Raw genomic sequence first — 49922 nt, 5'->3', positions numbered from 1 at the left:
GCCTCGCGATCTTCCAGCTCTTCGACCAGCAGGCCAACGTGCCCGTCGGCATCACGCCCCTGCTCATGCTCGACATGTGGGAGCACGCCTTCTACCTCGACTACCTCAACGTCAAGGCCGACTACGTCAAGGCGTTCTGGAACATCGCCAACTGGCAGGACGTCGCCGCCCGCCTCGAGCGCGCCCGCACCCAGACCGCCGGACTCATCATCCCCGCCTGACCCGATCCGGGCCCGTCGGTCGAGCCTGTCGAGACCACGATCGTGGTTTCGACAGGCTCAACCAGCGAGGTTTCGACAGGCTCAACCAGCGAGCTGCGTCTGCTGGTAGAGCGCCAGGCGCGGCTCGCCGTCGACGACGACGTAGCTGCTCGCCATGAGCGCGACGAACGGCGCGTCGTCCCCCCGCACCGCTCGGGCGCGGTAGACGAGCGCCGCCGCGCCGGCACCGAGGCCGACGCGGCGCGGGTCGGCCAGGTCGTAGGAGTCCCACGGCGGGGCATCGTCCAGCGAGGCCGCGATGGCGCCGCGGTCCAGCACCGATCCGTCGACGAGGACCATGACTGCGTCCGCCGTCATCAGGGGACCGTAGAACGTGCCACCGCGACCTTCGCAGAGCGACGTCCACCCCTCGTGCTCCACGGACAGCAGACGGTCGAGCGTGACCTCATGCATCGCCCCAGGCTAGGGACCTCCCCGGCGGTCGCGCACCCGCGGATTCATCAGAGGAATCGGTGCGCCGCGCCCGGAACTGGGCCATACTCACGGCATGTCCCGCACGGAAGAGGTCGTCGACGGCGTCCGCCGCATGATCGTGGACGGGGAGCTCGGACCGGGCGACCGGCTGCCCGTGGAGAAGGACCTGGCCGAGCGGCTCGGCGTCTCGCGAGGCTCGCTCCGCGAGGGCGTGCGCGCGCTGACGGTGCTGGGCGTCATCGACACCCGCCAGGGCGACGGCACCTACGTGACCAGCCTCGACCCGGCGCGGCTGATGTCGTCGCTGCAGTTCGTCGTGGACCTGCAGGGAGACACGAGCGCCCGGCCGTTCCACGCCGTCCGGCGCGTGCTGGAGGTCGAGGCGGCGGGGCTCGCCGCGCACCGCATCAGCCCCGAGGCCGTCGCCGAGCTGCGCGCCGTGCTGGATCGCGTGACCGCCGTCGTCGCCGACGAGCCGGTGGACCACGAGGCCTTCATGGCCGCCGACGTCGCGTTCCACCGTCTCATCGCCGCGCAGGCCGGCAACCCCGTGCTCGAGGCGCTCGTCGAGGCGCTCGGGGGACGCACCGTGCGCGAGCGATGCTGGCGCAGCCGCCACGAGGCGGGCGTCGAGGCCCGCACCCTGCGCGACCACGAGGCCGTCTGGCGCGCCCTCGCCGCCGGCGACGCCGAGGCCGCGCGCGTGCGCATGGCCGCGCACCTGCTCGACGTCGAGGAGTCCCTCCCCGGCCCGGACGTCGAGCCCTGACCGCCGACCCCCGGACGGCACGCCACGTCGCTGGTTGAGCTTGTCGAAGGTCCCCGGGCTTCGACGAGCTCAACCAGCGGGGCTGGACCTGACGCCCGGGGTGAGCAGCAGGTTCGCGTACACCCGCTCGTCGCCGGTGGCGACGGGGACGGCGTCGAGCAGCACCTCGAGCACCTGGTCCACGCTCAGCAGGCCCGGGCGCAGGTTGAGGTGCACGCGCTCGGCGCCCGGACGGGCGCCCGTGGAGTGCGGGTAGTTCGCGTCCGCGAGGAGCACGCGCGAACCGTGACCGGCCCCCGCGAGCGCCCCGATGAGGCCGGGGTGCAGCAGCTCCTAACGCAGCACGGTCAGCTCGCCACGGCCGCGGGCACGGCGGCGAAGGCGTGCCGCTGGCGTCCCAGGCCCTCGATCTCCAGCTCCACGACGTCGCCGTCGGCCAGGTACGGGAACCGCCCGGACAGCGCGACGCCCTCGGGGGTGCCGGTGCAGATCAGGTCGCCCGGCTCGAGCGCCATGTACTGCGACAGGTGGTGGACGATCGCTGCGACGTCGAAGATCATGTCCGCCGTGGACGAGTCCTGGCGGGGCTCGCCGTTGACGAACGACCGCAGCCGCAGGCCGCCCGGGTCGACCTCCTCGGCGGGCACGAGCGCCGGACCGGTGGGCAGGAAGCCCGGGCCGCACTTGCCCTTGGACCACTGCCCGAGGGAGTCGTCGAGCTGCCAGGTGCGCTCGCTCACGTCGTCCACCACGGTGTACCCGGCGACGTGCTCGCGGGCCGCCTCGACCGACGGCAGGTAGCTGGCGCGCCTCCCGACGACGATCGCGAGCTCGACCTCCCAGTCGACCTTCTCCGCGCCGGGCGGCAGTGGCACAGTGTCGTCCGGCCCGACGACGGTGTTGGGGTGCTTGAAGAAGATGATCGGCAGGTGCGGCGGCTCGGCGCCGGACTCGCGCGCGTGCGCGGCGTAGTTCTGGCCCACGCATACGACGGCGGTGGGCCGCGCGATGGCGGCCCCGCGGCGCAGCGCGTCGGCGCCGTCGAGCACGGGCAGCTCGCCCGCGGCCAGCGCGGCCCGGGCGCGCGCCACGCCGTCGGCAGCGAGGAACCCGCCGTCCACGTCGGCGGTGAGGGTGCGTAGGTCGTAGGTGACGCCGTCAGTCGTGACGGCGGGGATCTCCTGGCCCACGGGGCCCAGGCGGTGCAGCTGCATCGGTGTCCTCGTTCTCTCGGGTGGCAGGTGAGGCGAAGGCGTCGGGGTGGGCGTCCGGGGCGAGCAGGCCGGCCTCGACGAGGGCGGTCCACAGGTCGGGCGGCACGACGGTGTTGTGCCGGGCAGCGGCCTGCCGCACCTGGTCGGCGGTGCGCAGCCCCACCACGCTGCTCGCCACCGCGGGGTGCGTCCGCACGTAAGCGAGCGCCGCCTCGGGCAGCGTGACGCCGCGCGCGGCGCACACCTCGGCGACGCGGCGGGTGCGCGCCAGCAGCGTGGCGGGCGCGGGCGCGTAGTCGTAGGTGGCGTCGTCGGGCACGACGTCGTGGGCCAGCAACCCCGAGTTGTACACCCCGGCCACGACGACGGCGACGCCGCGCTCGGCCGCCAGCGGCAGGAGGTCCGCGAGCGCCGGCTGCTCCAGGAGGGTGAACCGCCCGGCGCACATGACGACGTCGACGTCGCCGTCGCGCACGAACCGCGTCAGCATCGCCGACTGGTTCATGCCCGCGCCGATCGCGCCGACCACGCCCTGCTCGCGCAGCTCCACGAGAGCCGGGAGCGCCTCGGCGAACGCCTGCTCCTCGTGCTCGTCCGGGTCGTGCAGGTAGACCACGTCGAACCGGTCCAGCCCGGTGCGCTCCAGGCTCGACTCGAGAGACCGCAGGATCCCGTCGCGGGAGAAGTCCCACACCCTGCGCACGTCCGCGGGCACGTCGAACATGTCGGGATCCTTCTCGCCCGCCGTCTCCGGCGACGGCACCAGCAGGCGGCCCGCCTTCGTCGACATGACGTACTCCTCGCGCGGGCGAGAACCGAGGCACGCCCCGAGCCGACGCTCCGAGAGCCCGAGGCCGTAGTGCGGCGCGGTGTCGAAGTACCGGATCCCGGCCGCCCACGCGGTGTCGAACGCCTCGGCCGTCTCCGCGTCGGTCGTCGCGCGGTACAGGTTGCCCGCCTGCGCCGCCCCGTACCCCAGGCTCGTCAGGTGCACCCCGGTCGACCGCACCTCCCGCGAGGTCAGACCCCGCACGCCGTCCGGCACCGTCATGTCCGGCGTCGTCACGGCTGCTCGGGCGCGCGCACCCGCAGCTCGTGCATGCCGCCGTCGACGGCGAGCGCCGTGCCCGTGGTCGCCGTCGCGAGCGGGCTCGCGAGGTAGCAGACGGCGTGCGCCACGGCCTCCGGGCTGACCAGCCTGCCGGTGGGCTGGCGTGCCTCGAGCGCGGCGCGCTCCGCCGCCGGGTCGTCCGCGGCATCCAGCAGCCGACCCACCCACGGCGTGTCCACCGTGCCCGGGTTCACGCACGTCACCCGGATCCCCTCGCGCACGTGGTCGGCCGCCATCGCCAGGGTGAGTGCCTGCACCGCGCCCTTGCTCGCGGAGTACAACGCCCGCTGCGGCAGCCCCGACCACGACGCGATCGACGCCGTGTTCACCACCGCGCCATGCTCCGACGCCCGCAGGTGCGGCAACGCAGCCCGCGTCACCCGCACGATGCCCAGCACGTTCACGTCCAGCACCCGCAGCCACTCCGCGTCGTCGTTGTCCGCGACCGTGCCCTGCGCGCCGATCCCGGCGTTGTTGACCACGACGTCGATCCCGCCCATCGCGGCAGCGGCCCCCTCGACCGCCGCGCGCACCGCCGCATCGTCCGTGACGTCGGCGACCTGGGCGCCCGCGCCCTCTGGCACGCCCTCACGCGACCGGTCGATCGCCACGACATGCGCACCGCGCGCCAGCAGCGCCGTCACGACAGCAGCGCCGATACCCGACGCTCCCCCCGTCACGACCGCGCGGATGCCGGCGAACTCCGGCAGAGACTCGGTGGGGCTGCTCACGGGTGCTCCTTCTGGCTGGGGACGAGGTAGGGCCCGGGCGCCGCGCCGACGTCGAGCCCGTAGGTGGTCACGGCGGTGCGCCCGCGCACGGCGGCCCGCTCGGTGGCGGTGAGCGGCGCGAGGAGCTGGTCGACGGCGTCGAGCCAGCGGCCGTAGTCGGAGGCGAGCAGGCAGACGGGCCAGTCGCTGCCGAGCAGGAGGCGGTCGGGGCCGAGGACGTCGAGCGCGTGGTCGACGACGGGGCTCAGGTCGGCGACGGTCCACGCGTCCCACCGCGCCTCCGTGACCAGGCCGGACAGCTTGGCGACGACGTGGGGGCGGGCTGCGAGCGCGGCCAGGTCGCGGCGCCAGGCGTCGAGGGCGGCGGGGTCGCCGGCGCGCCCGTCGTGCGGCATGGTCGCCGCGATCGGCGGCTTGCCGAGGTGGTCGAGTACCAAATGCACGTCGGGCAGGGTCGCGGCGAGGCGGGCGCAGGCGGCGAGCTGGTCGTGCCGGACGACGAGGTCGAACGGGAGTCCCGCGGCGCCGACGGCGGCGATGCCCGCCCGCACGTCGGGCCGGTCGAGGTAGCCGGGGTCGGTCTCGGACTGGACCATCGTGCGGATCCCGACGAGGCGGTCGCCGCCCGTCCCGGCGCGCAGCTCCTCGAGCCGCCGTGCGAGGTCGGGGTCCAGGAGGTCCGCCCATCCGACGACGCCCGCGAGGCCGGCGGCGCGTCCCTCGGGCGACGCGGCGGTGGCGAGCAGGTCGGCGGTCTCGTCCCAGCGGCTCGCGGTCTGCACGACGACGGTCGCGTCCACGCCGTGCGCGCGGGCGGGCAGGTCGCGGGGGGCGAAGTCGGCGTCGATGGCCGCCATGGTCACGGGGTCGACCCAGTCCTGCGGCGTCCGCGCACGGACCCACAGGTGGTGGTGCGCGTCGACGACGACCGGCATGTGTGTGCTCCCTTGCGCAATTCATCCAATCTATAGCAGCATCGGTGCCGCTCGGTCCAGACTCAAGGGGATGATTTCCTCGATACATCGGACCTTAGCGCTGGTTCCTGCCCGCTCGACGAGGAGTGATCCGCCCATGACTACCGCCCCGCAGCTCCGCCCGGAGCAGGCCTGGTTCACCGAGGCCAGGTTCGGCCTGTTCGTGCACTTCGGCCTCTACTCCGCCGCCGCCCGGCACGAGTGGGTGATGAGCACCGAGCGCCTGACCGCCGAGCACTACGCACGCTACGCCGAGGTGTTCGACCCGGATCTGTTCGACGCGCGCGCGATCGCCCGGGCGGCCAAGGACGCCGGGATGAAGTACGTGGTGCTGACCACCAAGCACCACGACGGCTTCGCTCTGTGGGACTCCGCCGTCAGCGACTACAGCATCGCCCGCACGCGCGGGCGCGACCTCGTGGCGGAGCTCGCCGAGGCGGTCCACGCCGAGGGCCTGCACCTCGGGCTGTACCACTCGCTCATCGACTGGCACCACCCCGACTTCACCGTGGACCACGTGCACCCGCGTCGCGACGACCCGGACGCCCACGCGCTCAACGAGGGCCGCGACATGACCCGGTACCGCGAGTACCTGCACGCCCAGGTGCGGGAGCTGCTCACCGGATACGGGCCGGTGGACTACGTCTTCTTCGACTTCACGTTCGCCGAGGACAAGGACGGCTGGCGCGGCAAGTACCCCGAGGACTGGGAGGCCGAGACACTGCTCGCCCTGGTCCGCGAGCTGCAGCCGCAGGCCGTGGTCAACGACCGCCTCGGCATCCCCGGCGACCTCGTGACGCCCGAGCAGTACCAGCCGGACGAGCCGATGCGCGACAGCTCCGGCGCCCTGGTGCCGTGGGAGGCCTGCCAGACCCTCAACGGGAGCTGGGGTTACGACCGCGACAACACGAGCTTCAAGGACCCCGACCTGCTGGTGCGCATGCTTGTGGACACCGTGTCCAAGGGCGGCAACCTGCTGCTCAACATCGGCCCCGACGGCCGGGGCGCGATCCCCGCCCGCGACGCCGGCACGCTCGCCGCGCTCGGGGCGTGGACGCGCCTGCACGGCCGGTCGATCGTCGGCGCCGGGCCCGCCGACCCCGACCTCGCCGCCGCCGTCGCGCCGGGCCTGCCGCCCGGCGTCGTCCTCACGCAGCGCGACGACCGGCTGTACCTGCACCTGTTCGCCTGGCCCTTCGGGCACGTGCACCTGCGCGGGCTCGCCGACCGCGTCCGGTACGTGCAGCTGCTGCACGACGGCTCCGAGCTGCGCTCCACCCGCAGCGAACCCGACCAGAAGGCGTGGAACACCAACCCGGGGGGCCAGCCGCCCGGCACGCTCACGCTGCACCTGCCCACGGCGCGGCCCGACGTCGCGGTGCCGGTGATCGAGCTGTTCCTCGACTCCGCGAGGTAGTTCCACATCCCGCGAGGCAGTTCCACATCCCGCGAGGTAGTTCCACGAGCGTGCAACCACCTCGCGGTGCGGCGGGCGCCGTCGGTCAGGGGCGGGACACGGGCTCCACGCCCGGCGCGAGCAGGTGGGGCCCGAGCTCGGCGACCGAGCCGGCGCCCAGCAGCTGCATCGTGGTGCGCACCTCCTGGGCCAGGATCTCCAGCGCGCGGTCGACGCCCCGCCGCCCGCCCGCCATGAGGCCGTAGAGGTAGGCCCGGCCGACGAGCGTGAAGTCGGCGCCCGCACAGAGGGCGACCACGACGTCGGCGCCGGACAGGATGCCCGAGTCCAGCACCAGCTCGACGTCCGGCCCGACGGCGGCACGCACGGCCGGCAGCACCCGCAGGGGCGCCGGCGTGCGGTCGAGCTGGCGCCCGCCGTGGCTCGACACCACGATCCCGTCCGCCCCGAGGTCCACGGCCCGCACGGCGTCGGCGGGGGCGAGCACCCCCTTGACGAGGAGCCGCCCGGACCACACGGTGCGGATCCACGCGAGGTCCTCCCAGTCGAGGGTCGGGTCGAACATCCCGTTGATGAGCGTGGGTAGGTCGGTCGCCGAGCCCGAGAGTGACGCGAAGGCGAGGGTCTCGGTGGTGAGGAAGTTGAACCACCACGCCGGGCGGTAGGACGCATCGAGAACGGTGCGAACGGTGAGCCGCGGCGGGATCGTCATGCCGTTGCGCACATCGCGCAGCCGCTGGCCGGCCACCGGGGTGTCCACCGTGACGAGGAGCGTGTCGTACCCGGCGGCCGCGGCCCGGTCGACGAGCCGCCGGGAGGCCTCGCGGTCCTTCCACAGGTAGAGCTGGAACCAGCGCCGGCCGTCCGGCGCCGCCTCCGCGACCTCCTCCACCGAGCGGGTGCCCATCGTGGAGAGCGTGAACGGGACGCCCGCGGCCCGTGCCGCCGTCACCCCCGCGATCTCACCCTCGGCCTGCATGAACCGGGTGAACCCCGTCGGCGCGATGCCGAGCGGCAGGGCGGAGCGCCGCCCCGTCACGGTCACCGACGTATCGACCGCCGCCCGGCCGCTCAGCACGCGCGGGACCAGCTCCGCGCCCTGGAACGCCGCCCGCGCACGCCGGTAACCGATCTCGTCGAGCGCCGCGCCGTCGACGTAGTCGAAAGCCGCACGGGGGGTCCGACGCCGGGCGATCGTCCGCAGGTCGGAGATGGCGGCGGCGCGGGCGAGCCGGGTGCCCGTGCGGTCGAGGCTCGGGGCCTCGACCCGCAGCAGGCCGGCGAGCTCACGGAGGTCCGGGAGCTGTCGTCTCATGGGTCTCCTCGGATTCGGTAGGGCGGCCGGTCAGGCAGCGGCGGCAGCAGGGCCGCGTCGCGGGGCGCCGAGCACGGCCACCAGCGCGATCCCGCAGCACACGACGAGGTACAGCGACACGTACAGAGTCCCGCCGTCGGCGGCCTGGATCAGCGCGACAGCGACGAGCGGGGTGAAGCCCGCGACGACGGCGCCGTTCAGCTCACGGGTCAAAGCGACCCCGCTGTAGCGTCTCTCGGCCGGGAAGAGTCCCGTGAGGAACGCGCCCTGGGCGCCGGAGGTCGCCGACATCACGAGGCCGAACCCGCACAGCAGCGCTGTGGTGGTCGGCCAGAAGCTGCCGCTGGACAGCGCCTGGAACAAGGGGAACGCCAGCAAGGCCCCCAGCACGCTTCCCCAGACCATCAGGACGCGCGCCCCGACGCGATCGGCCACGACCCCCGCCACGGGGGTGAGGGCGACGGCCGAGAGGGAGGAGACCGTCACGGCGAGGAGCGCCTGCGTGGGGCTGAGTCCGACGGCGTCGGACGAGAGGTACCCGACGGCGAACACCGCCATGACGTAGTTCAGCGCGTTGTGCCCGGTGATGGACAGGAATCCCGTGACGAGCGCACGCCTGTCGTGCCGGAAGAGCTCGGCCAGCGGCACCTTGCGCCGCCGCGGGTCGTGCTCGGCGCGGGCCAGCGCCTGCCGGTACTCGGGCGTCTCCTCGAGGTGTTTGCGGATGTAGAGCGCGACGACGAAGAGGACGGCCGAGGCCAGGAACGGGATGCGCCACGCCCAGCCGAGCAGCGCCTGCTCGCCGAGCGACGCCACACCCAGGAACGCGAAGGTGGCGAGGGCGATGCCCGCGGGCGGGCAGGCCAGCGGCAGCGAGGTGAGCAGGCCGCGGCGCCCGGGCGGGGCGTACTCGGCCACCAGCGTCATCGCGCCGGCCAGCTCCGCCCCCGCCCCGAAGCCTTGCACCAGGCGGAACAGGACGAGCAGCACCGGCGCCAGGAGCCCGACGGACCCGTAGGTGGGCAGCAGGCCGACGGCGACGGTTGCCGCGCCCATGAGCAGCACGGTGAACAGCAGCGCCGGTCGCCGGCCGAGCCGGTCGCCCACGTGGCCGATGATCACGCCGCCGACCGGACGGGCGACGAAGCCCACCGCGAAGGTCGCGAAGGCCGCGACGGACGTCGCGGAGGCGTCGCCGACGAAGAACAGCGGACCGATGACCAGTCCCGCGGCGGCGCCGTACAGCGCGTAGTCGTACCACTCGATGACCGTGCCGGTGATGGCCGCGACCACCGCCTTGCGCGCGCCCGGGGGCCAACCTGTGCCGGTACGCACCGCACGGGCGGCGTTGCCCGTGTCCACTCCTGTCATGGGTGCTCCTCCTTGAACACTCTGATCCAGCACTGAAATCTGTGAAATATATCTCTAGTGCATCTATCGTCTGTCTGGCAAGGGTCGGCTGCACCCGACCCTGAGCGCCCGTCCATCCCAGGAGGCCACGAATGCGACGGTCGATGACCGACCGGATCCTCGAACGCCTGCGCGAGCAGATCCTCGAGGGCGGGTTCGCGCCCGGCCAGGTCGTCATCGAGGGTTCGCTGGCGCAGGACTTCGAGGTCTCCAAGACACCGGTGCGCGAGGCCCTGCGCCAGCTCACCAGCGAAGGCCTGCTCACGGTGCTGCCACAGAAGGGCTATCTGGTGCGCGGCCTGGGCCTCAACGACCTGCGCGAGGTGCTGGATCTGCGGATGCTCCTCGAACCGCACGCCGCCGGCGCCTCGGCACAGCTCGTCGACGACCCGCTTCTGGGCGACATGCGCGCGGCCATCGAGCACCAGTCGTCGGCCGGGGCCGAGGGGATCGAGGCGATGCGCGCAGCGCGCCAGTTCCACCGCGCCGTGGCGCGCGGTGCCCGCAACGGCCGGCTCGCCGAGGCGCTCGACCGCTGCTTCGTCGACATGTCACGGGCACACCACCTGCACGTGGGCCTGCAGTCGTCCCTCGCCTCGTCCGACGACGTCACCGAGCACGAGGCCATCTTCACCGCGGTGGCGGCGGGCGACCCGGAGGCGGCCGAGCAGTCGATGCGGGCCCATCTGAGATCCGTCCGGCGCACCACGATGGAGCAGCTCCAGGAGGCCGGCCGACTCTGGTCGGAGTGAGGCCCGGCGCGTGGGCTATGCTCCCCGGGTCGAGGCGGACACGCGCCGCCTGCGCTCGAAAAAGGGGCGCGCGGCGGGCTCCCGGATGCCGACCAGCCACCGGGCCCGCAAGGGACACATACGGACCGCACCACTCATCCGTCACTGTTCCCTGGAGTCCCCGTGCCCACCGTCTCCGCTCATGTCGCCCGCACCCTCGCCCAGCACGTCGACCACGTCTTCGGCGTCATGGGCAACGGCAACGCCTGGTTCCTCGACGCCGTCGAGCGCACCACGACCGCCCGGTTCACCGCCGTCCGGCACGAGGCCGGCGGGGTGGTCGCCGCCGACGCCTACTTCCGCGCGTCGGGCCGGATCGCCGCCGCGACCGTCACCTACGGCGCGGGCTTCACCAACACGCTCACCGCGCTCGCCGAGGCCGCGCAGGCGCGCGTGCCGCTGGTGCTGCTCGCGGGCGACGAGCCGACGTCCGGCCCCCGCCCGTGGGACGTGGACCAGATCGCCCTCGCGGCCGCCGTCGGCGCCCGCACCTACACCGTGGGCCGCGCGGACGCCGCCGCGACCACCGTCATCGCGATCGAGCACTCCCTCACCTATCGCGTGCCCGTGGTGCTGGCCATCCCCTACGACGTCGCGGCGCTCGAGGCCGGGCCCGTCCCCGAGGCGCCGGAGCCCGCGCTGCCCGGGCCGCTGGCCCCCGCGGGCCCGTTCGACGCGGCCGCCATCGCGGACCTCGCGCGCGCCCTCGCCGGCGCCGAGCGGCCGGTGCTGCTCGCGGGCCGCGGCGCCTGGCTCGCCGGTGCGGGCCCCGCGCTCGGCGAGCTCGCCGACGCGACCGGCGCCCTGACCGCCACGACCGCGCTGGGCCGCGGGGTCTTCCCCGACGGCCGGTACGACCTCGGCGTCGCGGGCGGCTTCGGGGCCGAGGGCGCGATGGCGCTGGTGCGGGAGGCGGACGTCGCCGTCGTGCTGGGCGCGTCGCTCAACCAGTTCACGATGCGCTTCGGCGAGCTGTTCGCGCCGGGCACGCGCGTGGTCCAGGTGGACATCGCGCCGGCCGCGACGCACCGGCACGTGGGCGGATTCGTGCGCGGCGACGCCGCGCTGGTGGCCCGCGCCCTCGTGGACGAGCTCCGCGACCTGGGCGCGGAGCCGTCCGGGTGGCGCGAGTCGGTGGACGTCGCCGCGGCCCGCGCGTACGAGACGGGGCCCGAGGACGGCCTCGCGCCCGACGGCCGGCTCGACCCGCGCACCGTGGCCCACCGGCTGGGCGGGGCGCTGCCCGCCGACCGGGTGGTCGTCTCCGACGGCGGGCACTTCATCGGCTGGGCCAACATGTACTGGCCCGTCGCCTCGCCCGACCGGATGATGATGGTCGGCACGGCCTTCCAGTCCATCGGGCTCGGCTTCCCCAGCGTCGCGGGGGCCGCCGCCGCCCGCGCGGGCTCCGCCGTCGTGCTCACCACCGGCGACGGCGGCGGCCTCATGGCGCTCGCCGACCTCGAGACCGCCGTGCGCACCGCCGGCGGGCGCGGCATCGCCGTCGTGTGGAACGACGCCGCCTACGGCGCCGAGGTGCACGTGTACGGACGGCAGGGCATCACCGAGGAGCCGATGCGCATCCCCGAGACGAACTTCGCCGCCCTCGCCGCCGCCGTCGGCGCGGAGGGTGTGGTCGTGCGCAACCTCGCCGACCTCGACCGTGTCGCGTCGTGGGCCGCCGAGCCGGTCGCCGATCGGCGCTTCCTCGTGCTCGACTGCCGCGTCTCGCCCACCGTCGTCGCGCCCTACCAGGAGGAGATCCTGCGGGCGAACCGCTCGAGGTAGCGGGGCGTCAGAGCCGCTTGCTCATCTTGATCGCCGTCGTCTCGAAGCCCAGCGACTCGTACAGGCCGCGCGCGACGGCGTTGAAGCCGAAGACGTTGAGCCCCAGCGTGTGCGCCCCCTGCCCCCGCGCGTACTCCTCGCCGAGGAGCATGGCCGTCCGCCCCAGGCCGCGGCCCCGCTCGTCCGCGTCGATCTCGATGTCCCAGACCCACCAGGCGCCCGCGTCGTCGCTCGTGTGCGGCCCGATCCAGAGGTTGCCGACGGCGTGCCCGGCGTCGTCGACCACGTCGAAGACCGCGTGGCCCGGGGTCGGGACCCCTCCGGGGAAGGCCCGCGCCATGCTGGCCTCCGCCTGCCGGGCGGCGTCCTCGGGGGTCTGCCCCATCGCGACGAGGTCGTCCGCGTACGCGGCGCGGCTGCGCTCGAGGTAGGCCGGGAGGTTCTGGGCGTCCACGGGGCGCAGGGTGACGGGCACCGGGGCAGCCTCCCACATCGCCGCCCCCCGGGTGCTCAGGCGGTAGACCCCGTACCCGGCGGCCCGTCGAGCACCGTCGGCGCGTATTCGAGCAGGGTCAGCCGGCCGTCGAGGGTCCGGCTCTCGAGGAGCTCCAGCCGGACGTCGGGCCAGCCGTCGTAGAGGCGGTCACCGCCGGTCGCGCCGTTGACCACCGGGAACACCACGACGCGCACGCGGTCCACGAGGCCCGCGACGAGCAGGGAGCGGGCGAGGCTGGGGCTGCCGATCGTCCGGAGCGGGACGTCGCCCTGCTTCATCGCGCGTACGGCCTCGACGGCGTCGCCCGCGACCAGCGTCGTGTTCGCCCACTCCAGCGGCTCGGTCAAGGTGCGGGAGAACACGGCCTTCGGCCGGGCCGTGACCTCGGCCATCTCTTCCTCGCCGGACTCGGCGAACCCCGCGAAGAGGCGGTAGGTCGTGGCGCCCAGGAGGGTCGTGTACTCCTCCTTGCCGTCCTCCTCGAGGAACGCGAAGTACTCCGGGCCGCCCATGCCCCACAGGCCGGGCCACCCCTCGGCGGAGCCGAAGCCGTCGAGCGAGGTGATGTAGTCGATCATCAGGTCAGCCATCGCGGATCCTCCCAGGCGGGCGCCCGCGGCGCCGCCTCAGATCCAGTATCCGCAGAGGTCGGGGACGCGCAAGACGGCGGCGAGGGTGCAGACACCCGATTCACACACGGTGCGGCAGTTTCGGTTCGGTGCGGCAGTTCTAACTGCCGCACCGAACCGAACCTGCCGCACCGTCGCCGTTCAGCGGCCGAGCGCCCCGGCGAAGAACTCGCCGAGCTCGTCGGTGGCCGTCAGCGGCAGCACGTGCGCCACGTACTGGTCGGGGCGCACGACGACGACCACGCCGCCGCGGTCGAGCCCCCGGGCGTCGAAGATGTCGTCCGGGACGTCGTCCGAGGCGCCGGCGGCGTAGACCTTCTCGTAGTCGACCAGCGCGAACGGGCCGACGCGGGGCAGGAACACCTCGGGCACGCGGCCGATGTCGATCGCCGTGTGGTCCTGCTGGTAGACCACCTTGACGTCGAACCAGGCGTCGGGGTCGACCCCCTCGGGGGTGCGGGCCAGGGGCGACGACGGCGACGCCGCGAGCCAGTCAGCCCACGTCGCCAGCGCCGACGGCTCGCCCGGCGCCGGTGCGTCGGCGAACGCGTAGAGGCGCCAGCGCCCGTCGGCGCGGTGGTGGTGGCCCAGGTGGACCGGGTTGGTGTCCGCCAGGCGCACCACGGGCGCCGACCGGAACCGCTTGCCGACCGGGAAGCCGGCCGCGAGGGCCTGGTGCGACCGCTCCCCGACGATCATCGACGGCTGGTACTCGGTCATGAAGCCCGCCGGGAACTCGGCGGTGCGCACGTAGAAGTCCTCGAGCTCGGACGGGGAGTCGAACTCCTCCGGCTTCTTCGCCATCATCGTCGACCACTCGCGGTCGAAGTCGATGAGGTCCTTCGCCACCACGTGCCGCTCGGCGTTGTACGTGGCCAGCAGCTCCGCGGGCGCGCGGCCGTCGAGCACGTGCCCGAGCTTCCACCCGATGTTGAAGCCGTCCTGCATGGACACGTTCATCCCCTGGCCGGCCTTGGCGCTGTGCGTGTGGCAGGCGTCGCCGGTGATGAAGACGCGCGGCGTGCGCGTGCCGGCCTCCTCGACCGGCACGTCGTCGAAGCGGTCCGTCAGCCGGTGGCCCACCTCGTAGACGCTGTGCCACGCGACGTCCTTCACGTCCAGCGTGTAGGGCGTGAGGATCTCGTTTGCCCTGGCGATGATCTGGTCGATCGTCGTGGCGCGCACCGCGCGGCGGTCGCCCTCGGCAACCTCCCCCAGGTCCACGTACATGCGGAACAGGTAGCCGCCCTCGCGGGGGATCAGCAGGATGTTGCCCGCCTCGGACTGGATCGAGCACTTGGTGCGGATGTCGGGGAAGTCGGTGACGGCCAGCACGTCCATCACGCCCCAGGCGTGGTTGGCCGGGCTGCCCATGTGCTGCGCGCCGATCGCGTCGCGCACCCCGCTGCGGGCGCCGTCGGCGCCGACGACGTACCGGGCGCGCACGGTGCGGCGGACGCCGTCATGCTCCCCCGCGCAGCCCTGGAGCGTCACGACGACCGGGTGCTCGCCCTCGTCCTCCACCCGCAGGTCGACGAACTCCCACCCGTAGTCGGGCGTCGAGCGCGTGGGCGCGTTCGCGGCGACCTCGGCGAAGTAGTCGAGCACGCGCGCCTGGTTGACGATGAGGTGCGGGAACTCGCTGACGCCGGTCGGGTCGTCCACCGGCCGCGCCGCGCGCACGATGTGGTCGACGTTCGCCGGGTCCGGCTTCCAGAACGCCATCTCCGTGATGCGGTACGCCTCGGCGACGATGCGTTCGGCGAAGCCGAAGGCCTGGAACGTCTCGACGCTGCGGGCCTGGATGCCGTCCGCCTGGCCGATCTCCAGCCGGCCGGGGCGGCGCTCGACGAGGCGCGTCGTGATGTCCGGAAACTGCGCCAGCTGCGCCGCGGTGACGATGCCGGCCGGTCCGGACCCGACGACGAGCACGTCGACCTCGTCGGGCAGCTCGTCGGGACGGTCCACGCCGGTGCCGGCGGGCGGCAGCACCCGCGGGTCGCCGGACACGTAGCCGTGGTGGTGGAACTGCACGGACTCTCCTCATCGTCATCGATGCGCCGACTTCGCCGTCGGGCCTTGCACTGCGGCCAAGGTCTTGCACCGCGTCGTCGCGCGTTCTATATTCGAACGCGGCGTTCTACTATTGAATGCAGGCTAGCCCACGGGCGTCACGCGGCTCAATCCCCCCGGAAGCCCCAGAGAGGCCCCAGAGACTGGACGACGGCGACCGGAGGACGACGATGACCGAGCAGCCCCGCGGCGGGGCCGCCTCGCAGACGCTGAGCCGCGGCATCCGGATCCTGGAGATCCTCGCCGACGCGCGCGAGCCCCTGACGATCGACGGCCTCGCACAGCGCCTCGAGGTGCACCGCTCCAACGCCTACCGGCTGCTGCGCACGCTGGAGCACCACGGGCTCGTGGTGCGCGACGCGAACGGCCACGTGTCGCTCGGCGCCCGGATGGCCGCCCTTGCCGCGGGCGTCGCCCACGACCTGCAGGCCGAGGCACTGCCCGAGCTCACCGCCGTCGCGAACGAGCTGGGGATGACGTGCTTCGTCGCCGTGCTCGACCACGACGAGTGCGTCACCCTCGTCAGCGTGGAGCCGCGGCACGCCGTCGCGCCCGTGGCGCAGCGCCCCGGCACCCGGCACCCCGTCACCGCCGGCGCCCCGGGCAAGGCGATCCTCACGCTGCTGCCGGAGGCCCAGTGGCCGTCGGGCGCGTCCGACGCCCTGCACCGGACCGTGGCGGAGGCCGCCCGGCGCGGGTACGCCACCAGCCACGACGAGGTCATCCCCAACTTGGAGTCCGTCGCCGTGCCGCTCGCGCTGCGCGGGCGCGGGCCGGCGGCGGTCGCCGTCGTGCACGTCGCGAGCCCGCTCGACCACGCGCACGTCGCCGCCCGGCTCACCGCGTCGGCGAGCGCGGTCCGCGACGCCCTCGGCGGCTGAGCCCTCCCCGTAGCGTGTCCGCCACCGGCACCTGGGGCCGCGCCACCGAGCGCACCTACAAGAGCCTGCGCAAGAAGCTGCGAGGCCGGGCGCCGGGCGTGCCCCGCGGCTCCTCAGGCCCGCGACAACCCGTAGATCGGGCTGGCCGCCTGCTCGTCCTCGTGCTCCGGCCCGAGCGGGATGCCGGTGCGGTCGCGCAGCAGCAGCGTGGCGGCGAACGCGACGACCATGACCCCGGCGATGTAGAACGCGACGGACGTGGCCGTGCCCGTGCTCTGCACCAGCCAGGCCGCGATCGTCGGGGCGAACGCGCCGCCGAGGATCGCGCCGAACGCGTACGTGATCGACACCCCCGAGTAGCGGATCGACGCCGGGAACAGCTCCGCGAAGTACGCCGCCTGCTGCCCGTAGGTGAACCCGTTGCCGATGGCGAACAGCGACACCCCCAGGAACAGCAGCCACGGGTTGCCGGTGTTCACCAGCGGGAAGAGCAGGAAGACGGTGGCGAGGAAGGCGATCCAGCCGATGATGTAGGTGTTCCGCCGGCCGATCCGGTCGGACACCGCCCCCGCGGCGAAGGTGCACGCCAGCCAGACGACGGAAGCGCCGGCCACGGCGAGCAGCACCGGGGTGCGGTCCATGCCCACGAGGCCGCCGTCGGCGAGCGGCGTGGTCGCGTAGTTCTGCAGGTAGCCGCCCGTGGTCATGTACCCGGCGGCGTTGTTGCCCGCGAACGTGAGCGCGGCGAGCAGCACGAGCAGCCAGTGCTTGCGGAACAGCGTGAGGATCGGCGTCTTCGCGGCCGCCTTCTTCTCCGCGATCTCCAGGAAGACGGGGCTCTCCTCCACCGAGCGCCGCACCACGAACCCGACCGCGATCAGCACCACGCTCAGCAGGAACGGGACGCGCCATCCCCAGGCGACGAAGGCGTCCCCCGGCGAGATGACGCCGGTCATGAGGGCGAGCATGCCGGAGGCCAGCAGGAGCCCGATCGGGACGCCGATCTGCGGGAAGGCGCCCATCCGGCCGCGCTGACCGGCCGGGGCGTGCTCGACGGCCATCAGCACCGCCCCGCCCCACTCGCCGCCGGTGGACAGGCCCTGCAGGATGCGCAGCAGGACGAGCAGCACCGGGGCCAGGATGCCGATCTGGTCGTAGGTGGGCAGCAGCCCGATGAGGGTGGTGGCGGCGCCCATCAGGACCAGGGTGACGACGAGCATGGACTTGCGGCCGATCCGGTCGCCGAAGTGCCCGGCCAGGAAGGCGCCGAGCGGCCGGAACAGGAAGCTGATGCCGACGGTCGCGAACGCGAGAAGCGTCCCGATCGACGACCCGGCCGGCTCGAAGAAGAGCGCCCCGAAGACGAGCCCGGCGGCGCTGGCGTAGAGGAAGAAGTCGTACCACTCGATCGTGGTGCCGATGACGGTCGCGAACGCGACGCGTCGCAGCTCGCGGCGCCGGGCGCCGTCGGCGGTGGTGGTCAGGGCGTCGGTGCCCGAAGTCATGGCGGTGACCTCTCTGTCGGTCCGCGGCGTTTCGAGGCATCGTATACGATGCGTGATACGACACGACGTGTTCGACACGACGAAGGGGTCCCCGTGGTCATCGACGACCAGCCCGGCAAGATCATCGCCGTCCACCTGAACTACCCCTCGCGCGCCGCGCAGCGGGGCCGGACGCCGAGCCAGCCGTCCTACTTCCTCAAGCCCGCCTCGTCACTCTCCGCGACGGGCCGCACGATCGAGCGCCCGCTCGGCACCGAGCTGCTCGCGTTCGAGGGCGAGGTCGCGGTCCGCATCGGGACGCCGGCGCGCTGGGTCTCCCCCGCCGACGGCTGGTCGCACGTCGACGCCGTCACCGCGGCCAACGACTTCGGCCTGTACGACCTGCGCGCCGCCGACAAGGGCTCCAACCTGCGCAACAAGGGCGGCGACGGGTTCACGCCGCTCGGGCCGCGGTGGATCCCGGCGGCCGACGTCGACCCCGCGGGCCTGCGGGTGCGTACGTGGGTGGACGGCGAGCTGGTGCAGGACGACTCGACGGGCACGCTGCTCTTCGACGTCGGGCGCCTCGTCGCCGACCTCTCGCAGCACCTCACGCTCGAGGCCGGCGACGTCATCCTCACCGGCACCCCCGCCGGCTCGTCGGTGGTGGAGCCCGGTCAGGTCGTGGAGGTCGAGGTGGACGCCCCGGACGCGCCCGGCGCCCCGACCAGCGGCCGCCTGGTCACCACCGTCATCGCCGGCACCCGCGAGTTCGGCGACTACGGCTCGAAGCCCGCCGTCGACGAGAAGCAGCGCGCCGAGGCCTGGGGCGCCCCGCCGCCGGTCGAGCCTGTCGAGACCACCGACGGGGTCTCGACAGGCTCAACCAGCGGGGTGCTCACCGACGCGATGCGCGAGCGGTTCGTCGGCGTCGCCGTCGCGACGCTGTCGGCCGTGCTGCGCAAGCGCGGGTACACCGACGTCTTCGTCGAGGGCGTGCACGGCAACCACGGGGGCGACCGGTTCGTCGGCACCGCCCGCACGCTGCGGCTGATCCCGTTCCGCCCCGACCTGTTCGCGTCGCACGGCAGCGGGTTCAACGCGCAGAAGCGCGCGTTCGACGCCGTCGAGCCGGGCGAGGTGATCGTGATCGAGGCCCGCGGCGAGCGCGGCACCGGCACCGTGGGCGACGTGCTCGCCCTGCGCGCCCACGTGCGCGGCGCCGCGGCGATCGTCACGGACGGCGGTGTGCGCGACGCCGACGCCGTGGCCGACATCGGCATCCCGGTGTTCTCCCAGGGCCCGCACCCGTCCGTCCTCGGTCGCAAGCACGTGCCGTGGGAGACCGACGTGACCGTCGCCTGCGGCGGGGCCGCGGTGCAGCCGGGCGACGTCGTGGTGGGCGACGGCGACGGCGTGCTCGTCATCCCGCCCGCCCTCGTCGCCGACGTGCTCGCCGAGGCCGAGGCGCAGGAGGCGGCCGACGCCTGGGTGGCGCAGCAGGTCGCCGGTGGCGCCCCCGTGGACGGGCTGTTCCCCATGAACGCCGAGTGGCGGGCCCGGTTCGAGCGCGAGACGGGCGCCGGGGGTGCCGGATGACGGTGACGGCCGCCCAGAGCAAGTCGCAGCGCGCCTACGCGTTCCTGCGCGAGCGGATCGAGGGCGGCACCTACGTGCCCGGCTACCGGCTCGTGCTGGCGCAGCTCGCGAGCGAGCTGGACATGTCGGTGGTGCCGGTGCGGGAGGCGATCCGCCGCCTCGAGGCGGAGGGCCTGGTGACGTTCGAGCGCAACGTCGGCGCCCAGGTCGCCCTGATCAAGGAGACCGAGTACCAGCACACGATGGAGACGCTGGCGCTGGTCGAGGGGTTCGCCACCGCGCTCTCCGCCCCGCACCTGACGCCCGCGCAGCTCGACGCCGCCCGTGCGGTCAACAAGCGGATGCGCGGGTGCCTCGACGACTTCGACCCGCACCGCTTCACCGAGCTCAACCTCGAGTTCCACGCGGTGCTGTTCGAGCCGTGCCCCAACCCGCACGTGCTCGACCTCGTGCACCGCGGCTGGCGGCGCATGACCGTGCTGCGCGACTCGTCGTTCTCGTTCGTGCCCGGCCGGGCGCGCGAGTCGGTCACCGAGCACGACCAGATCCTCGACCTGATCACCGACCTCCAGGCGGGGGGCCGGGACGCCATCGACGTCGAGCTCGCCGCCCGCCGCCACCGCACCCACACGCTCGACGCGGTGCTGGCGTACCAGGCCGAGCACCGTCCGCGCAGCGCCGTCGAACAGCCTGAGGAGAACTGATGACCGAGCAGAACTCGCCGCAGATCCAGCGTCCTGCCGACCTGCCGACCACCGTCCAGCACTACATCGGCGGCCGCTTCGTCGACTCGGCCGACGGCGCCACGTTCGACGTGCTGGACCCGGTCTCCAACGAGACGTACCTGCAGGCCGCCGCCGGCAAGCAGGCCGACGTCGACGCCGCCGTCGCCGCCGCCCGCCGCGCTTTCGCCGAGGGTCCGTGGCCGCGGATGCTGCCGCGCGAGCGCTCGCGCGTGCTGCACAAGATCGCCGAGATCGTGGACTCGCGCGACGCCCGACTTGCCGAGCTGGAGAGCTTCGACTCGGGCCTGCCGATCACCCAGGCGCTGGGCCAGGCGCGCCGCGCGGCCGAGAACTTCCGCTTCTTCGCGGACCTGATCGTGGCGCAGGCCGACGACACCTACAAGGTGCCGGGGCGGCAGATCAACTACGTGAACCGCAAGCCGATCGGCGTCGCCGGGCTCATCACGCCGTGGAACACGCCGTTCATGCTCGAGTCCTGGAAGCTCGCGCCCGCGATCGCCACCGGCAACACCGTCGTCCTCAAGCCCGCCGAGTTCACGCCCCTCTCCGCTTCCCTGTGGGCCGGGATCTTCGAGGAGGCGGGGCTGCCCCGCGGCGTGTTCAACCTCGTCAACGGGCTCGGCGAGGAGGCCGGCGACGCGCTCGTCAAGCACCCCGACGTCCCGCTCATCTCCTTCACCGGCGAGAGCAGCACGGGGCAGCTGATCTTCGCCAATGCCGCCCCGCACCTCAAGGGCCTGTCGATGGAGCTGGGCGGCAAGTCGCCCGCGATCGTCTTCGCCGACGCCGACCTGGACGCCGCGATCGACGCGACGATCTTCGGCGTCTTCTCCCTCAACGGCGAGCGCTGCACCGCCGGCAGCCGCATCCTCGTGGAGCGGTCCGTCTACGACGAGTTCGTGGAGCGCTACGCGGCGCAGGCGGAGCGGGTGCGCGTCGGCTACCCGCACGACCCGGCCACCGAGGTGGGCGCCCTCGTGCACCCGGTGCACTTTGCGAAGGTCATGAGCTACGTCGAGCTCGGCAAGGCCGAGGGCCGGCTGGTGGCCGGCGGTGGCCGCCCCGAGGGCTTCGAGACCGGCAACTTCGTGGCGCCCACGGTGTTCGCCGACGTCAAGCCCGACGCCCGGATCTTCCAGGAGGAGATCTTCGGGCCCGTCGTCGCCATCACGCCGTTCGACACCGAGGCCGAGGCGCTCGAGCTCGCCAACGGCGTGAAGTACGGCCTCGCCGCGTACGTGTGGACCAACGACCTCAAGCGGGCGCACAACTTCTCGCAGGCCGTCGAGGCCGGGATGGTGTGGCTGAACTCGAACAACGTGCGCGACCTGCGCACCCCGTTCGGCGGCGTCAAGGCCTCCGGCCTCGGGCACGAGGGCGGCTACCGGTCCATCGACTTCTACACCGACCAGCAGGCCGTGCACATCACGCTCGGCAAGGTGCACAACCCGACCTTCGGCAAGAGCTGACCCCACCGATCCGGCAAGGACGCCTGACATGACTCATCTCGAGGACCGCACCCTGACCTCCTCCGGCTTCTACGTCTCGCAGGAGGCCCCCATCCGCTGCGACAACCCGGTCGCGACGCCGCAGGCGGAGCCCCCGGACATCCTGCGCTGCGCGTCCATGGAGCTGGTCGTCACAGACCTCGCCGCCTCCCGCCAGTTCTACGTGGACGTGCTCGGCCTGGTCGTGACCGAGGAGGACGAGGACGCCGTCTACCTCCGCTCGATGGAGGAGTTCATCCACCACAACCTCGTGCTGCGCCGGGGCCCGGTCGCCGCGGTCGCCGCGTTCAGCTACCGGGTGCGCACGCCCGAGGACCTCGACAAGGCCGTCGCCTTCTTCACCGAGCTCGGGTGCCGCGTGGAGCGCCGGGGCGGGGGGTGGACCCGCGGCATCGGCGACTCGGTCCGCGTCACTGACCCGCTCGGCTTCCCGTACGAGTTCTTCCACGACGTCGAGCACGTGGAGCGCCTCGCCTGGCGCTACGACCTGTACACGCCCGGCGCCCTCGTCCGCCTGGACCACTTCAACCAGGTGACGCCCGACATCCCGCGCGCGGTGAGGTACATGCAGGACCTGGGCTTCCGCGTCACGGAGGACATCCAGGACGCCGAGGGGACCGTCTACGCTGCCTGGATGCGGCGCAAGCCCACCGTGCACGACACGGCCATGACCGGCGGCGACGGCCCGCGCATGCACCACGTGGCGTTCTCGACGCACGAGAAGCACAACATCCTCGCGATCTGCGACAAGCTCGGCGCCCTCCGACGGTCGGACTGCATCGAGCGCGGCCCGGGGCGGCACGGCGTGTCGAACGCGTTCTACCTGTACCTGCGCGACCCGGACGGGCACCGCGTCGAGATCTACACGCAGGACTACTACACGGGGGACCCGGACAACCCGGTGGTCACCTGGGACGTGCACGACAACCAGCGGCGCGACTGGTGGGGCAACCCCGTGGTGCCGAGCTGGTACACCGAGGCGTCGCTCGTGCTCGACCTCGACGGCAACCCACAGCCACTGGTGGCCCGCACCGAGGACTCCGAGATGGAGGTGACCGTCGGCGCCGACGGCTTCTCGTACACGCGCCGGGACGAGGACGGCGACGGGGCGCAGGGCTTCAAGCTGGGGGCGACGCTGTGAGCGGCGCACCCTCCGCCGATGGCGAGCGCACGCTCGACGACGCCGCCGTCGTCGCGATCGCGGACGAGCTCGCCGAGGCCGACCGCACCCGCACCCCGGTGCCCCTGCTCACCGCGCGCCACAACGGTATGACGGTGACCGACGCATACGCCGTGCAGCGCACCTGGCGCGACCGGGGCGTCGCGCGCGGCCGGCGCGTCGTCGGACACAAGATCGGGCTGACGTCGAAGGCGATGCAGGCCGCCACGGGCATCACCGAGCCGGACTACGGCGTCATCTTCGACGACATGGTGCTGGAGTCCGGCGGCGTCGTGGAGCACGCGGCGTTCTCCAACGTGCGCGTCGAGGTGGAGCTGGCATTCGTGCTCGCAGCGCCGTTGCAAGGCCCCTGCGTCACCGCGACGGACGTGCTGCGAGCGACCGACCGCGTCGTGCCCGCGCTGGAGATCCTCGACGCGCGCGTCGAGATGGCCGGCCGCACCATCGTCGACACCATCAGCGACAACGCCGCGATGGGCGCCATGGTGCTCGGCGGCCGGCCCGTGCGGGTCGACGACGTCGACCTGCGCTGGGTCTCTGCCCTGCTGTACCGGAACGAGACCATCGAGGAGACCGGCGTCGCCGCGGGCGTGCTGGGGCACCCCGCCACGGGGGTCGCGTGGCTGGCGAACAAGCTCGCCGCGCACGGCGATACGCTCGCCGCCGGGGAGACCATCCTGTCCGGGTCGTTCACCCGCCCCACGTGGGTGCAGCCGGGCGACACCGTGCACGCCGACTACGGGACCCTGGGGGCCGTGACATGCCGCTTCGCGTGACGACCGACGGACCGACCACCGACCGCTCGCTCGCCCAGATCCTGGCCGCCGCGGACGGGCGTCCGGTGGTGGGTGCCTGGTCCAGCCTGGGCAGCCCCCTGGCGGCGGAGATCCTGGCCGGCAGCGGCCTCGACGTCGTGCTGGTGGACGGCGAACACGGGCCCAACGACCTCACCACCGTGCTCGCGCAGCTCCAGGCGACGGCCGCGTACCCCGTCGCGACGCTCGTGCGGGTGCCGTCCGGCGACCCGGTCGGGCTCAAACGGGTGCTCGACCTGGGCGCCATGAACGTGCTGGTGCCCATGGTGGACTCGGCCGCCCAGGCCGCCGACGCCGTGCGCGCGGTGCGGTACCCGCCGGCAGGCGTGCGCGGCGTGGGCAGCGCGCTGGCCCGGTCGTCACGGTGGAGCCGGGTGCCGGGCTACCTGGGCGGAGCGGACGACGGCATCACGCTGGTCGTGCAGCTCGAGACCCGCGCCGCGATCGAGGACGCCGAGGCGATCGCCGGCACGCCCGGCGTCGGCGCGGTCCTGATCGGCCCCGCCGACCTCGCCGCGTCGCTCGGGCACCTGGGGAAGCAGGACCACCCCGAGGTGGTCGACGCCGTGCTCGGCGCGATCGCCGCGTGCGGACGCGCGGGCACGCCCGTCGGCGTCAACGCCTTCGACCCCGCGATGGCCGACCGCTACCTGGACGCCGGCGCGGCCTACGTCGTCGTCGGCGCCGACGTCACCCTGATCGCGCGCGGGGCCGAGCAGCTCGCGGCCCGCGTCGCCTCCCGCACACCAGCAACGACACGGCCGAAGGACGGTGGAACCCGATGACGACGGTTTCGACAGGATCGGTTTCGACAGGCTCAACCAGCGAGCGGCGCGAGCGTGCGGCGGCGTTGCTGCCCTCGACCCCGACCGGCCTGCTGATCGACGGTGCCTGGCGCGACGCGTCCGACGGCGGCACGTTCGCCGTGGAGAACCCCGCCACCGGCGACACGCTGACCGAGGTCGCCTCGGCGACCAGCGACGACGCCCGCGCCGCGCTCGACGCCGCCGCGGCGGCGCAGGGTGCGTGGGGCGCGACCCCGGCGCGCGAGCGGGCCGAGATCCTGCGCCGGGCGTTCGCCCTCGTGCAGGACCGGCGCGAGGACCTCGCACTGCTCATGACGCTCGAGATGGGCAAGCCGCTCGCCGAGGCGCGCGGCGAGGTCACCTACGGCGGCGAGTTCCTGCGCTGGTTCGCCGAGCAGGCGACGCACGACGAGGGTCGGTACGCGCACACGCCCGAGGGGTCGCTGCGCATGCTGGTGCAGCGCCGCCCGGTGGGCCCGTGCCTGCTCATCACGCCGTGGAACTTCCCCCTGGCGATGGCGACCCGCAAGGTGGCGCCCGCCGTCGCGGCCGGCTGCACCATGGTGCTCAAGCCGGCCCGGCTCACGCCGCTCACGTCGCTGCTGTTCGCACAGCTCATGGTCGAGGCCGGCCTGCCCCACGGCGTGCTCAACGTGGTGCCGTCGGCGTCGGCGTCCGCGGTGAGCGAGCCGCTCCTGGCCGACCCCCGGCTGCGCAAGATCTCCTTCACGGGGTCCACGCCGGTGGGCCAGAGCCTGCTGAAGTCGGCCGCGGACAACGTGCTGCGCACGTCCATGGAGCTCGGCGGCAACGCCCCGCTCGTGGTATTCGAGGACGCCGACCTCGACGTCGCCGTCGACGGCGCGATGGCCGCCAAGCTGCGCAACGGCGGCGAGGCCTGCACGGCCGCCAACCGCTTCTACGTGCACGAGTCCGTGGCCGACGAGTTCGTGGCCCGGCTGGCCGAGCGCATGCGCGCCGTCGTCGTCGGGGACGGCCTGGACGACGGCACCACGCTCGGCCCGCTCGTCGAGGCGAAGGCCGTGGACTCCGTCGCCGCCCTCGTGGACGACGCCGTGTCCCGCGGCGCGCACGTCGTCGTCGGCGGCTCGCGCGTCGACGGCCCGGGCCACTTCTTCCAGCCCACGCTGCTGCGCGACGTCCCCGTCGACGCCCGCTGCATGCGCGAGGAGATCTTCGGCCCCGTCGCACCGGTCGCGACGTTCCGCACCGAGGACGAGGCCGCGGAGCTCGCCAACTCCACCGAGTACGGGCTGGCGTCGTACGTCTTCACGAAGGACGTGCGCCGCGGGCTGGCGTTCGCCGAGCGGCTGGAGTTCGGGCTGCTGGGCCTCAACGCCGGCGTCATCTCCAACGCCGCCGCGCCGTTCGGCGGGATGAAGCAGTCCGGCACCGGCCGCGAGGGCGGGTTCGAGGGCATCGCCGAGTACCAGGAGACCCAGTACGTCGGCATGCCGCTCTGACCATCCGCGAGGTAGTTCCAAAATCCGCGAGGTAGTTCCAAAAACGACGAGGTAGTTCCAAAAACGACGAGGTAGTTCGAATCTGCGCAAGGTGATGGACAACCTCGGCCGGTTTCGAACTACCTCGTCGTTTTTGGAACTACCTCGCGGATTTTCGAACTACCTCGCGGGATCTGGGACTACCTCGCGGGTGCTGCTCAGCCCCAGACGAGCCCGTGGGCGGGGTCCTCGAGCACCCTGGCGACGTCGGACAGGAAGCGGGCGCCGAGCTCGCCGTCGACCAGGCGGTGGTCGAAGGACAGCGAGAGCTGGGTGACCCACCGCGCCTTGATCTTGCCCTTGTGCACCCACGGCTGCTTCCGGATCGCTCCGAACGCGAGGATGCCGGCCTCGCCGGGGTTGAGGATCGGGGTGCCCGTGTCGGTGCCGAAGATGCCGACGTTCGTGATGGTGATCGAGCCGCCCGACATGTCCGACGGCGAGGTGCGGCCGGCGCGCGCCGTCGCGGTCAGGTCGGCGATCGCCTTCGCGAGCCCGAGCAGGTCGAGGGTGTGCGCGTCCTTGATGTTCGGCACGACGAGGCCGCGCGGGGTCGCGGCGGCAATCCCCAGGTTGACGTAGTGCTTGTAGACGATCTCCTGCGCGGCGTCGTCCCAGCTCGCGTTGATCTCCGGGTGCCGGTTGACGGCGAGCACCATCGCCTTGGCCGCGACGAGCAGCGGCGTGACGCGCACGTCGGCGAAGTCGCGGTCCTCCTTGAGCCTGGCGACGAGCTTCATCGTCTTCGTGACGTCGATCGTCTGGAAGACCGTGACGTGCGGGGCGGTGAACGCGCTGGCCACCATCGCCTCGGCCGTGCGCTTGCGCACCGACTTCACGGGCACGCGCGTCTGTCGCCCGTCGTGTGTGACGGCGCCCGAGGCGAGCCACGGCCGGTCGTCGTCGGGGTACGTGGCCAGGGCCTTGGGCGCCGCGCCCTCGGCGTGCGCGACGACGTCCTCCCGCGTGACGATCCCGCCCGGGCCGCTGGGGTGCACCGACGTGAGGTCGACGCCCAGGTCCTTGGCGAGCTTGCGCACCGGCGGCTTCGCGAGCACCCGCGCGCCGGGGGCCGACGACGCGGGCACGCTCGCCATCGCCCGCTCGATTCCCCCGTGGGTTGAGCTTGCCGAAACCCGGTTCTTCTTGGTCTCGACAGGCTCGACCGACGAGGTGGTCTCGACAGGCTCGACCGGCGGGGTGGTCTCGACAGGCTCGACCGGCGAGCGGGTCTCGACAGGCTCGACCGGCGAGCGGGTCTCGACAGGCTCGACCGACGGGGTGGAGGCTCGCCGCCGGCGCCGCCGACCGGAGCCGGTGTCGCCGCCGGTGCCGTACCCGACGAGCACGGCACCCGAGCCCTCGCCCGACCCGTAGTACACAGCCTCGTCGGAGGAGCCCCCCGAGGACCCGGGGGCGTCCGCGGGCGCGTCGGCACCGGTGCTGACCTCGATGATGGGCGTGCCGACGTCGACCGTGGTGCCCTCCTCGGCGAGCAGCGCCGTGACGGTGCCGGCCCACGGCGACGGCAGCTCGACGAGCGACTTGGCGCTCTCGATCTCCACGAACACCTGGTTGACCGCGACGGTGTCGCCGACGGCGACGCGCCACTCGACGATCTCGGCCTCCGTCAGGCCCTCACCGACGTCGGGCAGGGGGAAACGCTGCGTGGTCATCGGTCTCCTCAGAACGCCAGGGCGCGGTCGACGGCGTCCACGACGCGGTCGACGCTCGGCAGGTAGTCGTGCTCGATCTTCGCCACCGGGTACGGGGCGTGGAATCCGCCCACGCGCAGCACCGGCGCCTCGAGCACGTAGAAGCACTCCTCGGAGACCCGCGCCGCGACCTCGGAGCCCGCCCCGAGGAAGGACGGCGCCTCGTGCACGACCACGCAGCGCCCGGTCCGTCGGACCGACTCGGTCACCGTGGGGACGTCGAGCGGCGAGATCGTGCGGAGGTCCACGACCTCGGCGCTCGTGCCCTCGGCGGCCAGGGCGTCGGCGGCCTTGAGGGCCGTCGCGACCGTCGGTCCGTAGGCGACCAGCGTGACGTCGGTGCCGGGCCGGGCGATGCGCGCACGGTTCAGCACGTCGGCCGCGCCGGCGGCCTCGGTGGCCGGGTAGGGGCCGGTCTCGACGTCGCCCTTGGACCAGTAGCGGGCCTTGGGCTCGAAGAACAGCACCGGGTCGGGCGAGCCGACCGCCGCGCGGATCATGTCGTACGCGTCCTGCGGGGTGGACGGCGAGACGACGCGCAGGCCCGGCGTGTGCGCGAACAGCGCCTCCGGGCTCTCCGAGTGGTGCTCGATCCCGCCGATACCGCCGCCGTAGGGGATGCGGATGACGACGGGCACCTGCAGGCGGCCGCTCGAGCGGTAGTGCAGCTTGGCGAGCTGGGTGGTGATCTGGTCGTAGGCGGGGAAGACGAACCCGTCGAACTGGATCTCGCACACCGGCCGGTAGCCGCGCAGGGCCAGCCCGATCGCCGTGCCGACGATGCCGGACTCCGCGAGCGGCGTGTCGACCACGCGGTCCTCGCCGAAGTCCTTCTGCAGCCCGTCCGTGACGCGGAAGACGCCGCCGAGCCGGCCGACGTCCTCCCCCATGACCAGGACCTTCTCGTCGGACTCCAGCGCGGAGCGCAGGCCCTCGGTGATGGCGCGGGCGAAGGTGAGGGTCTCGCTCATCGGGCCGCCTCCGTGCTCGTCTCGCTCTCGTACTGCTCGAACCACGCGCGCTCGGTCGCGACCTGCGCGTGCTCCGTCGCGTACACGTGGTCGAACATCGCGGTGGCCGGCGGGGCGCCGAGCTCGCGCACCTCGGCACGCAGGCGCTCACTGAGCGCGTCCGCGTCGCGGTCGATCTGGGCGGCCCAGTCGTCGTCCCAGCTGTCCTCCGCCCGCAGCAGCGCGGCGAGCCGGTCGATCGGGTCGCGCTGGCGCCAGTACTCCTCCTCGGCCCGCTCGCGGTACCGGGTGGGGTCGTCGGAGGTGGTGTGCGCGCCCATCCGGTACGTGTACGCCTCGATGAACGTGGGCCCGCCGCCGGCGTGCGCTCGCTCGATCGCCTCGGCCGTCACGGCCCAGCAGGCGAGGACGTCGTTGCCGTCGACGCGCACGCTCGGGATGCCGAAGCCCTCGCCGCGCCGGTACAGCGGCACGCGCGACTGGCGCGTCGTGGGCTCGGAGATAGCCCACTGGTTGTTCTGGCAGAAGAACACCACGGGGGCGTTGTTGACGGCCGCGAAGACGAGCGCCTCGCTGACGTCGCCCTGGCTGGTGGCGCCGTCGCCGAAGTACGTGACGACGGCGGCGTCGCGCGCGGGGTCCCCGGTGCCGACCGCGCCGTCGCGCTGCACGCCCATCGCGTAGCCCGTCGCGTGCAGCACGTGGGAGCCGATGACGAGCGTGTACAGGTTCACGTTGAACTCGGCCGGGTCCCAGCCGCCGTGGTCCACGCCGCGGTACAGGCGCAGGCGGTCGACCGGGTCGACGCCGCGCACGTGCAGCACGCCGTGCTCGCGGTAGGAGGGGAAGACGTAGTCCTGCGGGGCCAGCGCGTACGCGGACCCGACCTGGGCTGCCTCCTGGCCACGGCCCTGCGCGTACAGCGCGAGCTCGCCCTGGCGCTGCAGGGCCGTGGCCTCGTCGTCGAACCGTCGCGTCAGCACCATGTCGCGGTACAGGGCGCGCAGATCCTCGGAGGTGAGGTGATCGACACGCGAGCGGTAGGTCGCGTTGTCGGGTTCGACGACACGCTCGCCGGTGGGCGAGACGAGCTGGACGAGGGGTGTGGCGTCGGCGGGCACGACGTCAGGCTCGTCGGTCACCTCGTCGGGTGTGGTGTGCGGCACGCGTTCTCCTTCGCTGGCGGCCCCGGGCGGGGCGGGCTGCACCGGCACGGACAAGGTCCCGACGGTCGCACCCGCCGGAACCTACGCCTACGTAGCCTACGCCAGCGTAGGTTGCTGCCCAGGGGGCGCACCCCCCGATATCGGTGCCAACGTCCCCCCGGTCATTTTGGAGGTTTTCTCCAAAACGGCGGGGTTCCGCCCGCTCGCCCGTGGCCCGTCGCGACAGCTCCCCCGTGGCCCGTCGCGGCAGGTCGGCGCGAGGGTTGGCGCGAGGGTTGGCGCGAGGGTTGGCGCGAGGGTTGGCGCGAGGGTTGGCGCGAGGTCAGCGCGCAGGTCAGCGCGGCGGGATCTGCCCGTCCCGCAACGCGTCCCGCTCACGCAGCACTGGCCAGCGCGAGAACGCGAAGACGAGGAACATCACGATGTTGAGGATCGGCACGATGCCGACGAGCACCCACCATCCCGAGTACCCGGCCTTCTGGATGATCCGGATGCAGGCGATCAGGATCACCACCAGGAAGGCGATGTACACGACGATGGCCGCCCCGCCGAACAGCCATCCGTAGTCCTCGGTGAGCTGGTCGTAGTCCCAGTTGTCCATGGTCAGAGAGTCTTCCGTGCCCCCGGACGGTCGCAACCCGAGGGCGTGTCGGTGGCGGGCGGGACGCTCGGCACACACCTCGACGAAGGGACCCGACATGGCGACGCCGACGCCCGTCAACCCGCCGCAGCTGCACCAGAACCCCGCGTTCGCGTGGGGCATGATCCTGCCCGCCGGGCGCACGCTCTATGTGGGCGGGCAGAACGGCACCGACCCCGACGGCGCACTCGTCGACGGGGGCCTCGGGCCGCAGACCGAGCAGGCGCTGCGCAACGTCCTCGCCGTGCTCGCGGAGGCCGGCACCGATGCCGAGCACGTCGCGAAGCTGACCATCTACCTTGACCCGTCCGTCGACCCGAACGACGGCTACGCCGCCTCGGCGAAGGTCTGGCGGGCGCGCACGGCCGTCACCGTCCTGGCCCTTGCGCCCGCGCGGCCCGGCGCGCTCGTCGAGGTCGAGGCGGTCGCCTCGATCCCCGAAGACTGACGCGGGCGCGCCCTAGGGTGGGCCCGTGCCCATGAGACGTCGCCACCAGGTCGCCCGGTGGCTCGCAGTCGTCGCGCTGTGCCTCGCCGTCGCCGACGGGTTCCGGTGGGGCAACCGCTGGTACCTCTCGACGATGTTCGACGGCCCCGGCGAGGCGGGCCTGTCCGCCGACTTCCTGGCGAAGGCGCACGGCGCGCTCCTCCACGGCCTGGGCTGGCTCGCCCTCGCGATCCTCGCGGCCGGCGTCGGCTGGCGGCTCCAGGTCGTCCGGCGTCCCGCCGCCTGACTTCGCCGACGGGTGATGGGGGACAACCGACGCGCGTCCGGTGGGCCTGCGTCCCTGTGCGCCGCCTTCCGTCTGCGTGAAGACGACGCGCAGGGACGTTGGCCGAGGACTGCGCATGACTTCCGTCCCTGGACGTCGCCTTCCGCCGGCCGAAGACGACGTCCAGGGTCGTGGGTCGGCCACGCCGGCGGGCCGCCACCACCTCGATCGGGTTCGACCGCACCGTGAGCGCGGGCTCGGCCGGCGGCGGGGACCGTGGCAGGCTCGTCGGGTGCCTGTCACCTCCGGCCGCAGCGACGCCGCTGTTCGGTCACTTCGGGATCGAGTGGGACCTCACGCGCGCGACGCCCGAGCAGCGTTGCGCGGCCTCGACCCGGACCGGCGCTACCGCGTCACGCCGCTGCCGCTGAGCCGCGAGGTGTTCGGCGTCTGGACGACCCCGCCGTGGTTCCGCCCTGCCGTCGACGACTGAGAGAGCACACACCGTGAAGATCACCAGGCTCGAGACCTTCCTCGTTCCGCCCCGCTGGCTGTTCCTGCGCATCGAGACCGACGAGGGCGTGGTCGGCTGGGGCGAGCCCGTCATCGAGGGCCGCGCGCACACCGTCGCCGCCGCCGTCGACGAGCTGGCCGACCACCTGATCGGCGCCGACCCGCTGCGCATCGAGGACCACTGGCAGGTCATGACCAAGGGCGGCTTCTACCGCGGCGGCCCGGTGCTATCCAGCGCGGTCGCCGGGATCGACCAGGCGCTGTGGGACATCGCCGGCAAGGTGCGCGGCGCCCCCGTGCACGAGCTGCTGGGCGGCCCGGTGCGCGACCGCGTGCGGGCGTACTCGTGGATCGGCGGAGACGACCCGTCCCAGGCCGCCGAGCACGCCCAGGCGCGGCGCGAGCAGGGGTTCACCGCTGTGAAGATGAACGCCACCGGGCCGCAGGGCGCCCACCTCACCACGAGCGACATCGACGGCGTGCTCGAGCGGGTCGCTGCCGCGCAGGCCGCCCTCGGCCCCGACGGCGGGGTCGCGGTGGACGCGCACGGGCGCCTCACGCCCGCCGCGGCACGCACGCTGTGCCGCGAGCTGGAGCCGCTGCGGCCGATGTTCGTCGAGGAGCCGGTGGTGCCCGAGCTGTCGTTCGAGCTGCCCCGGCTGTGCGACTCCACGAGCGTGCCCATCGCCACCGGCGAGCGGCTGTACTCCCGGTGGGACTTCCGCGAGGTGCTTGGCTCCGGCATCGCGGTGGCGCAGCCAGACCCCTCGCACGCGGGCGGCATCTCGGAGTCGCGGCGCATCGCCGCGATGGCGGAGGTGTACGGCGTGCAGGTCGCGCCGCACTGCCCCCTCGGCCCGGTCGCCCTGGCCGCGTGCCTGCAGCTCGACCTCGCGACCCCGAACACCCTCATCCAGGAGATGTCGATCGGCATCCACTACAACCAGGGCGCCGACCTCCTCGACTACCTGGTGGATCCCGAGCCGCTCACGCCGCGCGACGGGTACCTGCCCCGGCTCACCGGGCCCGGGCTCGGCGTCGAGGTGGACGAGGACGCGATCCGCGCCGCCGCCAAGGTCGGCCACCGCTGGCGCAACCCCGTCTGGCGCGACGACCAGGGCGCGTTCACCGAGTGGTGAGACCGACGACCACCACGAGCGGAGGGGACGACATGACCGAGGCACCTCGAGGGCCCCGGGCGCTGTGCGTGGGCGAGACGATGGCGATGCTCGCCCCGGACGGCCCGCTGCGCGGGGCGGGCGTGTTCACGCTGGCGCACGCGGGCGCCGAGTCCAACGTGGCCCAGCACCTGACGGACCTCGGCGTGCCGACGGCGTGGGCCGGCCGGCTCGGGTCGGACGCCCTCGGCGACCGCGTGCTCGACGCGCTCTCCGCCCTCGACACCCGCTGGGTGGCACGCGACCCGCATGCCCCCACCGGCCTCATGGTCAAGGACCCGGCGCCCGGCGGCACGCGGGTGGCGTACTACCGCGCGGGCTCCGCGGCGTCCCGCCTCGCGCCCGACGACGTCGCGGCGTGGCCGCTCGACGACGTGGAGCTCGTGCACGTCTCGGGCGTCACGGCGGCGCTGTCCGACTCGGCGCTGGCCATGGTGCGCCGCCTGGTCCGCGACGCGCGCGCCCGCGGCGCGCTCGTGTCCTTCGACGTCAACCACCGGCCGCGCCTGTGGGAGTGCGAGAACCCCGCCCGCTCGGCGACCGCGGACGACGCGCCCGCGATCCTCGCCGAGCTGGCCGACGCCGCCGACGTCGTGCTGGTCGGCCTCGACGAGGCGCAGCGGCTCTGGCCGGTCACGACAGCGCTCGACGTCGCCGCGCACCTCCCGTCGCCCGGCCGGGTCGTCGTCAAGGACGGCGCCCACGAGGCGGTGGAGATCGACCGGACCGGCGGCGAGGCCGTGGTGCACCGCGGCCCGGCCCGAGCCGTCGCCGAGATCGTCGAGCCGGTCGGCGCCGGGGACGCGTTCGCCGGCGGCTACCTGGCCGCGCTGCTGCGCGGCGACGACGCCGACCGCCGCCTCGCGCTCGGCCACTCGCTCGCCGCCTGGACCCTCGGCAGCGCCCTCGACCACCGGCCCGGGCACGGCCCCGACGTCCGGCCGCACGACAGCACACCAAGCACACCAAGCACACCAAGCACTGGAGCCCCCGCATGACCCCCGCCGACAGCCAGCCCGACCTCGACCGCCTCCTCGGCGCCCAGCGCGTCATGGTGGTGCTGCGCGGCCACGGCACGGACCGCACCCTCGAGCTCGCGCACCAGGCGTGGGACCTGGGCATCCGGTCCGTCGAGGTGCCGATCGGCCGCCCGGAGGACGTGCCCGTCCTGGCCGAGGTGGTGCGCGCGGGCGCCGCGCGCGACCTCGCCGTGGGCGCGGGCACGGTGATCACGACCGGCCAGGTGGACGCCGCTGCCGGCGCGGGCGCCGCCTACACGCTGGCCCCCGGCCTGGACCTCGACGTCCTCGCCGCGAGCGTCGCCGCCGGTCTGCCGCACGTGCCGGGCGTCAGCACGCCCAGCGAGCTGCAGCAGCTCGTGGTGCGCGGCGTGCGCTGGGCCAAGGCGTTCCCCGCGTCCGCCCTCGGCCCGGCGTGGCTGTCGTCGATGCGCGGCCCGTTCCCCGGCCTCGCGCTGGTGGCGATGGGCGGCCTCGACGCCAAGAGCGCCGGCGACTACCTGCGGGCCGGCGCCCGCGTCGTCGCGATCGGCAGCGCGCTGTCCGACCCCGCCCAGCTCCCCGCCCTCGCCGAGCTGCTCGCGCCGAACCGCCCCGCCTGAGCCGCGCTGGAGACCTCTGATGCTGCCCGCCTCCCTACGACGCCTGGTTCCCCGACAGCGAGCTCGACGGGACGTACGGGTATGGCGTGACGCGCTGCTCGCCGTCCTGCCCGCCGACGTCGTCCTGGACGAGCAGACCGCGCGGCGCGGCGTGGGCTGGTCCGGGTCGCTCAGTTCCAGTCGTCGATCTTCACGTCGCCGGGCGACGGCGCGCCCGCACCGTCCTCCACCAGCGCCTTGAGGCTCAGCAGGAACGTGGCCCACTTGGTGCTGCAGTGGTGCATGAATTCCACCGGCTCGCGCCAGCCGCGGTGCGCGAACAGCAGGATCGTCCAGGCGCCGTCCTGGCGCAGCTCCCACTCGATCGTCGTCCCGATCCACTCGTCGGCGCCGCCGACCACCCGCCACACCACCCGCTGCTGCGGCCGCAGCTCGACGACCTCCATGTCGAACCCGCCAGCCGGGAATCGGAACTCGAGCGTGCCCCCGAGGCCGGCGTCCCCCGTCGTCTTCTCGGTCCACCAGCCGGCGAGGCCCTCGACCGTCGTCAGCGCTTCGTACACCTTCTCCGGCGTCGGGGTCGTGACCCCGATCCTGTGCAGGATGTCCACCATCGTTCCGCTCCTTGTCTCGTGGGCCGACGGACGTCAGCCCCGGTCCCGGTCCTGCCGGGTGCTTTCGATCGCCTCGGCGAACCCCTTGATGCGCTGCATTCGCGCGTCCCACGCCCTACCGACCGACGCGAGCTGGTCCGCGGCCTTCGCGAGCTGGGCGGCGTCCACCTGGCACTGCTTCGCCGGCCCCACCGCCGTCGAGCGCACGAGACCCGCGCGGTCGAGCACGTCCAGGTGCTTCGCCACCGCCTGTCGGGTCACCGGCAGCTGCCGGCTCAGCGACGTGGCGGTGCCGCCGCCGTCGGCGAGCAGCAGATCGAGGATGCGGCGCCGCGTGGGGTCCCCGATCGCGGACCAGAGGTCGTCGTCCACTGGCGATGCCGGCCCTGTCACGGCCGGACCCCCAGCGACTCGGCGTATGGCGCCAGGCGGGGCAGGTAGAAGGCCCAGCCGTCGACGTGCTCGCGGTAGCGCTGCTCGAGCACCGCGATCTCCCAGCCCATCTCGCGGAAGCCGGTCTCGGTCATGCGCAGCAGCGTGCCGCCATTCTGCGGCACGAGCTCGAAGGTGACGAGGAGCGAGTTTCCCTCGGCCGCCCGTTCCCCCGCCGGGTGCGTCCATCGGAACGAGAACGTCCGCGGCGGCAGCGACTCGACGACGGTGAACTGCTCCACGTTCCCGTCGGCGGGGTCGCCGAAGACGATCTCTCCCGTCCCGCCGGGCGCAGGGTCGTAGCGGGCGTCGTCCGGCCACCACTGCTTGACGTGCTCCGGACTGCTCACCACCTCGAAGACGACCTCGGGTGACGCCTCGACGTAGATCTCGCGCTCGATGCTTCCCAGCTCCATGACCCCTCCTGCAACCATTGGTTGCACATCAAGGTAGCCCGGTCGGACGTGGAGTGCAACCATTTGTTGCGCGAACTGCTAGGAGACCTGGACCTTGCCGATCCCGAGGGTGTTGGTGCGGGGGAACAGGCCGGTCCGGAAGTTGGCCTCGCGAACGGGCTGGGTCAGCGCCGCGAGCCGGCCCGACTTCCGCGTGCCCAGCGCCGCCCACGGCCCGACGGCCAGCTCGTCGGTGGTCCGCTCGACGGTGTCGCGCAGCACGCGGCCCTTGTCGGTGGCCTGCCCGGCCGCGTCGACCAGCCCACGGGTGGCGAGGCGGTCCTGCGCTGACGCCCACTCGCTCTCGGTCCAGCCGCGCCCCGCGAAGGCCTCGACCGGCGCGGCACCGATCGCTGCGAAGGAGACCAGCGCCTCGACGGGGTCGAGGCCCGCGGTCAGCAGGGCGGCCACGTGCCCGTCCCCGCGGTGCTCCCGGAGGACGCCGATGGCGTGCCAGAGCGCCAGGTGGGGCTCGTCCGGCCACGGCAGGTCGGCGTTGGCAGCGGCGACCGGCCGGCCGGCGGTGTCCGCCGCCTCGGCCGCATGCCGCGCCAGGTCGGCGGCCTCGGCCAGGTCGTCGACCCGCTCGTCGAACTGATCGCCGAGGACCGCGCGATACATGGCATCGGCGCCCCGCAGGCGGGCCTCGAGGATCCTCTCCGGCGACGCGATCGCCCAGGCCGCCGGGACATGCTCGGCCACGGCGCGAGGGCTGAAGCTGTAGAAGCCGGCGGCGACCGCCCGGGTGCCCGCAGAGCCGAGGGGGGCGGCGCGCCACGCGAAGTAGCTGGGCCAGCGCGTCTCGACGTCGAAGCCCAGGTTCTCAGCCTCCGCGAACACCTCGGGCGCGTACCAGTAGAGGGCGTGCACGGGCTCCAGCGCGTGCCACATCTGCCGGGCGAAGCCGGGCTCCGTCGCCACCGACGTCATGTCCCGAGCCCCTAGCCCTGGCGTCGGGTGGCGAGGAACTCGCCGATGCGGCCGATGGCCTCCTCGAGGATCTCCTCGTCGGGCAGCGTGACCAGCCGGAAGTGGTCGGGGGCGGTCCAGTTGAACCCGGTGCCGTGGGTGACCAGGATCTTCTTGGCCCGCAGCAGGTCGATGACGAACCGCTCGTCGTCGTCGATCGGGTACATCTGGGGGTCCAGCCGCGGGAAGCAGTAGAGCGCGCCGCGCGGCCGCACGGACGTGACGCCCGGGATCTCGTTGAGCAGCTTGTCGGCGAGCATGGCCTGGTCGTAGAACCGCCCGCCCGGCACGATGAGCTCGTCGATCGACTGGTACCCGCCCAGCGCGGTCTGGATGGCGTGCTGCGCGGGCACGTTGGCGCACATGCGCATGTTGGCCAGCAGGGTGAGGCCCTCGAGGAACTCGGTGGCGTTCTCCTTGGGGCCCGAGATCATGACCCACCCGGCCCGGTACCCGCACACCCGGTACGCCTTGGACAGGCCGCTGAACGTCAGGCACAGCACATCGTCGCCCGCGGCAGCCGCGGCGTGGTGGTGCGTGGCGCCGTCGAACAGGATCTTCTCGTAGATCTCGTCGGTGAGGACCACGAGGTCGTGGCGGCGGGCGATGTCGACCATCGCCTCCACCATCTCTTTGCTGTACACGGCGCCGGTGGGGTTGTTCGGGTTGATGATCACCAGGGCTTGGGTGTTCTCGGTGATCTTCGCCTCGATGTCCTCGAGGTCCGGCATCCAGCCGTTCTCCTCGTCGCACCGGTAGTGCACCGCCGTGCCGCCGCACAGTGTCACCGCACCCGTCCACAACGGGTAGTCCGGCGCCGGCACGAGGATCTCGTTGCCCTCGTCGACGAACGCCTGCAGCACCATCGAGATGAGCTCGGAGACGCCGTTGCCGATGAAGACGTCCTCCACCGTCGTGTCGCGCAGCCCGCGCGACTGGTAGTACTGCGCCACCGCGGTGCGTGCCTCGTAGATGCCGCGCGAGTCGCTGTACCCCTGCGCCTCCGGCAGGTGATGCACGACGTCGGCCTGGATGGCCGCCGGTGCCTCGAAGCCGAACGGCGCCGTGTTGCCGATGTTCAGCCTGAGGATGCGATGGCCCTCGGCCTCGAGGCGCTGGGCCTCGACGAGGATGGGACCGCGGACGTCGTAGCGGACGCCGCGGAGCTTGCGGCTCTGTCGGATGGTACGCACGGGGACCATCTTCCCCCGCCGGAGCCGTGCCGGACACGGCCATTCCGCGACGAGCGGACCTTCCTCGACGACGTCGCAGGTCAGCGGGCCACGTTGCCGCCGGTCGCGGCGGCGCCCGTCGCGGCGTCGTCCCGCGTCGTCACCGCGGGCGCGGCCCCGACCAGCGCGTCCAGACGCTCCAGGCGCTGGGCGGTGGCGTCGTCGGCGGGCGTCATGAGGATGATGCGGTCGCCGCGGGCGCGGTCGAGCCACAGGCTCTGGAAGTGCACGTCCAGGCGCCCGACCCGCGCGGACCGGTAGCGGCGCAACTGGGGTGCGGTCGCCCGCGACGTCGTACGACTCCCAGTGCGCGCGCATCGCCAGAGCCGGATCGGACGAAGCAGGCGACCGGGCCGACGAACAGGACGTCCGGGGTGGCAATCCGGCCCCCGGTGAGCGACGGTAGAACCCCACGCTCGACGCTCGGAGGTCGTCATGAAGGTCGTCGTCATCGGTGCGCTCGGCAAGGTCGCACGCCTGCTTGTTCCCCTCCTCGTGGACGGCGGCACGGGGCCCGTCGTCGACGTCGTCGGCGTGGTGCGCAAGCCGGACCAGGTGGATCGCGTGGCCGACCTCGGCGCGGAGCCGCTGCTCCTGGACGTCGAGCACGCGAGCGCCGACGAGATCGCCGCCGCGATCACCGGCGCCGACGCCGTGGTGTGGTCCGCCGGGGCGGGCGGCGGCAGCCCCGAGCGCACGTACGCGGTCGACCGCGACGCCGCGATCCGCTCCATGGACGCGGCCGCGAGCGCCGGGGTGCGGCGGTACGTGATGGTGTCGTGGATCGGCTCGACGCCGGACCACGGCGTGCCGGAGAGCGCGGGCTTCTTCGCCTACGCGGACGCGAAGCTCGCCGCCGACGACCACCTGCGCACCACCGACCTCGACTGGACGATCCTCGGGCCCGGCACCCTCACGGACGACCCGCCCAGCGGCCGCATCACCCTCCTGCCCGAGGCGGGCCCCGTGCCCGCCGGGTCGGACACGAGCGTGCCGCGCGCCGACGTCGCCCAGGTGGCCGCCGCCGCGCTGCGCGAGCCCGCCACCGTCGGCCGCTTCGTCCGGTTCTCGGCCGGGGACACCCCGATCCCCGCCGCCCTGCGCAACCTGGAGTAAGCGCCGCGCCTTGATCAAGGTTTCGCCGAAACCTTGATCAGCGTGGCGGTCATGGTCAAGGTTCCAGCGTTCGGACACCCTGACGCCGCGCGCTGATCGCGCCGTGCGGGCGCGCGCCCGCTTCCGTGCGGGTGCGCGTCTCGACGACGTCGAACCCGGCGCTGGTGAGACGCACCGCCAGCTCGTCCACGGGCCAGTACCAGGCCGTCGTGACGGCATGGTCGAACGGTTCGACGCGCGGGCCGCGGCAGAACCCGACCAGCAGGCCACCACTCGGGGCGACCGCGCGGGCGAGCCCGGCCAGCACGGCGTCGAGCGACTCCGGCGGGGTGTGGATGAGCGAGTACCAGGCGAGGACGCCGCCCAGGCTTCCGTCCGGGACGCCGAGGTCGGCGAGGCCGGCCCGGCGGAACTGAATGTCCGGGAACCGCGACCTCGCGTGGTCGAGGAACGGGGCGGCGAGGTCCACGCCCTCGGCGTCGAGCCCCTGGCGCGCGAGGAAGTCCGTCCAGTGCCCGGGCCCACAGCCCGCGTCGACCACGCGGCCGTCGAGGCCGGCGGCCCACCCGGCAACGAGGTCCCGGTCCCGCTCGTCCGCCGCCTCGATCGTGCCGAACAGGTCGATGTACTCCGCCGCACGCGCCGCGTAGGCCGCGCTGGGGTGCTGGCTGGTCACGACCCTCAGCCTAGGAACCCCTCCACCCGGCGGCGGATCCCCGCGGCGTCGAGGCCGTGCGCGGCGGCATGGTCGCGCGGGGTGCCGTACCGGCGCAGCTCGACGTCGCCGGGCACGCCCACGTGCAGCACGCGGCTCGGCCGGTCGACGAGGGCCGCGGCCACGGCGCCGGCGCTGGTGCCCTCCAGGTACGGCTCGACGACGGCGAGCACCGACGCGGGGCCACTTCCCGGGGGCAGGAGCGCCCGCAGCCCCTTGGCGTCGAGCGGGTGCGGGGTGGCGGTCCACGCGACGCGGACCGGCAGGTCGGCGGTTGCCTCCAGCACCGTGTCGAGCATGGGACCGACGGCGACGACGAGCGGCCCGCCCTCCCCCGCTCCCACGCCGTCGCGCAGCAGGTGCAGGCGCCCGTCCACCGGGTGCGGCCGGGAGTTGCGCTGCCCGGACAGGCGCACGTAGACGCGGCCGGTACCCGCGGCCTCGCGGTGCAGGATCTCGGCCACCTCGTCCGCGTGGCCCGGCACGTGCACCGTCCACCCCGGCAGGGCGGAGATCAGCGCGACGTCCGCCGGCGACTGGTGGGTGCGGCCGCCGGCGCTCACGTCGTACGACCCGCCCGCGCTCACCAGCACGGCACCGACGTCCTGGTGCCCGAGGTCGAGCTTGACCTGCTCGTACGGCCGCTCGACGAGGAACGAGGCGAAGGTGTGCACGATCGGGCGCCGGCCGGCCAGGGCGAGCCCGCCCGCCACGCCGATCAGCGCCTGCTCGCGGATCCCCACGTCGATCACGCGGCCGGGGTGGCGCGCGATGGCGCGGCCCATGTAGCCGGAGCCGATGACGGCCAGGACGACGTCGACGTCGGGGTGCGCGTCGAGCACCGGGTCGAGCTCGTCGTAGAAGCGCGTGCGCAGATCGAGTGCCTGTGGGGCCGGCGCGATGGCGGTCATGCGGTCTCCTTCATGGTGGTGTCGACGACCACGACGGTCGGCCGGTCGGGCTCCGTGCGCCGCAGCGCGCCGGCGAGGGCGGCGGGATCCTGGGTGCCGACGTCCGCCGCCGACCACCCCTCGACGTCGAACCGGGCGCCGATACCGCCGGGCCAGCCGAGCGAGTCGCTGTGGTTGTCGACCACGACGCAGGTGAGGTTGCCCAGGCCGTAGCGGCCGGCGACGGCGATCGCCTCGGCGTTGCTGCCCTCGTCGAGCTCGGCGTCGCCCACCAGCACGACCACCCGCGCGGGCGACCGGTCGCGCAGCCCCAGCGCGAGCCCCACCGCGATCGGCAGCCCGTGGCCGAGCGACCCGCTGCCGATCTCGATGCCGGGCACCAGCGTGCGGTCGGGGTGGTGCCCGAGGGGCGACTCCCACGACGCGACGTCGTCCAGCCAGGTCTCCGGGAAGAACCCCTTCGCGGCCAGGACGGCGTACGTCGACGCGGGCCCGTGCCCCTTGGAGAGCAGGAACCGGTCCCGATCGGGGTCGTCGGGGCGCTCGGGATCGACCCGCAGCACCTGGTCGTACAGGGCCCACACGACGTCGAGCGTCGAGTGGGCGCTCGGGTCGTGCTTCTCGTCGCCCGTCTGGCGGGCGACGAGGCGCCGTACCTCCCGGGGGACCGCGGTGGGGACGGTGTCTGTCGGCGTGGTCGTCGTCATCCCCCGATGCTGTGACCTCAACCACGCTTGAGGTCAAGGCCGATGTCACAGCCGCGGAGCCTGTCTCGTCCCGTGGACATGCACACCATGACGAGCACCCACGTCCTGATCGTCGGCGCAGGGTTCGCCGGCAGCATGGCGGCGGTCCGGCTGGCGGGACGAGCCCGCGGCCAGGTTCACGTCACCGTCGTCAACCCGCGCCCGAGGTTCGTCAACCGGCTGCGGCTCCACCACCTCGCCATCGGGCGACAGGTTGCCGCCCCGAGCATCCGCGACCTGCTGGGCTCCGACGTCACGTTCGTCGAGGGCCGGGTCACCGCCCTCGACCCCGACGGAGGTCGGGCCACCATCACGAGCGAATCCGATCCCCGCACGACCCGCGACCTGCGCTTCGACCAGGTCGTCCTGGCCACGGGCAGCACCACCGAACCGGTGCCGGTCCCGGGCGGCGAGCATGCCTACGCCGTCGGGTCCCTGGAGTCCGCCGAACGCCTGCGCCCTGCCTTCGCCGAGCTTCCCGCCGGCGCGGACGTCGCCGTCGTGGGCGGCGGGTTCACGGGTCTCGAGACCGTGGGCGAGCTGTCCGAGGCCCGGCCCGACCTGAAGGTCCGCCTGATCACCTCCGGCGAGGTCGGCGGCTGGTTCGGGAGCCGCGCCGCCCGGCACGTGCGCGCGAGTCTCGACCGGCTGGGCATCGAGACCGTGAGCGGGGCCCGCGTCCGCGCCGTCGAACGCGACCGGCTGCTTCTCGACGACGGCGCCGAGGTGCCGTCCGCCCTGACCGTCTGGTGCGGCGGGTTCACCCCGCCGCCGCTCGCCCGCGAGACCGGCCTCGACGTCGACGCGGCCGGTGCCGTCCTGACCGACGCCGCGCTGCGGTCCGTGTCCCACCCGCAGGTGCTGGCCGTCGGCGACGCCGGTCACACCACCGCGCCGCACGGCGGTCGATACAGCATGTCGTGCCAGTTCGCGTTCCCGTCCGGCGCGCACGCCGCGGACGTGCTGCGCGCCGAGGCCCTCGGACTGACCGGCGGCGGACGGGCGCCCTTCGATCTCGGCTTCCTGGGGCGCTGCGTCAGCGTGGGCGGCCGCGCCGCCGTGCTGCAGCTCACGACCCGCGACGACGTCGCCACCGAGCAGGCCTGGACCGGTCCGGGAGTGACCGCGTTCAAGCGGTTCCAGGTACGCGGCGTGGTGTCCACGATCGGTGTCGCGCGCCGCCTGCCCGGGCTGATGCGCTGGGCCGGTTCGGGGCGCTCGTCCGACGCCGCGGAGGCCCGGCTGGCAGGCTGATCGGATGGCCCGCACCGAGGAGTTCACCGCGCTGCGGCCGCTGCTGTTCGCGATCGCGTACCGGATCCTCGGCAGCGTGAGCGATGCTGAGGACACCGTGCAGGAGACCTGGCTGCGCTACGAGGGCACGACCACGGAACCGGCATCGGTCAAGTCGTTCCTGTCCGCCGTGGTGACGCGGATCTCGATCGACGTGCTCCGCTCCGCGCGGGTCCGCCGCGAGGAGTACACCGGCACCTGGCTCCCCGAGCCCCTGCTGGACGACCCCTACGACGACCCGCAACGCTCCGCCGAGCTCGCCGACTCGGTGTCCGTCGCCGCGCTGCTCCTGCTCGAGCGGCTCAGCCCCCTGGAGCGAGCGGTGTTCGTGCTGCGCGATGTCTTCGACTTCGACTTCGCCGAGGTCGCCGCGGCAGTGGACCGCTCCGAGCCCGCCTGCCGGCAGCTCGCGGTGCGGGCGCGCCGGCACATGGCCGAGGGGCGCCCCCGGTTCGACGCCGACCGCCGGGAGCGCGACGAGCTCACCTCCCGGTTCATCGAGGCGTTCCGAGAGGGGGACGTCGACGGGCTCGCCGAGCTGCTCGCCGCCGACGTCCAGGTGATCGGCGACGGCGGCGGCAAGGCGCCCGCGTTCGCCCGGCCGGTCGCGGGCAGGGACAACGTGCTCCGCGTCTTCGCAGCATTCGCCGACCGCCTGCCCGGCACGGGCCTGCTCTTCGAGATCCATGAGGTCAACCGCCAGCCGGGCATGGTCATGCGCACCGCCGACCGGCACGTCGTGGGCGTCATGGCCTTCGACGTGCTGGAGGGTCACATCCAGACCGTCCGCGCCGTCATCAATCCCGACAAGCTCACCCATCTGGGGCCGGTCGCCGACGCCTGGGCGGTGCACGAGCAGACGATGCGCGCGCGACGCCACCGGCATCCCTGAGGTCCCCTCGGCGGGGCCGAGGACCCGTGGCGACACGACGGGTATCTTCGGTCCAGCCCCTCCCCCCACTTTCCCCGCGCGCGCCCGACCCGGCTGGGGCAGCATCGCAAGAGACCGGCACCCCGACCCTGGAGGCCCCCGTCATGGCACGCTCCGTCGCTGAACACCTCGTGGACCAGCTCGTTACCGCCGGGGTGAAGCGCATCTACGGCATCGTGGGCGACTCGCTCAACCCGATCGTGGACGCCGTGCGCCGCACCGAGGGCATCGACTGGGTGCACGTGCGCCACGAGGAGGCGGCCGCCTTCGCCGCGGCCGCGGACGCGGAGGTGACGGGCGAGCTCGCCGTCTGCGCCGGGTCGTGCGGGCCGGGCAACCTGCACCTCATCAACGGCCTGTACGACGCGAACCGGTCGCACCTGCCCGTGCTCGCGATCGCCTCGCACATCCCGTCCCCGCAGATCGGCACGCAGTTCTTCCAGGAGACGCACCCGGACCGCATCTTCAACGAGGCGTCCGTGTTCTCGGAGATGATCTCGTCGGCGGCCCAGCTGCCGCGCGTCACCCGGTCCGCCATCCAGCACGCGCTCGCCGCGCCCGGCGTCGCGGTGCTCACCCTGCCGGGCGACGTCGCCGACGAGCGCGTGCCCGACGACGCCGCGCCGATCCTCGTGCCGGGAGCCCGCCCCGGGCGCCTCGTGCCGCACGACACCGACGTCGAGGCGCTCGCCGAGGCGATCAACACGGCGAACAAGGTGACGCTGTTCGTCGGTGCCGGTGCACGCGACGCCCGGGACGCCGTGCTCGAGCTCGCCGACCTGGCCGCCGCGCCGGTGGGCCACTCGCTGCGCGGCAAGGAGATCATCCAGTACGACAACCCGCACGACGTCGGCATGTCCGGCCTGCTCGGGTACGGCTCGTGCCACGAGGCGGTCCACTCCGCCGACCTGCTGATCCTGGTGGGCACCGACTTCCCGTACGACTCGTTCCTGCCGGCGGACGTGCCGACCGCGCAGATCGACGTCGACGCCTCGCACCTGGGCCGGCGCACGCGGCTCGACCTGCCGGTGCACGGCGACGTCGGCGCGACGCTGCGGCTGCTCAACCCGCTCGTCAAGCGCAAGCGGGACCGCAAGTTCCTGCGGTCGATGGTCGACAAGCACGTCGGTCTCATGACCAAGGTGGTGGGCGCCTACACGCGCAACGTGGAGAAGCACACGCCCATCCACCCGGAGTACGCGGCGGTGCAGCTCGACGAGACGGCCGCGGACGACGCCGTGTTCACCGTCGACACGGGGATGAACAACGTGTGGGCCGCGCGGTACATCACGCCGAACGGGAAGCGGCGCGTCATCGGGTCGTTCCTGCACGGCTCGATGGCGAACGCGCTGCCGCACGCCATCGGCGTGGCGTTCGCCCAGCCCGGCCGCCAGGTGGTGGCGCTCGCCGGCGACGGCGGCCTGTCCATGCTGCTGGGCGAGCTCATCACCGTGCGCACCCACGACCTGCCCGTGAAGATCGTCGTCTTCAACAACGCGACGCTCGGCATGGTGAAGCTCGAGATGCTCGTGGAGGGCCTGCCCTCCTACGGCACCGACTCGCCCCCGGTCGACTACCGCAACATCGGGCTCGCCGTCGGCATCCCGTCCGTGCGCGTCGAGCGGCCGAAGGACCTGCGCCGGGCGCTCCAGGACGGCCTCGACCGCGAGGGCCCCGCCCTCATCGAGGTGGTCACCGACCCGAACGCGCTGTCGATCCCGCCGTCCATCACGTCCGGCCAGATCCGCGGGTTCGCCACCGCCATGACCAAGCAGATCTTCGGCGGCGGCATGGGCGAGGTGATGTCGATGGCCCGGTCGAACCTCCGCAACCTGCCCCGCTAGGACGTCCCGTCGGTCGAGCCTGTCGAGACCCGGGTTTCGACAGGCTCAACCAGCGGGTCAGCGCCAGTCGGCGGCGACGTCGAGGAACGCGTCGTTCGCCTCGATCTCGCCGATGGTCACGCGCAGGCCGTCGCCTGCGAACGGGCGCACGAGGACGCCCGCGGCGGTCGCCTCGGCGGCGCGGTCCATGGTGGCGTCGCCGAGGGGGAACCACACGAAGTTCGCCTGTGTCTCGGGCAGCTCCCAGCCCTGCCCGCGCAGGGCGTCGGTGACGCGGTCGCGCTCGGCGACCAGCGCGTCGACGCGCTCGCGCAGCTCGGCCTGCGCGACGGGCTCGAGGGAGGCGAGCGCGGCGCGCTGCGCGACGTGGTTGACGCCGAACGGCGTGGACACCGCCCGGATCCCGGCCGCGAGCCCGGGCTCCGCGACCGCGTAGCCGACGCGCAGCCCCGCGAGCCCGTAGGCCTTGGACAGGGTGCGCAGCAGCACCACGTTCGGGTGCCGGCGCAGCAGGTCGACGCCGTCGGGCGCCTGCGGGTCGCGCACGAACTCGAGGTACGCCTCGTCGACGATCACCAGCACGTCGCGCGGGACGGCGGCGAGGAGGGTCGCCAGCTCGTCGGCGTGCACCACCGGCCCGGTGGGGTTGTTGGGGGTGCAGACCATCACGACGCGGGTGCGCGGCGTGACGGCGGCGGCCATGGCCGGCAGGTCGAGGCGTCCTCCGGCGGTGACGGGCACGGTGACGGCCGTGCCGCCCGCGACGGCGACCGCGATCGGGTACGCCTCGAAGGAGCGCCACGGGAACACGACTTCGTCGCCGTGCTCGACGACGGCCTGCAGCACGTGCGCCAGCACCGCCACCGACCCGTTGCCCACCACGACTCGGTCGCCGGAGACCCCGACGTGCGCGGCGAGCGCCTCGACCAGCTCCGTCGCGTACATGTCCGGGTAGCGGTTCGCCTCCTCGGCGGCGCGGGTGATCGCCTCGAGGACGGACGGCAGCGGCGGGTACGGGTTCTCGTTCGACGACAGCTTCCACAGCTTCGCGCCCTGGCCGGCGCGCGCGCCCGGCACGTACGCGGGCAGCGCGGCGACGGCGGCGCGCAGGGGGACGGTCGACGAGTCGGCGGGGATGCGGGCGGGGGTGGTCACAGCGATCAAGGATGCCACCCGCTCAGAGCCGTGCGAAGAACTCCGCGATCGCGTCGGCGGCGGGCACCTCGACCTTCGCCTCCACGTCCGGGCTGTAGTTGGTGTTGGTGTTGATGTCGTACGGCACCGTGCGGCCGTCGACGGTCTCGAAGAACTCGACCCCGGCGATCTCGATGCCCTGCTCCGCGAGCAGCCGCTCGAGCGGGGCGACCAGCGGGTGGTCGGCCGTGATCTCGGGCCGCAGCTCGAAGAGCGGCGGCGGGGTCTCGCCGTCGGCGCCGGGCAGCGCGCACGCCTCGGCGGGGCACAGCTCGAAGCCGCCGGACGTGTCCACCCGCACGGCGTAGTGGAAGCGGCCGCCCACGAACTCGGCGCGGGTGACGAACGGCTCGGGCGCCACGAGCAGCTCCTGCAGCAGCCACACGCCGTCCACGGGCTCGTCCACCAGGCCCGCGTCGAGCGCCGCGGCGAACGTCTCGACGTCGTCGAACCGCTGCACCCCCAGCCCCTTTCCGCCGCGGTTGTGCTTGGTGATGAACGGCGCGGGGATCCGGGCGGCGGCCTCGCGCAGCGCGCTCCGGTCCGTGACGGCGATCGTGCGCGGCACGTCGAGGCCGGCGGCGCGCAGCAGCGCGTACTGCCGCACCTTGCTCACCTCGAGCGACGCGGCGCGGGTCCCGTTGACCACGCGCCGGCCCGCGGCCTCCGCCACGGAGAGCAGCGCCTGCGCCGCCTCTGGCGCGTGCGGCACTCCGCGGGTGTGGGCCGACGCGCTCAGCCGCGACCAGAGCACGACGTCGGCCGAGGGCGCGGTGAGGTCGAGGGTGACGTCGCCCAGATGCTGGGTCTCGAGGCGCAGGCCGGCGCGGTCGAACGCGCGGTCGAACGGCGGGAGCCACTCGGCGTTGTCGTGCAGGACGAGGACGGTACGTTCGCTCACCCGGCGAGCCTACGCGCGGGGGTTTCGACAGGCTCAACCACCGGTGGTGGGGCGTGATTCGACAGGCTCAACCACCGGTGGTGGGGCGTGACGTGCCACGATGGCACCATGAACTTCATCGTCCGCGTGATCGTCACGGCCCTCGCGCTGTGGCTGAGCGACCTGATCTTCACCAACCTCGAGATCAAACCCGAGTACGACGGCGACAACCTGCTGTCCTACGTCCTGGCCGTGCTCGGCGCGGCACTGGTGTTCACCATCATCAGCAGCTTCGTGAAGCCGATCGTCAGCGTCATCTCCATCCCGTTGCTCATCCTCACGCTCGGGCTGTTCTACCTCGTCATCAACGCCTTCGTGCTGTGGCTGACCACGTGGATCACCGACCAGGGGTGGTTCGGCGACTGGGGCGTCAGCGTGACCGGCGGCTTCTGGTGGTACATCTGGATCGCCCTGATCCTCGCCGTGCTGCAGGCCATCATCGGAGCGTTCGCACCCAAGAGGGCCTGAGCACCTGCCCGCACCTGGCACAGCGTGAATTCATTGCAGCGTCGCCCCGTCGGGACTCCCGGCGGGGGCGATGTCGTGCCCGCGGGCCCGGGCGCGAGCACGGCGGCGGGCTCGGAGCCGCCGACGCGGCGGGCCACGAACCACCGGGTCTGGGCCCGCGTGCCGCCGAGCAGCCGCTCCAGGCGCCCGGTCACGCCCGCCACCTGCACGTTTCCGGACGCGCGTGCCGCGGCCAGCGTGCGCAGGTGCGAGGGCATGGCGTGCGCGAGCGAGATGCTGCCCGCGGCCGCGAAGTCGGCCGGGTCGGTCGATGCGAGCAGCCTGCGGCCCACGGTGACGCGGTCCGCCGTCGCCGGGTTCTCGTCGCTGGAACGCCCGTCGACCGTCGAGACGAGCTCCTCGTCGTTCTCCAGGTGCAGCACCGGCACCCCGGTCGGAGTCGCGAACGTGGCCGTCGGCGAGCCCGCCGTCACCACCCCGCCCACCGGGTGCTTCGCTCGGAACGCCGGCGACCCCGCGAGCGCCGTCGCCGCGATCCCACCGAGGCTGTGCCCGACGAGCACCACCGGCTCGTCCGCCCCTGCGCCTGCCTGGTCGAGCGCCTGCTCGACGGCGACGGAGACGTCGGCCGTCTCGTGCGCCATGAGCTGCAGGTCGGTGGCGGCGTCGAACGGGTTGGCCGGCGAGATCAGCTCCTGCGTGCCGGGTATCAGCACGGTCCACGACGTCGTGCCGTCATCGTGCGCCACCCGCTCCACCGCGAGCGTGCCCTCGGGCGCCCCCGCCCCGCGCCGGCCGACGACGCCGCTGCCGAAGGGGTAGAGGTCGGCCGTGCGGGCGAGTGCCTCGGCGACGGTGCCCGACGGGCAGTCGGCCCAGTCGGGCGGCGGGCCGGCCAGGTCCGCGTCGGTCAGCGGCAGCACCCGGACCTCGGAGGCGGGCAGCAGCGCGTCGACGACGTCGGACAGCGCCCCCGCGCCCCGCGTCAGGCCGCCCGCGCCCCAGCCGACCCCGGTGACCGCCTCGTCCGCGTACGGCGCGAGGACCCGCCACACGTTCGCCACCAGGCCGTCCGACGGGTCGGTCGCCTCGTGCGTCGCCGGCGGCGGGGGCGCCACGGCCTCCGGGGCGGTGACTCCCACATCGGCGACTCCCGCGTCGGCGCCTCCCGCGTCGGCGCCTCCCAGGCCCTGCCACCACTGCATCCCCTGCGACGCGGCCACGAAGGCCCGCGCCGGCGGGGACCCGGCCACCGCTGCGACCACCACCCCGACCCCCAGGCCCTGCCACGTCAGGAACGCCCCGATCGTGTGGTCGAGGAACGTCTCCGCGCGGCGGTAGAGCCCGGCCGCGAGGCGCAGCCGCAGCGCGCACCGCTCGACGCGGGACGCACGAGACCCCAGCCGTGCGCCGGCGGCGGCGACCCGCTCCGCCATGGCACCTGCCGCCGCGACCTCCCGCACGTCGGGACGCGGCGCGAAGGGCGGCGCCAGCGGGTCGGGCACCCACGTCCATCGCAGGAGGACGCCCTGCGCGCTCGAGCAGCGGCGCGAGGCCTGCCGCAGCCGCTCCGCCGCGGCGTCGAGCAGC

51 protein-coding genes are annotated in these 49922 nt (G+C 73.5%); 24 read left to right on the top strand and 27 right to left on the bottom strand.

Annotated features, from left to right (window positions below):
* Window positions 1-221, top strand: a 221-nt coding sequence (locus tag AC1C2W_RS15455) for a Fe-Mn family superoxide dismutase (protein WP_495413589.1), incomplete at its 5' end; no start/stop codon positions are given.
* An 81-nt stretch (window positions 222-302) separates the two neighbouring features.
* On the opposite strand, the gene AC1C2W_RS15450 is transcribed toward AC1C2W_RS15455, so the two are convergent.
* Window positions 303-674 (bottom strand): nuclear transport factor 2 family protein, encoded by a 372-nt coding sequence (locus AC1C2W_RS15450; RefSeq protein ID WP_495413588.1) that lies wholly within the window; start codon window positions 672-674, stop codon window positions 303-305.
* A 94-nt stretch (window positions 675-768) separates the two neighbouring features.
* On the opposite strand from AC1C2W_RS15450, the gene AC1C2W_RS15445 reads away from it, so the two are divergent.
* Complete coding sequence (locus AC1C2W_RS15445) at window positions 769-1464, top strand: FadR/GntR family transcriptional regulator (RefSeq protein ID WP_495390151.1); 696 nt, start codon at window positions 769-771, stop codon at window positions 1462-1464.
* A 69-nt stretch (window positions 1465-1533) separates the two neighbouring features.
* Here AC1C2W_RS15445 and AC1C2W_RS15440 read toward each other — a convergent pair whose 3' ends face one another.
* Genes AC1C2W_RS15440 through AC1C2W_RS15420 form a run of 5 tightly spaced genes read right to left on the bottom strand, consistent with a single transcriptional unit; the run spans window position 1534 to window position 5455 of the window.
* Window positions 1534-1791 (bottom strand): RbsD/FucU domain-containing protein, encoded by a 258-nt coding sequence (locus AC1C2W_RS15440; RefSeq protein WP_495413597.1) that lies wholly within the window; start codon window positions 1789-1791, stop codon window positions 1534-1536.
* 20 nt (window positions 1792-1811) lie between these two features.
* Window positions 1812-2678, bottom strand: a complete 867-nt coding sequence (locus AC1C2W_RS15435; RefSeq protein ID WP_495413587.1) for a fumarylacetoacetate hydrolase family protein — start codon at window positions 2676-2678, stop codon at window positions 1812-1814.
* Window positions 2623-3729 carry an aldo/keto reductase gene (locus tag AC1C2W_RS15430; RefSeq protein ID WP_495413596.1) on the bottom strand — a complete coding sequence of 369 codons (1107 nt, stop codon included), beginning with the start codon at window positions 3727-3729 and terminating at the stop codon, window positions 2623-2625. Before AC1C2W_RS15430 ends, AC1C2W_RS15435 begins: the two co-directional genes overlap by 56 nt.
* Before the next feature lie 11 nt (window positions 3730-3740).
* Entirely contained in the window at window positions 3741-4520 is a 780-nt protein-coding gene (locus AC1C2W_RS15425; RefSeq protein ID WP_495390149.1) for an SDR family NAD(P)-dependent oxidoreductase, read from the bottom strand.
* Window positions 4517-5455, bottom strand: a complete 939-nt coding sequence (locus AC1C2W_RS15420) for an amidohydrolase family protein (RefSeq protein ID WP_495413586.1) — start codon at window positions 5453-5455, stop codon at window positions 4517-4519. The genes AC1C2W_RS15425 and AC1C2W_RS15420 overlap by 4 nt, the downstream gene beginning before the upstream one ends.
* A gap of 136 nt (window positions 5456-5591) precedes the next feature.
* Between AC1C2W_RS15420 and AC1C2W_RS15415 the strand changes: the two genes are divergently transcribed.
* The gene (locus AC1C2W_RS15415) at window positions 5592-6911 is read left to right on the top strand and encodes an alpha-L-fucosidase (protein ID WP_495413585.1); all 1320 of its coding nucleotides are present in this window, start codon (window positions 5592-5594) and stop codon (window positions 6909-6911) included.
* An 85-nt stretch (window positions 6912-6996) separates the two neighbouring features.
* Here AC1C2W_RS15415 and AC1C2W_RS15410 read toward each other — a convergent pair whose 3' ends face one another.
* Window positions 6997-8226 carry an alpha-hydroxy acid oxidase gene (locus AC1C2W_RS15410; RefSeq protein ID WP_495413584.1) on the bottom strand — a complete coding sequence of 410 codons (1230 nt, stop codon included), beginning with the start codon at window positions 8224-8226 and terminating at the stop codon, window positions 6997-6999.
* A gap of 30 nt (window positions 8227-8256) precedes the next feature.
* Window positions 8257-9597, bottom strand: a complete 1341-nt coding sequence (locus tag AC1C2W_RS15405) for an MFS transporter (RefSeq protein WP_495413583.1) — start codon at window positions 9595-9597, stop codon at window positions 8257-8259.
* A gap of 143 nt (window positions 9598-9740) precedes the next feature.
* Between AC1C2W_RS15405 and AC1C2W_RS15400 the strand changes: the two genes are divergently transcribed.
* Together AC1C2W_RS15400 and AC1C2W_RS15395 are read left to right on the top strand one after the other, a co-directional pair.
* Entirely contained in the window at window positions 9741-10388 is a 648-nt protein-coding gene (locus AC1C2W_RS15400; RefSeq protein WP_495390144.1) for a GntR family transcriptional regulator, read from the top strand.
* A gap of 162 nt (window positions 10389-10550) precedes the next feature.
* A complete protein-coding gene (locus tag AC1C2W_RS15395) occupies window positions 10551-12215 on the top strand; it encodes a thiamine pyrophosphate-binding protein (RefSeq protein ID WP_495413582.1) in 1665 nt (554 codons plus the stop codon).
* Between the two features lie 7 nt (window positions 12216-12222).
* Here AC1C2W_RS15395 and AC1C2W_RS15390 read toward each other — a convergent pair whose 3' ends face one another.
* From AC1C2W_RS15390 to AC1C2W_RS15380, 3 genes are all read right to left on the bottom strand, one after another.
* Window positions 12223-12690 (bottom strand): GNAT family N-acetyltransferase, encoded by a 468-nt coding sequence (locus tag AC1C2W_RS15390; RefSeq protein WP_495413581.1) that lies wholly within the window; start codon window positions 12688-12690, stop codon window positions 12223-12225.
* Window positions 12691-12725: 35 nt separating this feature from the next.
* Window positions 12726-13301, bottom strand: a complete 576-nt coding sequence (locus tag AC1C2W_RS15385; protein ID WP_495413580.1) for a dihydrofolate reductase family protein — start codon at window positions 13299-13301, stop codon at window positions 12726-12728.
* Between the two features lie 180 nt (window positions 13302-13481).
* Window positions 13482-15374, bottom strand: coding sequence for an FAD-binding monooxygenase (locus AC1C2W_RS15380; protein ID WP_495390140.1), 1893 nt, complete (start codon window positions 15372-15374; stop codon window positions 13482-13484).
* Between the two features lie 209 nt (window positions 15375-15583).
* Here AC1C2W_RS15380 and AC1C2W_RS15375 point away from each other — a divergent pair, with 209 nt between their 5' ends.
* Window positions 15584-16294 carry an IclR family transcriptional regulator gene (locus AC1C2W_RS15375; protein WP_495413579.1) on the top strand — a complete coding sequence of 237 codons (711 nt, stop codon included), beginning with the start codon at window positions 15584-15586 and terminating at the stop codon, window positions 16292-16294.
* 113 nt (window positions 16295-16407) lie between these two features.
* Here the strand turns inward: AC1C2W_RS15375 and AC1C2W_RS15370 are convergent, their stop codons facing one another.
* A complete protein-coding gene (locus tag AC1C2W_RS15370) occupies window positions 16408-17799 on the bottom strand; it encodes an MFS transporter (RefSeq protein WP_495390138.1) in 1392 nt (463 codons plus the stop codon).
* A 48-nt stretch (window positions 17800-17847) separates the two neighbouring features.
* Between AC1C2W_RS15370 and AC1C2W_RS15365 the strand changes: the two genes are divergently transcribed.
* The 7 genes from AC1C2W_RS15365 to AC1C2W_RS15335 are packed head-to-tail and all read left to right on the top strand — an operon-like array spanning window position 17848 to window position 25916.
* A complete protein-coding gene (locus AC1C2W_RS15365; RefSeq protein ID WP_495413578.1) occupies window positions 17848-19377 on the top strand; it encodes a fumarylacetoacetate hydrolase family protein in 1530 nt (509 codons plus the stop codon).
* Window positions 19374-20081: a GntR family transcriptional regulator gene (locus AC1C2W_RS15360; protein WP_495413577.1), complete on the top strand. Its 708-nt coding sequence runs from the start codon at window positions 19374-19376 to the stop codon at window positions 20079-20081. The genes AC1C2W_RS15365 and AC1C2W_RS15360 overlap by 4 nt, the downstream gene beginning before the upstream one ends.
* Window positions 20081-21592 carry a 5-carboxymethyl-2-hydroxymuconate semialdehyde dehydrogenase gene (gene hpaE / locus AC1C2W_RS15355; protein WP_495413576.1) on the top strand — a complete coding sequence of 504 codons (1512 nt, stop codon included), beginning with the start codon at window positions 20081-20083 and terminating at the stop codon, window positions 21590-21592. The genes AC1C2W_RS15360 and hpaE overlap by 1 nt, the downstream gene beginning before the upstream one ends.
* A gap of 28 nt (window positions 21593-21620) precedes the next feature.
* Window positions 21621-22772 carry a 3,4-dihydroxyphenylacetate 2,3-dioxygenase gene (hpaD, locus tag AC1C2W_RS15350; RefSeq protein WP_495390134.1) on the top strand — a complete coding sequence of 384 codons (1152 nt, stop codon included), beginning with the start codon at window positions 21621-21623 and terminating at the stop codon, window positions 22770-22772.
* Complete coding sequence (gene hpaH, locus AC1C2W_RS15345) at window positions 22769-23587, top strand: 2-oxo-hept-4-ene-1,7-dioate hydratase (protein WP_495413575.1); 819 nt, start codon at window positions 22769-22771, stop codon at window positions 23585-23587. Before hpaD ends, hpaH begins: the two co-directional genes overlap by 4 nt.
* The gene (locus AC1C2W_RS15340) at window positions 23572-24411 is read left to right on the top strand and encodes an HpcH/HpaI aldolase family protein (protein ID WP_495390132.1); all 840 of its coding nucleotides are present in this window, start codon (window positions 23572-23574) and stop codon (window positions 24409-24411) included. Before hpaH ends, AC1C2W_RS15340 begins: the two co-directional genes overlap by 16 nt.
* A complete protein-coding gene (locus AC1C2W_RS15335; protein WP_495413574.1) occupies window positions 24408-25916 on the top strand; it encodes an NAD-dependent succinate-semialdehyde dehydrogenase in 1509 nt (502 codons plus the stop codon). The genes AC1C2W_RS15340 and AC1C2W_RS15335 overlap by 4 nt, the downstream gene beginning before the upstream one ends.
* 197 nt (window positions 25917-26113) lie before the next feature.
* On the opposite strand, the gene AC1C2W_RS15330 is transcribed toward AC1C2W_RS15335, so the two are convergent.
* From AC1C2W_RS15330 to AC1C2W_RS15315, 4 genes are all read right to left on the bottom strand, one after another.
* Window positions 26114-27631, bottom strand: a complete 1518-nt coding sequence (locus AC1C2W_RS15330; protein WP_495413573.1) for a dihydrolipoamide acetyltransferase family protein — start codon at window positions 27629-27631, stop codon at window positions 26114-26116.
* Window positions 27632-27639: 8 nt separating this feature from the next.
* Entirely contained in the window at window positions 27640-28641 is a 1002-nt protein-coding gene (locus AC1C2W_RS15325; RefSeq protein ID WP_495390129.1) for an alpha-ketoacid dehydrogenase subunit beta, read from the bottom strand.
* Window positions 28638-29807 (bottom strand): pyruvate dehydrogenase (acetyl-transferring) E1 component subunit alpha, encoded by a 1170-nt coding sequence (gene pdhA, locus AC1C2W_RS15320; RefSeq protein WP_495413572.1) that lies wholly within the window; start codon window positions 29805-29807, stop codon window positions 28638-28640. Before pdhA ends, AC1C2W_RS15325 begins: the two co-directional genes overlap by 4 nt.
* Before the next feature lie 334 nt (window positions 29808-30141).
* A complete protein-coding gene (locus AC1C2W_RS15315) occupies window positions 30142-30408 on the bottom strand; it encodes a DUF805 domain-containing protein (RefSeq protein WP_495390127.1) in 267 nt (88 codons plus the stop codon).
* Between the two features lie 97 nt (window positions 30409-30505).
* Between AC1C2W_RS15315 and AC1C2W_RS15310 the strand changes: the two genes are divergently transcribed.
* From AC1C2W_RS15310 to AC1C2W_RS15285, 6 genes are all read left to right on the top strand, one after another.
* Window positions 30506-30895, top strand: coding sequence for a RidA family protein (locus tag AC1C2W_RS15310; RefSeq protein WP_495390126.1), 390 nt, complete (start codon window positions 30506-30508; stop codon window positions 30893-30895).
* A gap of 25 nt (window positions 30896-30920) precedes the next feature.
* The gene (locus AC1C2W_RS15305) at window positions 30921-31181 is read left to right on the top strand and encodes a hypothetical protein (RefSeq protein WP_495413571.1); all 261 of its coding nucleotides are present in this window, start codon (window positions 30921-30923) and stop codon (window positions 31179-31181) included.
* Window positions 31182-31506: 325 nt separating this feature from the next.
* Complete coding sequence (locus tag AC1C2W_RS15300) at window positions 31507-31653, top strand: hypothetical protein (RefSeq protein WP_495390124.1); 147 nt, start codon at window positions 31507-31509, stop codon at window positions 31651-31653.
* A gap of 13 nt (window positions 31654-31666) precedes the next feature.
* Window positions 31667-32812, top strand: coding sequence for a galactonate dehydratase (dgoD, locus tag AC1C2W_RS15295; RefSeq protein WP_495413570.1), 1146 nt, complete (start codon window positions 31667-31669; stop codon window positions 32810-32812).
* Window positions 32813-32844: 32 nt separating this feature from the next.
* Window positions 32845-33849, top strand: coding sequence for a sugar kinase (locus AC1C2W_RS15290; RefSeq protein ID WP_495413569.1), 1005 nt, complete (start codon window positions 32845-32847; stop codon window positions 33847-33849).
* Entirely contained in the window at window positions 33846-34472 is a 627-nt protein-coding gene (locus AC1C2W_RS15285) for a bifunctional 4-hydroxy-2-oxoglutarate aldolase/2-dehydro-3-deoxy-phosphogluconate aldolase (RefSeq protein WP_495413568.1), read from the top strand. The genes AC1C2W_RS15290 and AC1C2W_RS15285 overlap by 4 nt, the downstream gene beginning before the upstream one ends.
* A 170-nt stretch (window positions 34473-34642) precedes the next feature.
* Here AC1C2W_RS15285 and AC1C2W_RS15280 read toward each other — a convergent pair whose 3' ends face one another.
* The 6 genes from AC1C2W_RS15280 to AC1C2W_RS15255 all read right to left on the bottom strand — a co-directional run bounded on the left by AC1C2W_RS15280 (window position 34643) and on the right by AC1C2W_RS15255 (window position 38443).
* Window positions 34643-35086 carry an SRPBCC family protein gene (locus AC1C2W_RS15280; RefSeq protein WP_495390120.1) on the bottom strand — a complete coding sequence of 148 codons (444 nt, stop codon included), beginning with the start codon at window positions 35084-35086 and terminating at the stop codon, window positions 34643-34645.
* Window positions 35087-35119: 33 nt separating this feature from the next.
* Window positions 35120-35458, bottom strand: coding sequence for an ArsR/SmtB family transcription factor (locus AC1C2W_RS15275; protein ID WP_495413567.1), 339 nt, complete (start codon window positions 35456-35458; stop codon window positions 35120-35122).
* A 17-nt stretch (window positions 35459-35475) separates the two neighbouring features.
* Entirely contained in the window at window positions 35476-35934 is a 459-nt protein-coding gene (locus AC1C2W_RS15270; RefSeq protein ID WP_495390118.1) for an SRPBCC family protein, read from the bottom strand.
* A gap of 78 nt (window positions 35935-36012) precedes the next feature.
* A complete protein-coding gene (locus AC1C2W_RS15265; protein ID WP_495413566.1) occupies window positions 36013-36903 on the bottom strand; it encodes an SCO6745 family protein in 891 nt (296 codons plus the stop codon).
* Between the two features lie 11 nt (window positions 36904-36914).
* Window positions 36915-38135, bottom strand: coding sequence for a pyridoxal phosphate-dependent aminotransferase (locus AC1C2W_RS15260; RefSeq protein WP_495390116.1), 1221 nt, complete (start codon window positions 38133-38135; stop codon window positions 36915-36917).
* Between the two features lie 80 nt (window positions 38136-38215).
* Window positions 38216-38443 (bottom strand): hypothetical protein, encoded by a 228-nt coding sequence (locus AC1C2W_RS15255; protein WP_495413565.1) that lies wholly within the window; start codon window positions 38441-38443, stop codon window positions 38216-38218.
* Window positions 38444-38609: 166 nt separating this feature from the next.
* On the opposite strand from AC1C2W_RS15255, the gene AC1C2W_RS15250 reads away from it, so the two are divergent.
* Entirely contained in the window at window positions 38610-39290 is a 681-nt protein-coding gene (locus AC1C2W_RS15250) for an SDR family oxidoreductase (protein WP_495413564.1), read from the top strand.
* A gap of 55 nt (window positions 39291-39345) precedes the next feature.
* On the opposite strand, the gene AC1C2W_RS15245 is transcribed toward AC1C2W_RS15250, so the two are convergent.
* Genes AC1C2W_RS15245 through AC1C2W_RS15235 form a run of 3 tightly spaced genes read right to left on the bottom strand, consistent with a single transcriptional unit; the run spans window position 39346 to window position 41623 of the window.
* A complete protein-coding gene (locus AC1C2W_RS15245; RefSeq protein ID WP_495413563.1) occupies window positions 39346-39966 on the bottom strand; it encodes a class I SAM-dependent methyltransferase in 621 nt (206 codons plus the stop codon).
* A gap of 5 nt (window positions 39967-39971) precedes the next feature.
* Window positions 39972-40916 carry a transketolase family protein gene (locus tag AC1C2W_RS15240; RefSeq protein WP_495413562.1) on the bottom strand — a complete coding sequence of 315 codons (945 nt, stop codon included), beginning with the start codon at window positions 40914-40916 and terminating at the stop codon, window positions 39972-39974.
* On the bottom strand, window positions 40913-41623 hold the full coding sequence (locus tag AC1C2W_RS15235) for a thiamine pyrophosphate-binding protein (protein WP_495413561.1): 711 nt from the start codon (window positions 41621-41623) through the stop codon (window positions 40913-40915). The genes AC1C2W_RS15240 and AC1C2W_RS15235 overlap by 4 nt, the downstream gene beginning before the upstream one ends.
* Window positions 41624-41710: 87 nt before the next feature.
* On the opposite strand from AC1C2W_RS15235, the gene AC1C2W_RS15230 reads away from it, so the two are divergent.
* The 3 genes from AC1C2W_RS15230 to AC1C2W_RS15220 all read left to right on the top strand — a co-directional run bounded on the left by AC1C2W_RS15230 (window position 41711) and on the right by AC1C2W_RS15220 (window position 45730).
* Complete coding sequence (locus tag AC1C2W_RS15230; RefSeq protein WP_495413560.1) at window positions 41711-42916, top strand: NAD(P)/FAD-dependent oxidoreductase; 1206 nt, start codon at window positions 41711-41713, stop codon at window positions 42914-42916.
* A 4-nt stretch (window positions 42917-42920) separates the two neighbouring features.
* Entirely contained in the window at window positions 42921-43847 is a 927-nt protein-coding gene (locus AC1C2W_RS15225; protein WP_495390109.1) for an RNA polymerase sigma-70 factor, read from the top strand.
* A 143-nt stretch (window positions 43848-43990) separates the two neighbouring features.
* Window positions 43991-45730 carry a pyruvate dehydrogenase gene (locus AC1C2W_RS15220; protein WP_495390108.1) on the top strand — a complete coding sequence of 580 codons (1740 nt, stop codon included), beginning with the start codon at window positions 43991-43993 and terminating at the stop codon, window positions 45728-45730.
* A 57-nt stretch (window positions 45731-45787) separates the two neighbouring features.
* Here the strand turns inward: AC1C2W_RS15220 and hisC are convergent, their stop codons facing one another.
* Both hisC and AC1C2W_RS15210 read right to left on the bottom strand, forming a co-directional pair.
* Window positions 45788-46885: a histidinol-phosphate transaminase gene (gene hisC, locus AC1C2W_RS15215; RefSeq protein WP_495413559.1), complete on the bottom strand. Its 1098-nt coding sequence runs from the start codon at window positions 46883-46885 to the stop codon at window positions 45788-45790.
* Between the two features lie 22 nt (window positions 46886-46907).
* Window positions 46908-47825 carry an ATP-grasp domain-containing protein gene (locus AC1C2W_RS15210; protein ID WP_495413558.1) on the bottom strand — a complete coding sequence of 306 codons (918 nt, stop codon included), beginning with the start codon at window positions 47823-47825 and terminating at the stop codon, window positions 46908-46910.
* 108 nt (window positions 47826-47933) lie between these two features.
* Here AC1C2W_RS15210 and AC1C2W_RS15205 point away from each other — a divergent pair, with 108 nt between their 5' ends.
* Window positions 47934-48332: a phage holin family protein gene (locus AC1C2W_RS15205; protein WP_495413557.1), complete on the top strand. Its 399-nt coding sequence runs from the start codon at window positions 47934-47936 to the stop codon at window positions 48330-48332.
* Window positions 48333-49922 lie beyond the last annotated feature (1590 nt).

This window comes from Isoptericola sp. Y581, from assembly GCF_059445475.1.
Note: the sequence above shows the minus strand (reverse complement) of the source record. Positions and strands in the feature narration are given on the sequence as shown.

What these genes read in the sequence shown, in the direction of transcription:
- AC1C2W_RS15450 (WP_495413588.1), bottom strand. Translation starts at nt 674, where the DNA reads ATGCATGAGGTCACGCTCGACCGTCTGCTGTCCGTGGAGCACGAGGGG.
- AC1C2W_RS15445 (WP_495390151.1), top strand. Translation starts at nt 769, where the DNA reads ATGTCCCGCACGGAAGAGGTCGTCGACGGCGTCCGCCGCATGATCGTG.
- AC1C2W_RS15435 (WP_495413587.1), bottom strand. Translation starts at nt 2,678, where the DNA reads ATGCAGCTGCACCGCCTGGGCCCCGTGGGCCAGGAGATCCCCGCCGTC.
- AC1C2W_RS15430 (WP_495413596.1), bottom strand. Translation starts at nt 3,729, where the DNA reads ATGACGGTGCCGGACGGCGTGCGGGGTCTGACCTCGCGGGAGGTGCGG.
- AC1C2W_RS15420 (WP_495413586.1), bottom strand. Translation starts at nt 5,455, where the DNA reads ATGCCGGTCGTCGTCGACGCGCACCACCACCTGTGGGTCCGTGCGCGG.
- AC1C2W_RS15415 (WP_495413585.1), top strand. Translation starts at nt 5,592, where the DNA reads ATGACTACCGCCCCGCAGCTCCGCCCGGAGCAGGCCTGGTTCACCGAG.
- AC1C2W_RS15410 (WP_495413584.1), bottom strand. Translation starts at nt 8,226, where the DNA reads ATGAGACGACAGCTCCCGGACCTCCGTGAGCTCGCCGGCCTGCTGCGG.
- AC1C2W_RS15405 (WP_495413583.1), bottom strand. Translation starts at nt 9,597, where the DNA reads ATGACAGGAGTGGACACGGGCAACGCCGCCCGTGCGGTGCGTACCGGC.
- AC1C2W_RS15400 (WP_495390144.1), top strand. Translation starts at nt 9,741, where the DNA reads ATGACCGACCGGATCCTCGAACGCCTGCGCGAGCAGATCCTCGAGGGC.
- AC1C2W_RS15385 (WP_495413580.1), bottom strand. Translation starts at nt 13,301, where the DNA reads ATGGCTGACCTGATGATCGACTACATCACCTCGCTCGACGGCTTCGGC.
- AC1C2W_RS15375 (WP_495413579.1), top strand. Translation starts at nt 15,584, where the DNA reads ATGACCGAGCAGCCCCGCGGCGGGGCCGCCTCGCAGACGCTGAGCCGC.
- AC1C2W_RS15370 (WP_495390138.1), bottom strand. Translation starts at nt 17,799, where the DNA reads ATGACTTCGGGCACCGACGCCCTGACCACCACCGCCGACGGCGCCCGG.
- AC1C2W_RS15365 (WP_495413578.1), top strand. Translation starts at nt 17,848, where the DNA reads ATGCGTGATACGACACGACGTGTTCGACACGACGAAGGGGTCCCCGTG.
- AC1C2W_RS15360 (WP_495413577.1), top strand. Translation starts at nt 19,374, where the DNA reads ATGACGGTGACGGCCGCCCAGAGCAAGTCGCAGCGCGCCTACGCGTTC.
- hpaE (WP_495413576.1), top strand. Translation starts at nt 20,081, where the DNA reads ATGACCGAGCAGAACTCGCCGCAGATCCAGCGTCCTGCCGACCTGCCG.
- hpaD (WP_495390134.1), top strand. Translation starts at nt 21,621, where the DNA reads ATGACTCATCTCGAGGACCGCACCCTGACCTCCTCCGGCTTCTACGTC.
- AC1C2W_RS15340 (WP_495390132.1), top strand. Translation starts at nt 23,572, where the DNA reads ATGCCGCTTCGCGTGACGACCGACGGACCGACCACCGACCGCTCGCTC.
- AC1C2W_RS15335 (WP_495413574.1), top strand. Translation starts at nt 24,408, where the DNA reads ATGACGACGGTTTCGACAGGATCGGTTTCGACAGGCTCAACCAGCGAG.
- AC1C2W_RS15330 (WP_495413573.1), bottom strand. Translation starts at nt 27,631, where the DNA reads ATGACCACGCAGCGTTTCCCCCTGCCCGACGTCGGTGAGGGCCTGACG.
- AC1C2W_RS15325 (WP_495390129.1), bottom strand. Translation starts at nt 28,641, where the DNA reads ATGAGCGAGACCCTCACCTTCGCCCGCGCCATCACCGAGGGCCTGCGC.
- AC1C2W_RS15315 (WP_495390127.1), bottom strand. Translation starts at nt 30,408, where the DNA reads ATGGACAACTGGGACTACGACCAGCTCACCGAGGACTACGGATGGCTG.
- AC1C2W_RS15310 (WP_495390126.1), top strand. Translation starts at nt 30,506, where the DNA reads ATGGCGACGCCGACGCCCGTCAACCCGCCGCAGCTGCACCAGAACCCC.
- AC1C2W_RS15290 (WP_495413569.1), top strand. Translation starts at nt 32,845, where the DNA reads ATGACCGAGGCACCTCGAGGGCCCCGGGCGCTGTGCGTGGGCGAGACG.
- AC1C2W_RS15285 (WP_495413568.1), top strand. Translation starts at nt 33,846, where the DNA reads ATGACCCCCGCCGACAGCCAGCCCGACCTCGACCGCCTCCTCGGCGCC.
- AC1C2W_RS15280 (WP_495390120.1), bottom strand. Translation starts at nt 35,086, where the DNA reads ATGGTGGACATCCTGCACAGGATCGGGGTCACGACCCCGACGCCGGAG.
- AC1C2W_RS15270 (WP_495390118.1), bottom strand. Translation starts at nt 35,934, where the DNA reads ATGGAGCTGGGAAGCATCGAGCGCGAGATCTACGTCGAGGCGTCACCC.
- AC1C2W_RS15265 (WP_495413566.1), bottom strand. Translation starts at nt 36,903, where the DNA reads ATGACGTCGGTGGCGACGGAGCCCGGCTTCGCCCGGCAGATGTGGCAC.
- AC1C2W_RS15250 (WP_495413564.1), top strand. Translation starts at nt 38,610, where the DNA reads ATGAAGGTCGTCGTCATCGGTGCGCTCGGCAAGGTCGCACGCCTGCTT.
- AC1C2W_RS15240 (WP_495413562.1), bottom strand. Translation starts at nt 40,916, where the DNA reads ATGACCGCCATCGCGCCGGCCCCACAGGCACTCGATCTGCGCACGCGC.
- AC1C2W_RS15235 (WP_495413561.1), bottom strand. Translation starts at nt 41,623, where the DNA reads ATGACGACGACCACGCCGACAGACACCGTCCCCACCGCGGTCCCCCGG.
- AC1C2W_RS15230 (WP_495413560.1), top strand. Translation starts at nt 41,711, where the DNA reads ATGACGAGCACCCACGTCCTGATCGTCGGCGCAGGGTTCGCCGGCAGC.
- AC1C2W_RS15225 (WP_495390109.1), top strand. Translation starts at nt 42,921, where the DNA reads ATGGCCCGCACCGAGGAGTTCACCGCGCTGCGGCCGCTGCTGTTCGCG.
- AC1C2W_RS15220 (WP_495390108.1), top strand. Translation starts at nt 43,991, where the DNA reads ATGGCACGCTCCGTCGCTGAACACCTCGTGGACCAGCTCGTTACCGCC.
- AC1C2W_RS15205 (WP_495413557.1), top strand. Translation starts at nt 47,934, where the DNA reads ATGAACTTCATCGTCCGCGTGATCGTCACGGCCCTCGCGCTGTGGCTG.